At 74.4% G+C, this 44,905-nt stretch carries 40 protein-coding genes and 1 pseudogene (1 of these 41 running past the window's edge); 16 read left to right on the forward strand and 25 right to left on the reverse strand.

Features of this window, described 5'->3' with window-relative positions; all coding sequences use genetic code 11:
• Both AQJ11_RS32500 and mltG read left to right on the forward strand, forming a co-directional pair.
• Window positions 1-1,584, forward strand: the 3' portion of a protein-coding gene (locus AQJ11_RS32500; protein ID WP_041664999.1) for an ABC transporter ATP-binding protein. The gene continues 222 nt to the left of window position 1, outside the view; 1,584 of the gene's 1,806 nt are visible here — the last part of the coding sequence; its start codon lies off the left edge, out of view; its stop codon occupies window positions 1,582-1,584.
• Window positions 1,585-1,647: 63 nt separating this feature from the next.
• Window positions 1,648-2,553: an endolytic transglycosylase MltG gene (mltG, locus tag AQJ11_RS32505; RefSeq protein ID WP_244218443.1), complete on the forward strand. Its 906-nt coding sequence runs from the start codon at window positions 1,648-1,650 to the stop codon at window positions 2,551-2,553.
• Between the two features lie 12 nt (window positions 2,554-2,565).
• Here mltG and AQJ11_RS32510 read toward each other — a convergent pair whose 3' ends face one another.
• From AQJ11_RS32510 to AQJ11_RS52805, 5 genes are all read right to left on the reverse strand, one after another.
• Window positions 2,566-3,642 carry an NAD(P)-binding domain-containing protein gene (locus AQJ11_RS32510; RefSeq protein WP_059265538.1) on the reverse strand — a complete coding sequence of 359 codons (1,077 nt, stop codon included), beginning with the start codon at window positions 3,640-3,642 and terminating at the stop codon, window positions 2,566-2,568.
• A 42-nt stretch (window positions 3,643-3,684) separates the two neighbouring features.
• The gene (locus AQJ11_RS32515; RefSeq protein ID WP_208616664.1) at window positions 3,685-4,698 is read right to left on the reverse strand and encodes an ABC transporter substrate-binding protein; all 1,014 of its coding nucleotides are present in this window, start codon (window positions 4,696-4,698) and stop codon (window positions 3,685-3,687) included.
• A 31-nt stretch (window positions 4,699-4,729) separates the two neighbouring features.
• A complete protein-coding gene (locus tag AQJ11_RS32520; protein ID WP_059265540.1) occupies window positions 4,730-5,467 on the reverse strand; it encodes an ABC transporter ATP-binding protein in 738 nt (245 codons plus the stop codon).
• Complete coding sequence (locus tag AQJ11_RS32525) at window positions 5,440-6,342, reverse strand: ABC transporter permease (protein WP_059265541.1); 903 nt, start codon at window positions 6,340-6,342, stop codon at window positions 5,440-5,442. Before AQJ11_RS32525 ends, AQJ11_RS32520 begins: the two co-directional genes overlap by 28 nt.
• A gap of 163 nt (window positions 6,343-6,505) precedes the next feature.
• Window positions 6,506-6,589: a putative leader peptide gene (locus AQJ11_RS52805; protein ID WP_349817350.1), complete on the reverse strand. Its 84-nt coding sequence runs from the start codon at window positions 6,587-6,589 to the stop codon at window positions 6,506-6,508.
• Window positions 6,590-6,711: 122 nt separating this feature from the next.
• On the opposite strand from AQJ11_RS52805, the gene AQJ11_RS32530 reads away from it, so the two are divergent.
• Complete coding sequence (locus AQJ11_RS32530) at window positions 6,712-7,134, forward strand: secondary thiamine-phosphate synthase enzyme YjbQ (protein ID WP_041664997.1); 423 nt, start codon at window positions 6,712-6,714, stop codon at window positions 7,132-7,134.
• Between the two features lie 112 nt (window positions 7,135-7,246).
• Here AQJ11_RS32530 and AQJ11_RS32535 read toward each other — a convergent pair whose 3' ends face one another.
• Entirely contained in the window at window positions 7,247-8,062 is an 816-nt protein-coding gene (locus AQJ11_RS32535) for a helix-turn-helix transcriptional regulator (protein ID WP_059265542.1), read from the reverse strand.
• A 267-nt stretch (window positions 8,063-8,329) separates the two neighbouring features.
• Complete coding sequence (locus AQJ11_RS32540; RefSeq protein WP_014671193.1) at window positions 8,330-8,731, reverse strand: DUF5997 family protein; 402 nt, start codon at window positions 8,729-8,731, stop codon at window positions 8,330-8,332.
• A 303-nt stretch (window positions 8,732-9,034) separates the two neighbouring features.
• On the opposite strand from AQJ11_RS32540, the gene AQJ11_RS32545 reads away from it, so the two are divergent.
• Window positions 9,035-9,850: a LysR family substrate-binding domain-containing protein gene (locus AQJ11_RS32545; RefSeq protein WP_059265543.1), complete on the forward strand. Its 816-nt coding sequence runs from the start codon at window positions 9,035-9,037 to the stop codon at window positions 9,848-9,850.
• Between the two features lie 5 nt (window positions 9,851-9,855).
• On the opposite strand, the gene AQJ11_RS32550 is transcribed toward AQJ11_RS32545, so the two are convergent.
• The 3 genes from AQJ11_RS32550 to AQJ11_RS32560 all read right to left on the reverse strand — a co-directional run bounded on the left by AQJ11_RS32550 (window position 9,856) and on the right by AQJ11_RS32560 (window position 12,815).
• The gene (locus AQJ11_RS32550) at window positions 9,856-11,355 is read right to left on the reverse strand and encodes an MFS transporter (RefSeq protein WP_059265544.1); all 1,500 of its coding nucleotides are present in this window, start codon (window positions 11,353-11,355) and stop codon (window positions 9,856-9,858) included.
• A gap of 273 nt (window positions 11,356-11,628) precedes the next feature.
• Window positions 11,629-12,318: an HAD family hydrolase gene (locus tag AQJ11_RS32555; RefSeq protein ID WP_014671189.1), complete on the reverse strand. Its 690-nt coding sequence runs from the start codon at window positions 12,316-12,318 to the stop codon at window positions 11,629-11,631.
• 20 nt (window positions 12,319-12,338) lie between these two features.
• Window positions 12,339-12,815, reverse strand: a complete 477-nt coding sequence (locus tag AQJ11_RS32560) for an Lrp/AsnC family transcriptional regulator (RefSeq protein WP_167360886.1) — start codon at window positions 12,813-12,815, stop codon at window positions 12,339-12,341.
• Window positions 12,816-13,053: 238 nt separating this feature from the next.
• On the opposite strand from AQJ11_RS32560, the gene AQJ11_RS32565 reads away from it, so the two are divergent.
• The gene (locus tag AQJ11_RS32565) at window positions 13,054-14,544 is read left to right on the forward strand and encodes an FUSC family protein (RefSeq protein ID WP_059265545.1); all 1,491 of its coding nucleotides are present in this window, start codon (window positions 13,054-13,056) and stop codon (window positions 14,542-14,544) included.
• Between the two features lie 168 nt (window positions 14,545-14,712).
• Window positions 14,713-15,750, forward strand: coding sequence for a lactonase family protein (locus AQJ11_RS32570; RefSeq protein ID WP_059265546.1), 1,038 nt, complete (start codon window positions 14,713-14,715; stop codon window positions 15,748-15,750).
• 135 nt (window positions 15,751-15,885) lie between these two features.
• Here the strand turns inward: AQJ11_RS32570 and AQJ11_RS32575 are convergent, their stop codons facing one another.
• From AQJ11_RS32575 to AQJ11_RS32585, 3 genes are all read right to left on the reverse strand, one after another.
• On the reverse strand, window positions 15,886-16,812 hold the full coding sequence (locus AQJ11_RS32575) for a sirohydrochlorin chelatase (RefSeq protein ID WP_086011499.1): 927 nt from the start codon (window positions 16,810-16,812) through the stop codon (window positions 15,886-15,888).
• A gap of 188 nt (window positions 16,813-17,000) precedes the next feature.
• Window positions 17,001-17,678, reverse strand: coding sequence for a uracil-DNA glycosylase (locus tag AQJ11_RS32580; RefSeq protein WP_014671184.1), 678 nt, complete (start codon window positions 17,676-17,678; stop codon window positions 17,001-17,003).
• Window positions 17,679-17,804: 126 nt separating this feature from the next.
• On the reverse strand, window positions 17,805-18,893 hold the full coding sequence (locus AQJ11_RS32585; protein WP_059265547.1) for a WD40/YVTN/BNR-like repeat-containing protein: 1,089 nt from the start codon (window positions 18,891-18,893) through the stop codon (window positions 17,805-17,807).
• 277 nt (window positions 18,894-19,170) lie between these two features.
• Between AQJ11_RS32585 and AQJ11_RS32590 the strand changes: the two genes are divergently transcribed.
• Window positions 19,171-19,764 carry an Rv1733c family protein gene (locus tag AQJ11_RS32590; RefSeq protein ID WP_059265548.1) on the forward strand — a complete coding sequence of 198 codons (594 nt, stop codon included), beginning with the start codon at window positions 19,171-19,173 and terminating at the stop codon, window positions 19,762-19,764.
• Window positions 19,765-19,943: 179 nt separating this feature from the next.
• Here the strand turns inward: AQJ11_RS32590 and AQJ11_RS32595 are convergent, their stop codons facing one another.
• Both AQJ11_RS32595 and AQJ11_RS32600 read right to left on the reverse strand, forming a co-directional pair.
• Window positions 19,944-21,944, reverse strand: a complete 2,001-nt coding sequence (locus AQJ11_RS32595) for a HEAT repeat domain-containing protein (protein ID WP_059265549.1) — start codon at window positions 21,942-21,944, stop codon at window positions 19,944-19,946.
• A gap of 154 nt (window positions 21,945-22,098) precedes the next feature.
• On the reverse strand, window positions 22,099-23,778 hold the full coding sequence (locus AQJ11_RS32600; RefSeq protein ID WP_208616665.1) for an acyl-CoA dehydrogenase family protein: 1,680 nt from the start codon (window positions 23,776-23,778) through the stop codon (window positions 22,099-22,101).
• A gap of 72 nt (window positions 23,779-23,850) precedes the next feature.
• Here AQJ11_RS32600 and AQJ11_RS32605 point away from each other — a divergent pair, with 72 nt between their 5' ends.
• Window positions 23,851-24,621: a PaaX family transcriptional regulator C-terminal domain-containing protein gene (locus AQJ11_RS32605; protein WP_059265551.1), complete on the forward strand. Its 771-nt coding sequence runs from the start codon at window positions 23,851-23,853 to the stop codon at window positions 24,619-24,621.
• 122 nt (window positions 24,622-24,743) lie between these two features.
• On the opposite strand, the pseudogene AQJ11_RS51475 reads toward AQJ11_RS32605, so the two are convergent.
• Window positions 24,744-24,833: pseudogene (locus tag AQJ11_RS51475) on the reverse strand (pectate lyase); the annotation flags it as partial.
• 179 nt (window positions 24,834-25,012) lie between these two features.
• On the opposite strand from AQJ11_RS51475, the gene AQJ11_RS32615 reads away from it, so the two are divergent.
• From AQJ11_RS32615 to AQJ11_RS32630, 4 genes are all read left to right on the forward strand, one after another.
• A complete protein-coding gene (locus tag AQJ11_RS32615) occupies window positions 25,013-26,329 on the forward strand; it encodes an extracellular catalytic domain type 1 short-chain-length polyhydroxyalkanoate depolymerase (RefSeq protein WP_059265553.1) in 1,317 nt (438 codons plus the stop codon).
• A gap of 130 nt (window positions 26,330-26,459) precedes the next feature.
• Window positions 26,460-27,785 (forward strand): SGNH/GDSL hydrolase family protein, encoded by a 1,326-nt coding sequence (locus AQJ11_RS32620; RefSeq protein WP_059265554.1) that lies wholly within the window; start codon window positions 26,460-26,462, stop codon window positions 27,783-27,785.
• Window positions 27,786-27,921: 136 nt separating this feature from the next.
• Entirely contained in the window at window positions 27,922-28,434 is a 513-nt protein-coding gene (locus tag AQJ11_RS49365) for a hypothetical protein (RefSeq protein WP_059265555.1), read from the forward strand.
• 9 nt (window positions 28,435-28,443) lie between these two features.
• Complete coding sequence (locus AQJ11_RS32630) at window positions 28,444-32,724, forward strand: cation-translocating P-type ATPase (RefSeq protein ID WP_059265556.1); 4,281 nt, start codon at window positions 28,444-28,446, stop codon at window positions 32,722-32,724.
• A 41-nt stretch (window positions 32,725-32,765) separates the two neighbouring features.
• Here AQJ11_RS32630 and AQJ11_RS32635 read toward each other — a convergent pair whose 3' ends face one another.
• Window positions 32,766-33,845: an NADH:flavin oxidoreductase/NADH oxidase gene (locus tag AQJ11_RS32635; RefSeq protein WP_059265582.1), complete on the reverse strand. Its 1,080-nt coding sequence runs from the start codon at window positions 33,843-33,845 to the stop codon at window positions 32,766-32,768.
• Window positions 33,846-33,920: 75 nt separating this feature from the next.
• Here AQJ11_RS32635 and AQJ11_RS32640 point away from each other — a divergent pair, with 75 nt between their 5' ends.
• Window positions 33,921-34,331 carry an ArsR/SmtB family transcription factor gene (locus AQJ11_RS32640; RefSeq protein WP_078611696.1) on the forward strand — a complete coding sequence of 137 codons (411 nt, stop codon included), beginning with the start codon at window positions 33,921-33,923 and terminating at the stop codon, window positions 34,329-34,331.
• Here the strand turns inward: AQJ11_RS32640 and AQJ11_RS32645 are convergent.
• On the reverse strand, window positions 34,248-35,639 hold the full coding sequence (locus tag AQJ11_RS32645; RefSeq protein ID WP_059265557.1) for a nucleobase:cation symporter-2 family protein: 1,392 nt from the start codon (window positions 35,637-35,639) through the stop codon (window positions 34,248-34,250). The two genes, AQJ11_RS32640 and AQJ11_RS32645, sit on opposite strands and share 84 nt — an antisense overlap.
• A 125-nt stretch (window positions 35,640-35,764) precedes the next feature.
• Window positions 35,765-37,105: an FAD-dependent oxidoreductase gene (locus AQJ11_RS32650; RefSeq protein WP_059265558.1), complete on the reverse strand. Its 1,341-nt coding sequence runs from the start codon at window positions 37,103-37,105 to the stop codon at window positions 35,765-35,767.
• Between the two features lie 198 nt (window positions 37,106-37,303).
• Here AQJ11_RS32650 and AQJ11_RS32655 point away from each other — a divergent pair, with 198 nt between their 5' ends.
• Window positions 37,304-37,870, forward strand: coding sequence for a DUF6214 family protein (locus AQJ11_RS32655; protein WP_059265559.1), 567 nt, complete (start codon window positions 37,304-37,306; stop codon window positions 37,868-37,870).
• A gap of 18 nt (window positions 37,871-37,888) precedes the next feature.
• Here AQJ11_RS32655 and AQJ11_RS32660 read toward each other — a convergent pair whose 3' ends face one another.
• From AQJ11_RS32660 to AQJ11_RS32675, 4 genes are all read right to left on the reverse strand, one after another.
• Window positions 37,889-38,557 carry a TetR/AcrR family transcriptional regulator gene (locus AQJ11_RS32660; protein ID WP_014671170.1) on the reverse strand — a complete coding sequence of 223 codons (669 nt, stop codon included), beginning with the start codon at window positions 38,555-38,557 and terminating at the stop codon, window positions 37,889-37,891.
• Between the two features lie 153 nt (window positions 38,558-38,710).
• Window positions 38,711-39,400: an HAD family hydrolase gene (locus tag AQJ11_RS32665; RefSeq protein ID WP_059265560.1), complete on the reverse strand. Its 690-nt coding sequence runs from the start codon at window positions 39,398-39,400 to the stop codon at window positions 38,711-38,713.
• Between the two features lie 10 nt (window positions 39,401-39,410).
• Window positions 39,411-40,124 (reverse strand): phosphatase PAP2 family protein, encoded by a 714-nt coding sequence (locus AQJ11_RS32670; RefSeq protein ID WP_244218444.1) that lies wholly within the window; start codon window positions 40,122-40,124, stop codon window positions 39,411-39,413.
• A 673-nt stretch (window positions 40,125-40,797) separates the two neighbouring features.
• Window positions 40,798-41,349, reverse strand: a complete 552-nt coding sequence (locus AQJ11_RS32675; protein ID WP_059265561.1) for a DUF5134 domain-containing protein — start codon at window positions 41,347-41,349, stop codon at window positions 40,798-40,800.
• Between the two features lie 162 nt (window positions 41,350-41,511).
• Between AQJ11_RS32675 and AQJ11_RS32680 the strand changes: the two genes are divergently transcribed.
• Window positions 41,512-43,224: an FUSC family protein gene (locus tag AQJ11_RS32680; RefSeq protein WP_059265562.1), complete on the forward strand. Its 1,713-nt coding sequence runs from the start codon at window positions 41,512-41,514 to the stop codon at window positions 43,222-43,224.
• The gene (locus tag AQJ11_RS32685) at window positions 43,221-43,814 is read left to right on the forward strand and encodes a MarR family winged helix-turn-helix transcriptional regulator (protein ID WP_014671165.1); all 594 of its coding nucleotides are present in this window, start codon (window positions 43,221-43,223) and stop codon (window positions 43,812-43,814) included. Before AQJ11_RS32680 ends, AQJ11_RS32685 begins: the two co-directional genes overlap by 4 nt.
• Window positions 43,815-43,867: 53 nt before the next feature.
• Here the strand turns inward: AQJ11_RS32685 and AQJ11_RS50025 are convergent, their stop codons facing one another.
• Together AQJ11_RS50025 and AQJ11_RS32690 are read right to left on the reverse strand one after the other, a co-directional pair.
• The gene (locus AQJ11_RS50025; RefSeq protein WP_167360887.1) at window positions 43,868-44,017 is read right to left on the reverse strand and encodes a hypothetical protein; all 150 of its coding nucleotides are present in this window, start codon (window positions 44,015-44,017) and stop codon (window positions 43,868-43,870) included.
• A 105-nt stretch (window positions 44,018-44,122) separates the two neighbouring features.
• Window positions 44,123-44,851 carry a dienelactone hydrolase family protein gene (locus AQJ11_RS32690; protein ID WP_059265563.1) on the reverse strand — a complete coding sequence of 243 codons (729 nt, stop codon included), beginning with the start codon at window positions 44,849-44,851 and terminating at the stop codon, window positions 44,123-44,125.
• Window positions 44,852-44,905 lie beyond the last annotated feature (54 nt).

A 44,905-nucleotide genomic window follows, 5' to 3' on the forward strand; every position in this document is an offset into this window, starting at 1 on the left:
CTGCTCGCGCTCGGCATGATCCTCAGCGCCGTCCTCGGCGGCGTCTTCGGCGTGTTGCAGACCCTGATCTCGACCACCGTCGGCCAGCGGGTCATGCACGACCTGCGCACCGCGGTCTACGGCCGCCTCCAGCGCATGTCGCTGGCGTTCTTCACCCGCACCCGCACCGGCGAGGTGCAGTCCCGCATCGCCAACGACATCGGCGGCATGCAGGCCACCGTCACCTCCACCGCCACCTCCCTGGTGTCCAACGCCACCAGTGTGGTCGCCACGATCGTCGCCATGGTCGCCCTGGACTGGCGGCTGACGATCGTCTCCCTGCTCCTGCTGCCGGTGTTCGTGTGGATCAGCCGCCGCGTCGGCAAGGAGCGCAAGAAGATCACCACCCAGCGGCAGAAGCAGATGGCCGCCATGGCGGCCACGGTCACCGAGTCGCTCTCGGTCAGCGGCATCCTGCTCGGCCGCACGATGGGCCGCTCCGACTCGCTGACGGCGTCCTTCGCGGAGGAGTCCGAGGGCCTGGTCGACCTGGAAGTGCGGTCGAACATGGCCGGGCGCTGGCGGATGGCCGTGATCTCGATCGTCATGGCCGCGATGCCCGCCGTCATCTACTGGACCGCCGGCCTCGCCCTCCGGTTCGGCGGTCCCGAGGTCTCCCTCGGCACGATCGTCGCCTTCGTCTCGCTCCAGCAGGGCCTGTTCCGCCCGGCCGTGAGCCTGCTCGCGACCGGCGTGCAGATCCAGACCTCGCTCGCGCTCTTCCAGCGCATCTTCGAGTATCTGGACCTGCCCGTCGACATCACCGAGCGCGAACGGCCGGTCCACCTCGACCAGATCAAGGGCGAGGTCCGCTTCGAGGACGTCGAGTTCCGCTACGACGACAAGGGCGGCCCCGTCCTCGACGGCGTCGACGTCACCGTGCCGGCCGGCGGCAGCCTCGCCGTCGTCGGCCCGACCGGCGCCGGCAAGTCCACACTCGGCTACCTGGTGCCCCGCCTGTACGACGTCACCGGGGGCCGCGTGACCCTGGACGGCGTCGACGTCCGCGACCTCGACTTCGACACCCTCGCCCGAGCGGTCGGCGTGGTCTCGCAGGAGACGTACCTCTTCCACGCCTCGGTCGCCGACAACCTGCGCTTCGCCAAGCCCGACGCCAGCGACGAGGAACTGCACGCGGCGGCCAGGGCGGCCCAGATCCACGACCACATAGCGGCGCTGCCCGACGGCTACGACACCGTCGTCGGTGAACGCGGCCACCGCTTCTCCGGTGGTGAGAAGCAGCGCCTCGCGATAGCCCGCACCATCCTGCGCGACCCACCGGTCCTCATCCTGGACGAGGCGACGAGCGCGCTCGACACCCGCACGGAAGCCGCCGTCCAGGAGGCCATCGACGCGCTGTCGGCCGACCGCACGACGATCACCATCGCGCACCGCCTGTCCACGATCCGCGGCGCCGACCAGATCGTGGTGCTGGACTCCGGCCGGGTCGCCGAACGGGGCACGCACGAGGAACTGCTGGAGCGGGGCGGCCGGTACGCGGCCCTGGTACGCCGGGACGCGCAACTGCAACCCACGACGAACTGAACCTGCGACCGACAAACTGAATATATGCCGGGTTTGCGAGGATATGCGTATTACCGTGCCCGCATGCAGACGAACACTCCGTCACGGAGCAGGACCCGACTGACACGCCGCGGCAGACTCGCCGTCCTCGTGACCGGCGCCGTCATGGCCGGCACCGCCGTGGCGGTGCCGCTGCTGACGCTGGCAACCGGCCGCGAGCAGGCCAAGCCCGCCACGCTGGTCATCCCGGAGGGCTGGCGCGCGAGCCAGATCTACGACGCGATCGACAAGGCCCTCAAGCTGTCCCCGGGCAGCACCCGCACCGCCGTCGGCAAAGCCTCCTTGAAACTGCCGAACGAGGCCCGGGGCAATCCGGAGGGCTATCTCTTCCCGGCGACGTATCCCGTCCGCAAGGGAGCGACGCCCGAGTCCATGCTGCAACTGATGATCGACGCGGCGGACCAGAAGTTCAACGGCGCACCCGTCGCGGCCGGGGCCCAGCGCAACGCGATGAACGTCTACCAGGCGGTCACCGTCGCCAGCATCGTCCAGGCGGAGGCCTCGACGAAGGCGGACATGGGCAAGGTCGCCCGGGTCATCTTCAACCGGTTGAACAGCGGAATGCCGCTGCAAATGGATTCGACCCTCCACTACGCGCTGAACCGCAACACCGCCGACACCAGCCAGAGCGACAGCCAGGAGGAGAACCCTTACAACTCCCACCAGCGCACGGGCCTGCCGCCCACGCCGATCGACAACCCGGGCGAGGACGCGATGCGCGCCGCGCTCAACCCGACGCCGGGCGACTGGCTGTACTTCGTCACGATCGCCCCCGGGGAAACCCGCTTCACCGCGGACTACAACACACACCTGCGGAACGTGGCCGAGTACCAGGCCCTCCACCAGAACACGGGGACGGCCCAGCCGACCGGTGACGGCCCGCCGGCGCCTCCGTCCGCGCCCGCCGACGCCCAGCCCGCGCTCCGCTGAGCCGGCGGGGCGTCACGCGGCGACGGGTTCCCCGGCGAGCAGCCGCCTGATGTCCCGGACGGCCGCGCGCCCGGCCCGGTTGGCTCCGATGGTGCTGGCCGAGGGGCCGTAGCCGACGAGGTGGATCCGTGGATCGGCGACCGCGCGCGTGCCCTCCACCTGGATACCGCCGCCCGGCTCGCGCAGCTTCAGCGGAGCGAGATGGTCGAGCGCGGCCCGGAACCCGGTCGCCCACAGAATCACATCGGCGGGCACCTGCCGGCCGTCCCGCCACGCCACGCCGTCCGGGGTGATCCGGTCGAACATCGGCTGCCGGTCCAGTACCCCGTCCGCCAGGCCCTGCCGGACGGCGTCGTTCAGCGGCAGCCCGGTGACCGAGACCACACTGCGCGGCGGCAGCCCCTGACGCACCCGCTCCTCCACCAGCGCGACGGCCGCACGCCCCGCCTCCTCGTCGAACGGGCCCTCGCGGAAGACGGGGGGCCGCCGGGTGACCCAGGTGGTCGCGGCGGCGTACGGGGCCAGCTCCAGCAGATGCTGGGTGCCCGAGGCACCCCCGCCCACGACCACCACCCGCTGCCCGGCGAACTCCTGCGGACCGGCGTACTGCGCGGTGTGCAACTGCCGGCCGCGGAAGGTCTCCTGTCCGGGGTAACGCGGCCAGAACGGGCGGTCCCAGGTGCCGGTCGCGTTGATCAGCGCCCGCGTCGACCAGGTGCCGTCGGACGTCTCCACGAGCAGCCGCCCACCGGGGCCCTCGCGCACCGCGCGCACATCCACGGGCCGCCGCACCCGCAGGTCGAAGGTGCGCTCGTACCGGTCGAAGTACTCCCGGACGACCTCGGCCGAGGGCCGCGCCGGGTCGGCGCCGGTCAGCTCCATGCCGGGCAGCGCGTGCATCCCGTGCACCTTGCCGAAGGTCAGCGAGGGCCACCGGAACTGCCAGGCGCCGCCCGGCCCGGGGGAGTGGTCGAGGACGACGAAGTCGCGGTCCGGTTCGAAGCCGGTGCGCCGCAGGTGATAGGCGGCGGCCAGACCCGCCTGACCGGCACCGATGACGACGACCTCGACCTCGCGCACTTCGTTCACGCCTCAGCCAACAGTGAGCCGCGCACGGATCTTCCCCGCCGCTCAGTCCTTGGCCGGAGTCGTCGACGGCGGCAGGCCGCCGTTGTACCGCGGGTCCGTGAAGGCGGCGAAGTCGACCTTCCTCGGGATCAGCTTCAACGCGGTGAAGGTGTCCGCGATCCGCTGCTCGGAGGCGACCAGCGGCTTGTCGACGGCGACCGCGACGCGGGTGGAGTTGGTGCGCTTCACCGAGGCCAGTGCCACCTCGTACGGCAGCCCGGTGTCCTTCGCCCACACCTTGGCCCACTCCTCCTGGTGGTCGTGCACCCAGGCCGTGGCCCGCCGCAGCCGCGCCAGGTAGTCCTTGATCGCGGCGGCCTTCTCCGGGTCCTTCAGCGCGGCCGGCGCGGCGACCTGGAAGCTGAGTCCGTTGGTGACGCCGTCGCCCGTGGTGAGCACGCGGCCCTGCCCGGCCTGGAGGACCTGTGAGGTGTACGGGTCCCAGACCGCCCAGGCGTCGACCTTGCCGGAGGTGAACGCGGCGAGCGCGTCGGCCGGCTGGAGGTACTTGACCCGGACATCGGCGAGGCTCAGCCCGGCCGCCTTGAGGGAGGCGACCAGCTGGTAGTGCGCGGAGGAACCCTGTGCGACGGCGACGGACCTGCCCTTGAGCTGCCGCGGACCGGTCAGCTCGGAGCCGTTCGGTACGAGGATGGCGTCGCCCTTGGAGGTGCCGTGCCAGGCGGCGACGACGGTGATCCTGGAACCGGCGCCGGCGGCGAAGACGGGCGGGGTGTTGCCGACGCCGCCGATGTCGACGGCCTTCGCGTTCACCGCCTCCAGCAGGGGCGGTCCGGAGGTGAAGGTCGACCACTTGATCCTGTAGTGCAGGTTCTCCAGCTCTCCGGCGGCGCGCAGGATGGCCTCCGAACCGCCCTTCTGGTCACCGACGTTCAGGGTGACGGAGCCCTTTCCGTCGATGTCGGCGCCGGTCCGGGCGGACGAGTTCCCGCCGCAGGCGGTGAGCAGGAGCGCGAGGGGCAGGAGCAGCGCGGCGGGGACGAGACGTCGTCGCATGACGGTTCCGTTCATGTTCGTGGGCGGGCGCTCAGGTGGCTGCGGCGGCGGTGTCGACACCGAGCCGCTCAAGCAGGCGGGCGCGCAGGGCGGCGAACCGGGGGTCGGTGATCTCACGCGGCCGGTCCAGGTCGATGTGCTGCTCATGGGCGATCCGCCCGCCGTCCATGACCAGGACGCGGTCGGCGAGCAGCACCGCTTCCTCGACGTCGTGCGTGACCAGCAGCACCGCGCAGCCCCGGCGCTGCCACACCTCCCCGACCAGGCGCTGCGCCTTGATCCGGGTGAGCGCGTCGAGGGCGCCGAACGGCTCGTCGAGCAGGAGCAGATCGGGCTCGCGCACCAGCGCGCGGGCGAGCGAGGCACGCTGGGCCTCGCCTCCGGACAGGGTCTTCGGCCAGGCGTCGACGCGATGAGCGAGCCCGACCTCGTCCAGTGCCCGCTCGGCCACCACCCGTTCGGCGCGGCCCGGCAGCCCGAGCAGGACGTTGCGCCACACCTTCTTCCAGGGCATGAGCCGCGGTGCCTGGAAGGCGACGGCCCGGCGGCGCGGGACCAGGGCCGTGCCCTCGATGTCCCGGTCGAGGCCCGCGAGGATGCGCAGCAGGGTGGACTTGCCGCAGCCGCTGCGCCCGAGCAGGGCGACGAACTCGCCGGGTGCGATGTCGAGTCGGAGGTCGTCGATGACCGCGCGGCCGTCGAAGGAGCGGGTCAGCCCCTCGACATGGACCGCGGGTCGGGTCACCGTCCGGTGAACGTCGGTCGCCATTGCAGCAGCAGCCTTTCGAGGGAGCGGACGATGAAGTCGGCGAGCAGGCCGAGGAAGGCGTAGAGGATCAGGCAGACCACGATCACATCGGTCCGCAGGAAGTCCCGCGCCTGCACCATCAGAAACCCGATGCCGGCGTCGGCGTTGACCTGCTCGGCGAAGACGAGCGCGAGCCAGGCGATGCCGAGCGAGTAGCGCAGTCCGGTCAGCGCCCCGGGGAGCGCGCCCGGCAGTACCACGTGCCGTACCAGGCCCCAGCGGGACAGGCCCAACGACTCACCGGCCTCGATGAGTTGGGTGTCCACCCCGCGGATGCCGGCGTAGACGTTGAGGTAGAGCGGGAAGGTCACGCCGAGCGTGATGATCGCGATCTTCGGGGTCTCGCCGATGCCGAACCAGATGATGAACAGCGGGATGAGACCGACGAACGGTACGGTGCGCAGCATCTGCACCGGCGCGTCCACCAGGTCCTCACCGATCCGGAACAGCCCCGCGAGCAGGGCGAGTCCGGTGCCGATGGCCGTGCCGAACAGCAACCCGAACGCGACGCGCCGGAGTGAGGTCGCCATGGCCGAGGGCAGCGAACCGTCGGCGATCAGATCCCAGCCGACCTGCGCGATGCGACCGGGCGAGGCGAGTACATCGGCTGCCAGCACGCCGGTGGCGCTGAGGACCTGCCACAGGGCCAGCAGCAGGAGCGGGCCGGTGGTCCGGCGCAGCCAGCGCGGGACCCGGGCGCGACGGGCGGAGGCGGGAACGACGGGCTGGAGGGCGGGGGAGGCGGGGCCGGAAGCGTCCGCGGCGGGCGCTTCGGACATGGACGTACCCGAAATGTCGGGCTCAGGGGAGTGGGGTGGGGCATGGCTGATGCTCATGAATGCTCCACGGGCAGAGAGCGAGGGGTGGGGGAGGCGCGGCCCGGCGCCGTTACGTCATGCCCCGATCAACAACGACCGGGTGGGAGGTGACGAACGGACGCACCGCGGGACACCCCGCGGCAGAAAAAGCCGCGAAGGGAAGGAGGAAGGGGGAAGGGCGTCAGCAGCCGCGGCGACACGCGGCGGAGGCCACCCGCAGCAGGTCGATGTGACCGCGCGTGGTGAGCAGGGCTGAACGCAACATGCCGCAGAACGTAGCCAGACGGTGGCGGACAGGTCAACGGCGTCTCGTCCTGTGGACCGTGCGTATCAGAAAACGCGGGTGCCGAGGGGTGTGGGAACCGGCGTACGGGTCAGGATGAGGGCATGTCCGATGCCTTCACCACACGCGTGCTGAACGTCTCCACCGGTAGCCGGGAACGCGTCGTCGACCTCACCGCCGACTGCGAGGAATTCCTGCGGGAGGCGGCGGCCGGCCGCGACGGTCTGCTCAACATCTTCGTCCCGCACGCCACCGCCGGAATCGCCGTCATCGAGACGGGTGCCGGCAGCGACGACGACCTCCTCGCCGCCCTGCACACCCTGCTCCCCGCCGACGACCGCTGGCAGCACCGGCACGGCAGCCCCGGCCACGGCCGTGACCACGTCCTGCCTGCCATCGTGCCGCCGCACGCGACCCTCCCGGTGATCGACGGACGCCTGGAGCTGGGCACCTGGCAGTCGGTGTGTCTGGTGGACACCAACAAGGACAACGCCCACCGCAAGGTGCGGCTGAGCTTCCTGGGCTGAGCCGCCTACGCCGAGTTCCCAGGCCGAGCTTCCCCGGCTGCGTTTCCCAGGCCGAGGTTCCCGCTCTCACCGGACCGGGCTTCGCCGGCTCACCGAAGGCCCTGGTGCCGGGTCACGAAGAGCGAGCCCGGATGGCCTCGGCCCGGCCGGGCGTCGGCACCAGGCCGAGCCGCTGCGCACGCAGCACCGTGCCGACGCGGTCGCGGGTGCCCAGCTTGCGGTAGATGTTCTCCACGTGCTTGTGCACCGTGCGGACCGAGATGCCGAGACGGCGGCCGATGGCGTCGGCGGTGAGCGCGTCCGTGAGCAGCAGCAGGACGGCCGTCTCGCGCGGGGTCAGCGCGCAGTCCGCCGCCCGCTGGTCCGGCGCGCCGGCCGGACCGAGCGCCCGCCGCCACTCCTCCAGCAGGTGCCGCTGCCGCTCGACCGCCGCCAGCAGCGGCTGCGCGCGCTCGGCGATGGCCAGGTGGTCGTCACTGAAGTCCGTACCGGCGCGGTACACCAGGCATCCGGTGATCGGGGCGGCGCTTCCCGGCAGTGGCACGCCCAGCACATGGTCGACGTCGAGCGCCTCGCGGAGCATGCGGGCCGTCGGGCTGGAGGGCCAGGTACGGCCCGCCGCCCGGTGCGCGCTGACCGGCGTCCGGTCGGTTCCGGCCGCGTAGTGACCGGCGAAGGGATAGCCTGCCCGCAGCAGGCCCAGGTCGGCGTCCCCGAGCCGGGCCAGCTCAGCGGCGGCGGCATCCGGCACCGTGCCGAGCGTGCCCTCGCTCTCGCTCCACTCGTCCAGCTTGTGGATGACCGCCTCGCCGCCGCACACGACCGCCAGCGTGCCGGCCAGCATCGGCCACAGCCGCTCGGGTTCCCGTTCGTGCAGTGCCGCCACGGCGACGGCCGTCATGCGCTCGTAGGCCTTCTCCAGCCGCACGGGTTCCTCTCCGGTTGCCTTGCGTACCCGTCCTCTCCGTCGGCGTACGCAGTTGTACGCATATCCCTGCGGTCCCCGGCTGTCGCACACTTCAACCCGGCGACACCGGCCCGGTCGGACACAGCGTGTCCGAGGGGCCGCCGGCACGGGGGAACGGCGGCCCGTCCGGTGTCGCCCTCCGCGTACCCGCTCCTCACCCGGCCGTTCCACCGGCAACGGGCAACGCCCCCCGGGCGGAGCCGGAGGGCGTCGGGACGGGTGGACGGATCAGCCGCGCTCGGCGCGACCTTCCGCCTTCTCCTTCTTCAGGTTCTTGAGCCGCGCGGCCTCCTTGCGGACCTCCGCCTGGGTGGCGCGCTCCTTCTCCAGCCACTCGGGCCGCTCCTGCCTGAGCGCCTCGATCTGCTCGGTGGTCAGCGGCTCGGTGACGCCGCCCCGGGCGAGACCCGCGATGGACACGCCCAGCCTCGCGGCCACCACCGGACGCGGGTGGGGACCGGCGGTCCGCAGCTCGCGCAGCCACTCCGGCGGGTTGGCCTGCAACTCGTTCAGCTCGGCGCGCGTGACCACACCCTCCTGGAAGGAGGCGGGGGTGGCGGGGAGGTACACACCCAGCTTCTTCGCCGCGGTCGCGGGCTTCATCGTCTGGGTGTTCTGCTGCGACTTCATGCCCTCCAGGGTATCGGCCGCGTGCGGGAGGGCCGACCACGGCCGGTGACGAGCGCCTGGACGGCGGCCTGCGCCGGAACACAGGCGGCGCCTGCCGGCGAGGCCCGGTGCCGTGCGGGAGGCGGGTGCCTGCCGGCGAGGCCCGGTGTCATAGGGGAGGCGGGCGCCGGCCGGCGGGGGTGGGCGGGGACGGTGACGGCGGCGGAGGCGGGGGCCTGCCCGCGAGGCCCGGTGGGGCCGGTGGCGGAGAGCCGTGCCCCGGCCCGGGGCGGAGGGCTCCGGCCGGGCCGGTAACCTGGCCTGATGACAGGCTCGGAGGATTCACCGTCGTTCCGGCTCGCGTACGTTCCCGGAGTGACGCCCGCCAAGTGGGTGAGGATCTGGAACGAGCGCCTGCCCGGCATCCCGCTCACCCTGGTCCAGGTCCCGGCCACCGAGGTGCCCGAGCTGCTGCGCGCGGGCGAGGCCGACGCGGGCTTCGTCCGGCTGCCGGTGGACCGCACGTTCTTCAGCGCGATCCCGCTCTACACCGAGACCACGGTGGTCGTCGTCCCCAAGGACCACCTGCTCACGGCGGCGGACGAGGTGACCCTGGCCGACCTCGCCGACGAGGTGCTCTTCCACCCCCTGGACGACGTCCTCGGCTGGGACGCCCCGCCCGGTGAACCGGCCTTCGAGCGGCCCGCGACCACCCCGGACGCCATCGAACTGGTGGCGGCGAACGTCGGCCTCCTGGTCGTCCCGCAGTCCCTGGCCCGCCTGTACCACCGCCGGGACCTCACCTACCGCCCGGTCGTCGACGCCCCGCAGTCGAGCGTCGCCCTGTCCTGGCCGGAGGAGGCCACCACCGACCTGGTGGAGGAGTTCATCGGCATCGTGCGCGGACGCACGGTCAACAGCACCAGGGGTCGTACGGCGGTGAAGTCCTCGGCCGACGAGCAGCGCAAGCGCTCCGACCAGGGCGGCACCCGCCAGGCACCGGCCGCGAAGTCGCAGGCCAAGTCGTCCGGGAAGCCGTTGGCGGGGTCCTCGGGCAAGCCTGGTGGCCGTACGGCACGCTCCCGCACGGGCGGCGGGGGCAAGCCGGCCAAGCGGGGGAAGCCGCGCCGGAGGTCGTGAGGCCCTTACGGACCGGGCCGCACCCCCTCCACGGCGCCTCCCTCGTCCCAGCCCCGCCCGACTGGCTCCGCGGCCTTCTCCGGTTCCGGGCGCACCTGGCGTTCGCGCAGGTCGGCGACCGCGAGCACGAGTGCGACGAGGATGATCCCCGCGACGGCGAGCAGCCCGAGCTGGAGCGCCGTGTCCGCGCGGCCGTGATTGGCGAGGTGGGCGAAGTACACCGCGCTCACCACCGCGATCCCGGCCGCCGAGCCGACGCGCTGGCCCGTTTGGAGGACACCACCGGCCGCGCCCGCCCGGTGCACGGGGACGCGGGTGAGGGTGAGGGTGGTGTTCGGGGAGACGGTCAGGCCGGACCCGATGCCGCCGATGAGCAGGGGCAGTGCCGACGCCCATCCCACGTTCCGTCCCGGCACCAGCTCCACCGCCGCCACGACCCCGAGCACGCCCAGGGCCACCCCGGCCAGCCCGATGACGACCAGCTTGCGGCCGAAGCGCACCACCAGCCGGCCGCCGAGGGCGGCGCCGACCGCCGAGGCCGCCGCGAAGGGCAGGACCGTGAGCCCCGAGGCCAGCGCGCTGTATCCGACGCCGTTCTGGAGGTACAGGGCGTAGAGGAAGAAGACCGTGGTGAAGCCCGCGAAGTAGCTGAGGCTGATCAGGGCGCCGATCGTGAAGGAGCGCAGGGAGAACAGCGCCAGGTCGACCAGCGGGGCCCGCCCGAGCCGCCCCTGTCGTCTTTCCCACGCCCAGAACGCGCCCAGCAGCACCAGGGCCAGCGGCATCAGCGCCCACTTCTCCCGGCCGGTCCACTGCTGCTCCTGGACCAGCGGCAGCATGAGCGCGAGCACGCCCGCGCCGAGGAGGAACACTCCGAACAGGTCGAACTCCTCGTGCTTCCCCGTCGCCGGGAAACGCGGCAGCAGCCGCAGGCCCGCGACGAAGGCGGCCACCCCGATCGGCAGGTTGACGAAGAACACCCAGCGCCAGCCGTCGTCGGTGCCGGCGGCATCGATCAGCAGGCCGCCCGCCAGCGGGCCCGTCGCCGTGGACACCCCGATGACGGTGCCGAGCACACCGAAGGCCTTGGCCCGCTCGGAGCTCTGGAACATCTGCTGGATCAGCCCCGAGGTCTGCGGCGCGACGATGCCCGCCGCCGCGCCCTGGATCAGCCGGAACACCACCAGCCAGCCGGTACCGGGCGCGAACCCGCACGCCGCCGAGGCCACCGTGAACAGGGCCAGCCCGAAGAGGAAGGCCTGGCGCCGGCCACGCATGTCGCCCAGCCGGCCGGCCGGGACCAGCGCCAGTCCGAAGGTGAGGGCGTACCCGGAGACCACCCATGCCTGGGTCGCCTCCGAGGCACCGAGTCCGCGCTCCAGCGAGGGCAGCGCCACGTTCACGATCGAGGTGTCGAGGAGCGAGATGAAGCCCGCTGCCAGACAGACCCCGAGCGCCTTCCACCGCCGCTCGTCGGGGGCGGGCCGGGCCTGTTCTGTGCTCATGAGGTCACGCTATGCAGTCATCGCCGTGCCCGCACGCCGGGAACGACCGTGCGCGAAGCCGGATGCGCCCCCCGGTTCTTCCGCCGCGCCTCGCCGTCCGCCCGTGCCGTCCGTCCCTCGGGCGCCCAGGCGCCCGCGGTCTTCTCCGGATGGACGGACCGCGTGCCCTTGCTCCGAAAGGGCGCCGCCGCCCCCCCACCGGGCCGAGCGGCGGACGCGGGCGTGCGGTTCCTTCCAGGCAGGGGCGACCCGGTGCCGTGACGAACGGGTTGATCAGCGGGCCGTGTCCCGCAGCCACGCGTACGCCGACCGCGCCGTGAACTCGGCCTGGCCGCCCGGCAGGAGCAGGGTCGCGGTGCCGAATCCGGGGGCGTCGGCCTGGGCGGGGACGTACGGGACGGCCAGGCAGCGCATGCCGGCCGCGTGGGCGGCGGCAGCCCCGGGGGCCGCGTCCTCCAGGACCACGCAGTCGGCCGGGTCCGCGCCGAGCCGGCGGGCCGCCTCCAGGAAGACGTCGGGGGCCGGCTTGCCGTGCGGGACCTCGTCGGCGGAGACCACCGTGCGCAGGAAGGCGTCCAGGCCGGTGCCCGCCAGGATCGCCCCGATGGCCTTCGGGGAGGAGCCCGACGCCACCGCCATCGGGACGTTCTCCGCGGCCAGCAGCTCCACGAACGCGCGCATCTCCGGGTACGCGCGCGTGCGGGTGCGGGCCAGCTCCAGATAGCGGCGGTCCGTCGCGGCCAGCAGCTCCGCCGCCGAGGCACGCAGGCCGTAGCGCTCCCGCCACATCGTCACCGTCTCCCGGGTGCTGATGCCGACGTAGCGCTCGTGGTCCTCCCAGGTGAAGTCCGGGACGCCGTGCTCGGCCAGCGTCTGCCGGCTCGCCTCGTAGTAGTTCGGCTCGCTGTCCACCAGCGTTCCGTCGAGATCGAAGATGACCGAGAGGGCGCCGAGATCGCTCATGGCGTCCAGGATGCCAAGCGTCAGGAGGGGGCTGCCCGGCCCACCGACTCCACCAGGGGCAGCAGCCGGTACGGGACGCGCTCGCGCAGCGCCACCTCGGTACGGGTGCGCACCACGCCCGGGAGGCTGATCAGCTTCTGGATCACGTCCTCCAGGTGGGCGTTGTCCCGGCCCACCACGCGCGCGAGCAGGTCTCCGCCACCGGTGATCGAGAAGGCCTCCACGATCTCGGGTACGGCCGCCAGCGCGTCCCCCACGTCGTCAAGATGGCCCTGGGTGACCTCGATGTGCACGAACGCCAGCACCGGGTGGCCGAGCGCGGCCGGGGACAGGGAGGGACCCGTGCCGGTGATCACGCCCTCCCGTTCCATCCGGTCCAGCCGGGCCTGGAGCGTGCCGCGGGCCACGCCGAGGATGCGGGCGTACTCGCGCACGCTGGTGCGCGGCTGCTCCAGGAGCAGCCGCAGGATGCGGGTGTCGAGCGCGTCCACGGTCATGATGGACGACTGTACCAATGGTCCAGGTGGGCCGGACCCGGGCGTGCCGCCCTACCTGGCCCGATGGCATTCCGGTGAGCGCGGGTGCCGAACCGGAGCTGTGCCATTGGCTCAGCGATTCGCGTCACACTTGAGCCAGTTACCTCGGTGATGCTCTTATGGACGTGTCGATGGCGCTGCGGATCCCCGCGGCGCCTTTTCTGTGCCGGTGCACCCACGCACCCAGGGGAGGGCAGCAGTGCTGAAGAGGATGTTCGTGGCTCCGGACCCGGGACGGGCGCGGTTGCGCTTCGCCGCGCGGGCCGTCCTCGGCATCGGACTGGCGGTGGTGGTCTGCGGGCTCGCCGGACACTCCCTCGCCGGTGCGGTCACCGGCGGCCTCGCCGCGCTGCTCGCGCTGTTCACCGTCGCCGACCCGACCGTGCGCGGGCAGGCGGTCACCACCGCGCTGCTGCCCCTCGTGGGCGTGCCGGTGCTCGCTGCCGCGGCCGGGCTGCACGGCCACCCCGTCGCCCGCGGCCTCACCTTCCTGGCCGTCGTCGGCGCCGGCGTCTACGCCCGCCGGTGGGGGCCGCGCGGGCACAGCCTCGGCGTGTTCGCCTTCATGACGTTCTTCGTGGCCCAGTTCCTGCACGCCGCCCCGGGGCAGCTGCCGGAGCTGTACGCCGCCGTGCTGCTCTCCGTGCTCAGCGCGGCCGTCGTACGGTTCGGCCTCTGGTGCTACGAGCGCCGGCTGCCCCCGGCCGCCGTACCGGCCCCGCCCGCCGGGACCGGGCTGGCCCGGGTGACCACCCGGCAGGCCGTCCAGGCCGTCGCCGGCGCCGGGTTCGCGCTGGTCGTGGGCCAGCTGGTGTCCGGGCAGCGCTGGTACTGGGCCGTCGGCGCCACCTGGTGGATCTTCGTCAACACCGCCTCGCGCGGTGAGACGCTGGTCCGCGGCTTCCGCCGGGTCCTCGGCACGGTCATCGGCATCTGCCTGGGCTTCTTGATCGCCGTCCCGGTGCACGGCGCGCCCCTGCCGACGGCCGTCCTCGTCGCGGTCGCCGTGTTCGGCATCTTCTACACGGCCGCCGTCTCCTACACCTGGATGATGCTCTGGGTGACCCTGCTCGCCGAGTCCCTGTACGGCCTCCTCGGCGTCCTGAGCCCCGGACTGCTCGCGCTGCGGCTCGTCGAGACCGGTGTCGGGGCGCTCGGCGCCGCGCTCGCCGTCCTGTTCGTGCTGCCGGTCACCACGCACGCCACCACCGACGCCTGGATCCAGCGGGCCCTGCGCTGTGTGCACGCCTGCACGGCCGAGGCCGCCGCCCGCCTCGCCGGCTCCGCCACCGCCGACCCCGCGCCGCGCGTGGCCGAACTGGAGCAGCTGCTCGGCCGGGTCCGGCTCTCGGTGGCCCCGCTGGTGCACCCGCTGAACCCGATGCCGGCGCGCAAGGCGCGGGCCCGCCGGGTCCTGGCGCTCCTCGACGACTGCGCCCACCAGATACGGGGCCTGGTCGCGGTCGCCGCCGACCCCGAGGCCTCCCACGACGCCCGTCTCGCCGCCGCCTGCTGGCGGGTGGAGGCCGCCGTGGAGGCGCTCACCGACGGCCGTGCCGAACCCCTGCGCCACCCCGCCGAGCCGCCCGCCGAACCCGCCCTGGCGCATCTGCACGGCCTGGAGCGCGCGCTCGCCGAGCTCGCGGAGCCGCTGCGCACACCGCCGGGCCCCCGGCTGGCCGGGGCGTGACCGGGCGGGGCGCACGAGACCTGAACGCGCCCCCGCTTGAGCGGGGAAGTGCGCCAACTCCCGGAAGAACCGCCCTGCCACCCCGGCCGCTTGGTCTAGACCTCGACTGATCGACTGCTACCGTCGGCCCCGGACCGGCTCGACGGGCTCGACCGAGAGGGGACAGCGGTGGTACAGGACGGCAGCGCGGGCAGGCGCCGGGCGTTCATCGGATCGTTCACGGCGGCGGGCGGCCCGGGACTGGTGACCGCCGAGGTCGCGCCGGGGACCGGGGCGCTCACCCTCGTCTTCGCCGTGCAGGACGTCCCCGACCCGTCCTACCTGGCCCTGTCACCCGACGGGCACATGCTCTACGCGGTCAGCGAGACGGCCGAGGGCGCCGTCGCCGCCTACCGCGTCACCGGTCAGCGGCTCGCACCCGCCGGACCCCCGGTGCCGGTGGCCGGCAGCGGCCCCACCCACCTCAGCCTGTACGACGGGCACGTGCTGACCGCCAACTACGGCTGCGGCAGCGTCACCGCCGTCCCCGTGCGCCCGGACGGCACGCTCGCCGGCGCGCCCTCCGGACGGCTCCAGCACACCGGCTCGGGACCGCACGACCGGCGTCAGCGCGGCCCGCACGCCCACCAGGTGCAGCCCGATCCCAGCGGGCGGTGGGCGGTCAGCGTCGATCTGGGAACCGACTCGGTGCGCGTGTGCACCCTCGCGGACGGCAGTCCCGCCGTGCACCGCGAGATCGCCCTGCGCCCCGGCTCCGGGCCGCGCCACCTCGCCTTCCACCCGGCCGGCGAGCACGCCTACGTGGTCAACGAGCTGACGCCGACGGTCACGGTGTGCCGCTGGGACGCCGCGAGCGGTCTCCTGAAGCCGCTGACCGAGGTACCCGTGCTGCCCGGCGCGCCCGCCGGCGACGCCTACCCGTCGGGAATCGTCGTCTCGCCCGACGGCCGCTTCGTGTGGACCGCGACCCGCGGCGAGGACGTCCTGTCCGTCTTCGCCGTCGAGGCGGACGGGCTCCGGCTGACCGCCACGGTGCCCTGCGGCGGGCGCTGGCCGCGCGCCCTGGCCGAGCACGACGGCTTCCTCTACGCCGCGAACGAGCGCTCCGGCGACGTGACCTGGTTCGCCGTGGGCAGGGCGACGGGCGTCCCCCGCTACGACGGCTCCGTACGGGTTCCGGCGGCCTCCTGCGTGGTCTTCGGCTGAGCGTGTGCCGCGGCTCCGCGGCTCCGCCACCCGGCTCGTGAGGCCGCGTCACCGAGCGCGCCGGGACCCTCGGTCAAGGCGAAGGGCCCGCTCCCGGACGGGAGCGGGCCCTGTCTCGTACAGGTGCCGAGGGCGTCAGCGGACCGGCGCGCTCTGCGGCTGCTGCGGGGCGATGCCCAGCGCCGTCGTGTACTTGGCGAGCGCGAGCTTGCCGATCGCCGGGTACGCGCCGAGCGGCTCGGACGTGGAGCAGCCCGCCTCCTCGGCGGCGGCGGCCAGCAGCGCCGGGTCGATCTCCGGGCCGATCAGGTACGGCGCCAGGGCCAGCTGCTGCGAGCCGGCGGAACGCAGCTGCTCGGCCACGGAGGTGATGGAGCCCTCCTGGTCCAGGGCCGCCGCCATCACCGGCACGGCCAGGCGCGCGGCGAGCAGCATGCCGGTGATCCCGGCCGCCTGGACGGCCTCCTCGCCGCCCACGGAGGCCAGGATGATGCCGTCCGCGGCGGTGGCCACGGTGAACAGCCGGGCGCGGTCGGCGCGGGCCAGGCCCGCCTCCGACAGCCGCACGTGCAGCGCCTCCGCGAGCAGCGGGTGCGGGCCGAGGACATCGGTCAGGTCGGCGGCGACCCGGCTGTCCATGACGGCCTGGCGGATCTGGCGCAGCAGCGCGCTGTCCGGACCGGCCAGCAGCGGGACGACGACGGCGACCGGGCCGTCGGGCTCCTTGATCCCCTCGACCCCGGCGGCGACGGCCTGCTCGTACCGGGCGGTGCGCTCCTCGGCGGCGCGCGCCAGCACGGAACGCAGCGCGGGGAACTCGGAGTCGTCCCCGTCCAGGTACCCGATCCGGGCGTCGAGGCCGGGCAGCTCGGAGCGGGCGATGCTCACGACCTCCTCGGCGAGGCTGCGCGTGGTGGTGCTGGGCACACCGGGCACCGCGAGGACGAGCGCGGGCGCGCCCTCGGGAGCCACCAGCGGTTCCGGACGGCGGTGCCGTCCGGGCTGGCGGGGTCGCGGCATTCGTACGGGCAGGCCGGACGCGGGTCCAGTGGGGGAGCTCATGGCGCCGCATGTTACTGGCTTCCTGGCCTCCGCCGTTCGGGGAGGGTGCAGGTGAGCGGTATCCGTCCTGTTTTGTCTGATGAGTTACGGCCGGGGGACGCGTGCGGCCGGCACGGGTGCCGGGCGTCGTGGCGGAACCGGAAACGGAACCGCTGGTCGGCGGCGGCGCGGAGCCGTGCCGGACGCGGTCACGGCAGACGCCAGTCCACCGGCTGTCCCCCCTGCTGGATCAGCAGGTCGTTGGCGCGGCTGAAGGGGCGCGAGCCGAAGAAGCCGCGGTCGGCCGACATCGGCGAGGGGTGCGCGGACTCGACCGCCGGCAGACGGCCCAGCAGCGGACGCAGATTGCGGGCGTCACGGCCCCACAGGATGGACACCAGCGGCTTGCCGCGTGCCGCCAGGGCCCGGATCGCCTGCTCGGTGACCTCTTCCCAGCCCTTGCCGCGATGCGCGCCCGGACTGCGCGGCGCGGTGGTGAGCGCCCGGTTCAGCAGCAGCACGCCCTGCTCGGTCCACGGCGTGAGGTCTCCGGTCGACGGCTGGGGCAGCCCCAGGTCGCCGGTCAGCTCACGGAAGATGTTGATCAGGCTGGGCGGCAGCGGGCGCACGTCGGGCGCCACGGAGAACGACAGGCCCACCGCGTGCCCCGGCGTGGGATACGGGTCCTGACCCACGATCAGGACCCGTACCTCGTCGAAGGGTTGCTGGAAGGCCCGTAGGACGTTCGGTCCGGCCGGGAGGTACGTGCGCCCCGCGGCGATCTCCGCGCGCAGGAAGTCGCCCATCGCGGCGATCCGTCCGGCGACGGGTTCCAGGGCCTTCGCCCAGCCCGGTTCGACGATTTCATGCAAGGGTCGTGGTGCCACGGGCGTCACCCTACTGCCGCACACCCGTCGCTGATCAACCGATGGCCGGAGTACGGCAGCGGGCGGCGCCTCGCCGCTGCCCGCCCGCGCGCGGGATCAGGCCACGACGGATCAGGCCACGACGGATCAGCCGATCACCGCCGCCCGTACGCACAGCACGTCCGGCAGGTGCGCGGCCAGCAGTTGCCAGCTGTCACCGTCGTCGGCCGAGGCGTACACCTCGCCGTTGCGGTTGCCGAAGTACACCCCGGCGGGGTCGGAGTCGTCCGTGCACAGGGCGTCCCGCAGGACCGTCCCGTAATGGTCCTCCTCCGGCAGCCCCTTGGACAGCGGCTCCCAGCTGCGGCCCGCGTCGGTCGTGCGGAAGACCCGGCAGCGGCGCCCGGCGGGCACCCGGTCCTCGTCCGCGCCGATCGGGAAGACGTACGCCGTGCCGCCCCGGCGCGGATGCGCCGCCGCCGCGAAGCCGAACGTCGACGGCAGGCCTTCGCCGATGTCGGTCCAGTGCGCGCCCGCGTCGTCGCTGCGGTACACCCCCCAGTGGTTCTGGAGATACAGCCGGTCCGGCTCGGCCGGATCCCTGGTGATCTTGTGCACGCACTGGCCGAACTCCGGGTTCGGATCCGGCAGGAAGACCGCAGACACACCGGAGTTGGACGGCGACCAGCTCGCGCCGCCGTCTGTCGTGCGGAACACGCCCGCCGCGGAGACGGCCACCGTCACGACCCTGGGATCGCGTGCGTCGGTGAGCACCGTGTGCAGGCACTGGCCGCCCGCGCCCGGCACCCAGTGCGGGCGGGACGGGTGCTCCCACAGCGGCCGGACCAGCTCGAACGTCTCGCCGCGGTCCTCCGAGCGGTACAGCGCGCCCGGTTCCGTGCCCGCGTAGACCACATCGGGCTCGGCGGCGGACGGGTGGAGCTGCCAGACGCGCTCCAGGGAAGCGCCGGTCTCCTTCGGGAACCTCACGGCGGGCCGGGCCGGTTCGGTCCAGGTGCGGCCGAGGTCGTCGGAGTGGAACACCGACGGGCCCCAGTGCGCGCTGTCACCGCCCGCCAGCAGCCGGGGCCGGGTGCCGCCGGTGTCGATCGCCACCGAATAGACCGCCTGCGCGTTGAAATACGGACGCTCGTCGAACTCCCAGGGGCCCTCGCCCCTCCGCCGCGCGATGAACAGGCCTTTGCGGGTGCCCACCGCGAGCAGTACCTCGGTCATGCCGATCACCTCCGGGACGCCGTTGTCCCGATAGCCGTGCCGTCAGTTGTCGGCCAGTCTGCACCCCACCACTGACACTCAGCCCGGAGTACGTGTTCGTCCAGGTCACCGCCTGTGTCGCCGGGGTGCGGCGAAGATCGGCCGGTTCCGTTCGGGCATGCGCCTGCGGGAAGGGGGTGTCTCGTGCGACCGTCGGGGAGACGGCTCGTCGTGAGCAACGGAGCGGTCTCCCGCGTATGGGAGGGCGGTCCGGCCGGTCGGTGCGCTCGTGAGGAGGATGCCTTTGAAGGCGTTCCGTGGTCCGAAGGTGTGGCTGTGGCGCTGGCGGCGCAACCCGCTCAAACGCCGGGCCGACGTCGTGGAGGCCTGGGTGGTGCTCGGCGCCTGTCTGCTGACCGTCCTGGCCGGTGTGCTCGCCGGCCTCGCGGCGGCCGGCTCGGTGGAGCACGGACTCGCCCGGGAGCGGGCCACCTGGCGGCCCACCGTGGCCCGGGTCGTCGCGCAGGTCCCGGGGAAGTCCCCGGCGCACAGCAGCCATGCCTCCGCCGGGGAACGGGTCTGGGCCGAGGTCCGCTGGACAGTCACCGACGGCTCCGCCCACACCGGCCGGACCCGGGTGGAGCCCGGCAGCAAGCCCGGTACGCCGGTCACCGTCTGGACCGACCCGCAGGGCCACCTGGTCTCCCGCCCCACCACCGCCTCCGAGGCCGCGTTCCGGTCCACCCTGATAGGCCTCCTGGTCGGCGGGAGCACCGCCGCCGTCCCCTTCGTCGCCGGTCTGGCCGTGCGGAGCCGTCTGGAACACCGGCGCATGGAGGCATGGGACGCCGAATGGGCCCGGCTCGGCCCCCAGTGGGGCCGAACGGTCTGACCCCGCCGGGGTACGTCGGGTACGTCGGCCCGGCCCGGACGGGGTACGCAGGCCCGGCCCGGACGGGGTTCCGCATACCGTCGGCCGGCCCGCTCCACGGCGTGGGGAAGCGGGCCGGGCCGCAGCAGCGCCGCAGGGCTCCTCGGCCTCGCACGGCAGAGCGGAGCCCTCCGACGGGTCTAGAGCCCCGCCAGCACCTCCCGGCACCTCCTCAGCAGTTCCTCGTCGTCCGGGATGTCATGTCTGCCGTACGCGCCCCCTGGGGCCGTGTGCCGGCGTGGGTGGGTCAGTTCGGCGGTGATCAGGTCGCGCAGCGGCCCCGCGGCCGGGCCCATCGTGGTCAGGCACTGGGCGATCGGGCCGCGGGTGCGGGGGTCCGCCGTCCAGGCGGACCGGAAGACGGGCCGCACCGGTTCGGGATCCCCGGCGACGCGCCACAGCGCGCACGCGGCCGGTATCCGCTCCCGCACCGGTCCGGACCGGGCCAGGCGGCGCAGCTCGGGCAGCGCGGGGCGCGCGGCCGGGCCCAGCCTGCCGAGCTGCCGGACGGCGGCGCGCCGGGCGTCCGGGTCGTCCCGCGCCAACTCCCGCAGCAGCACGGGGAGTACGGCGGTGGCGTCCCCGTCCGCCGACCACAGCGCGCCCGCCGCGGTGGCCGCGTGCCGGGTGTGGAACAGCCGGCGCAGGAGCGGTGCCGTCTGCGCGGCGGCGCCCAGTTCCGCCAGCATTTCGATCACCTGGCCGGCGACCGCGTCCCGCGCTCCCAGGCCGTCGGGGGCGCCCGAGAGCAGCCGTACCAGTTCGGGCACGGCCTCCTTGTCGCCGATGGCCCTGAGCGCCGTCAGCAGCGGGCCGGCGAGCCGGGCGGCGGTGGGGGAGGCGAGCGGGACACGGCCGAGGCGGAGCCTCAACGCGGGGGCCAGCGGGGCCGCGGCCCGGCCCAGGTGCGCGGCTTCGCAGCCCAGTCCGACGGGCGCCGCCGGACCGGCCAGCAACTGGGCCAGGGCCGGGACCGCGCGGGGATCGCCGGTCCTGGCCAGCGCCTTGAGCGGGCCGCCCAGTGCGGGGGAGCCGCGCTCCCAGCGGTGCGTCCACAGGTCGGGCCGGGTGCTCACCAGCGCGTGCAGGTCGTCCGCGGCGGGCGCCGCCAGCGCGTGCAGCTCCGCCAGGACCGACACCGCCGCGTCCCGCAGGCGGTCCTGATCGGTGTTCAGCTGGGCGCCCAGCAGCCGGACGGGCACGCCGTAGTCGCCGCGCCAGCCACGGAACAGGCCCGCCGACATCCAGACGGCGTTGCACCGGTCGACCGGGTCCGGGCTGGTCAACTGCCCGGTGAGCAGGGCGACCCGGTCGTGCACGCGGTCTCCGAGCGCGGTGTGCAAGGTGCGCAGCAGCACGGCGCCCTGTTCGTCCGAGGGGCGCAGCCGCCGTATCCGGCGCACCAGGGTGTCCGTTCCGGAGCGCTCCGCGGGCGGCCGGCGTTGCGCGGACCGCTCGTGCAGCAGCCGGACCGCCGTGGGCACCAGGTCGGCGGGGAGCCGGACCGGCGCGTGGAGCGCGAGCTGGCCGAGTGCCGCGAGCCGCGGGCCCGGCGGGTAGGGCGGCGCGCTCTGCTCGGCCAAGAGGTCCAGCGCGCCGTCGGCGAGGGCGGGATACCGGCGCGCGAACAGGGCGAGTGCCTCCGTCAGGGCCGGCAGCACATGGTCGTCCCGCTCGGCCCGCAACCGCCGGCGCAGCAGCCCCAGGACCCGCACGGGGTCGTCCAGGAAGCGCACCAGCGCCCCGGCCGCCGCCCGGCGCACCACCGGGTCCGGGTCCCCGGCGAGCGCGACGAAGGCGTCGGCACCGGCGCGCACCGCCTCCCACGCCGCGTTCGCCGCACCCCCCGCGCCCGCGCTCCCGTCGCCCTCCCCGCCGATGCCGACCAGCAGTTCCACGATGCAGCCCCGGTCCGGCACCTCCTCGCGGGCCGCCAGCGCGAACAGGAAGGGCACACAGGCCGGCGTCGCTTCGTACACCCTCCCCTCGTGGTGCACCGCGTCGTACAGCCCGTCGAGCGCGGTCGCCCGCTCGACGGTGTCCGCGGACGCCAGGGCCCGTAACCACCGGGGCACGTCCTCCGCTTGGCCGTGCGCGTGCCGCAGCGAGGCCCAGTCGACCTCGTCGATCCCCGTGAACACGTTGTCCTCCCTGTCCTCCCCAGACGAGTGGCACCTGATCGGGAGTGTGCACCACGGCACTGACAACGGTCCGGAACCGCACGCTGACTGTGTGCGATCCGTCGGCGGTGACCGGCCACCGGACGCGGTCGCCCGGCACGCGCGCGTGAAGGGGTCAGTTCCGGTCGGGCAGGGCGCGCCCCAGGACGGCGTCGAGGTCGGTTCCCGGCGGCAGGGTGCCGAACGAGTGGCCCCAGTCGCCGCCCAGCCGGCTCGCGCAGAAGGCGTCCGCGACCGGGTGCGGAGCGTGCCGGACGAGCAGGGAGGCCTGGAGCGCGAGCGCCATCCGCTCGACCAGCCGGCGAGCGCCCACCTGATCGGTTCCGGCCACATCGCGCTGGAGCGCGGCCACGGCCGTGTCGAGCCGGGCGTCCGCCCCGCGCGCGAGGGCGAGTTCGGCGAACAGCGCCTCGGCGGTGTCCGGTTCGCGGCCCAGGGCGCGCAGCACGTCGAGCGCGTTGACGTTGCCGGAGCCCTCCCAGATCGACAGCAGCGGGGCCTCCCGGTAGTGCCGGGGCATGCCGGAGTCCTCCACGTACCCGTTCCCGCCGAGGCACTCCAGGGCCTCGGCGGTGAAGGCCGGGCCCCGCTTGGTGACCCAGTACTTGCCGACGGCGGTGGCGATGCGCCGGAAGGCCTGCTCGCCCGCGTCCCCGCGCACCGCGCGGTCGGCCGCGCCGGCCAGCCGCAGCGTGAGCGTCGTCGCCGCCTCCGACTCCAGCGCGAGATCGGCCAGGACGTTGCGCATCAACGGCTGGTCGATCAGCCGGGCGCCGAACGCGCTGCGGTACCGGGCGTGGTGCCCAGCCTCGACCAGCGTCTTGCGCATCAGGGTCGCCGAGGACATCACACAGTCCAGGCGGGTGCAGTTGACCATCTCGATGATGGTCTTCACGCCCCGCCCCTCCGGCCCCACCAGCCAGGCCACGGTCCGGTCGAACTCCGGCTCCGAGGAGGCGTTGGACCGGTTGCCGAGCTTGTCCTTCAGCCGCTGGATGCGGAAGGTGTTGCGGCTGCCGTCCGGCAGTATGCGCGGCACCAGGAAGCACGACAGCCCGCCCGGGGCTTGCGCGAGCACCAGGAAGACGTCGCACATCGGCGCCGACGTGAACCACTTGTGCCCGCGCAGCGTGTAGACGCCCGCCTCCCCGGTGGGCGTGGCCGTGGTGGTGTTCGTCCGGACGTCGGAGCCGCCCTGCTTCTCGGTCATGCCCATCCCGGCGAGCAGTCCGGGCTTGTCGGCCGGAACGCGCAGCCGGGGGTCGTACTCGCGGCTGGTGAGCAGCGGCTCGTACAGCTTGGCGAGATCCGGCTGTGCGCGCAGGGCCGGCACGGCGGCGTACGTCATCGACGTGGGACAGCCGTGTCCCGCCTCCGTGTGCCCCCACACCAGGCCGCCCGCGGTCCGGGCGACGTGCGCGCCCGGCCGGTCGTCGGCCCACGGGGCGCCGGCCAGGCCCTCGGCGACCGCCGTCCGCATCAGGTGGTGCCAGCTCGGGTGGAACTCCACCTCGTCGACACGGTGGCCGTAGCGGTCGTGGGTGCGCAGCACCGGCTCGTACCGGTTCGCCAGCTCGCCCCACTCCTGCGCCTCCGCGCTACCGGCGCGCGCCCCCAGCCGCCGGACGCCCTCCTCGGCCCACTCCGCGCCCTCCCGGCGCAGCCCCTCCAGCAGGGCCGGGTCGTCGGAGGCGTCGTAGGGGGCGAGCGGCGGTGGCTGGTTGGTCACGTCGTGCGTGGCGTACGACGGCTGGGACGGCGACGGCAGCTTCGACTGCTCGGAAATCGAGACCATGACTGCCATGTTGCACTCTTCCTACGGCTGTAGCAATGATGCAACAAGGGAACGCACGTACAGTACGGGGCCATGCGCATGAACGTCCCCGCGGAGCCGGACGCGGACGCGGCCGGCCTGCGACCGCTGTCGGCCCGATCGGTGGTGCTGAGCCTGCTCCTCGGTGTGCATCCGCCCCGGCTGCCGGTGAAGGACCTGGTCCGGCTGGTGGAGCCGTTCGGGGTCGGCGGCTCCACGCTGCGGGCCGCGCTGAGCCGGATGGTGGCCGCCGGCGACCTCCGGCGCGGCGACGCCGTCTACCGGCTCAGCGACCGGCTGCTGGCCCGGCAGCGCCGCCAGGACGAAGCCGTGCGTCCCCGCACGCGCGCGTGGGACGGCGACTGGGAGATGGTGGTGATCACGGCGACCGGCCGCGGCCCCGCCGAACGCGCCGACCTGCGCGCCCGGCTGACCGCCCTGCGTCTGGCCGAACTCCGCGAGGGCGTCTGGCTGCGCCCGGCCAACCTCGACCGCCCGCTGCCGGGCGACCTGCGCCAGGTGGCGCTGACGTACACCGCGCGCCCCGACGAGCCCCCGCGCGAGCTTGCCGCCCGGCTCTGGCCGCTGGCCGACTGGGCGGCCACCGCGCGCTCCCTGCTCGCCCGCGCGACCGGGGCCGACCACCCGGCCGTCCGGCTCACCGCCTACGCGGCGGCCGTCCGGCACCTGCTCACCGACCCGGTCCTGCCGGCCGCGCTGCTGCCCGCCGACTGGCCGGGGGAGGACCTGCGGAGGGCCTACGCCGACTACCGGCGGGAACTGGCCACGACCCTGGGTGCCTTGGAACCGGAAGGCGAACGCTGACCGCACGAGCGGGGGTGGTCCAGCCCGCCGTGACGATCCCGCGGGGACGTGGGACCGCCGCGCATCGGCGCGGGTGTCCCGCTCACCGCGGTGTCCGGGCCGCGCGGGCGCCCGGCCGGCGATCACTGGTAGGTGATGTCCGAGCCGGAGTACTTGCCGTTCGCGGCCGGCTCCTTGCCGGTGTTGTTGCCGATGCACTTCTGGCACGGAACGCTTCAGGACCGTGCCGGGGGCGAGTTCCAGCAGTCGCGCAGCGCGGTCCCGGTCGGAGAGGAAGTGCCGTGGGAGCGCTTCCATGAATTGCGTGTCCATGCCACGATGCCGGGTGTTCCTCGCACGACGCGCACGCAGCGCGCCCTCGCACGAGCCGCGATCCGAAGGGACGAGTGACGTGCTCCCCACACCGCACCGCTCAGGAACCGGACCCCGCAAGGCACTTGTCGCCCTCCTGGGCGCCCTCCTGCCGCTCCTCGCCGCACTGGCCCTCGCCGCATCCCCGGCCACGGCCCGGGAGCGGGCCGTCCCCGCGGCCACCCTCACGGAGGTCACCGGCTTCGGCGCCAACCCCAGCAACCTCCGGATGTACGTCTACGCACCGGGCAACGTCACCGCGCACCCGGCGGTCGTGGTGGCCGTGCACTGGTGCGGCGGCTCCGCCTCCGCGATGTACTCCGGCACCGAATGGGCCTCGCTGGCCGACCGGTACGGGTTCGTCGTCGTGTACCCGTCGGTGACCCGCGCCAGCAAGTGCTTCGACGTCTCCTCCCCGCAGGCGCTCCGCCGCGGCGGCGGCAGCGACCCCGTCGGCATCCGGTCCATGGTCGACTGGGCGACCCGCACCTACGCCGCCGACACCGGCCGGGTCTTCGTCACCGGCAACTCCTCCGGCGCGATGATGACCAACGTCCTGCTCGGCGACTACCCCGACGTGTTCGCGGCGGGCGCCGCCTTCTCCGGGGTCCCCTTCGGCTGCTTCGCCACCACCGACGGCTCCGAGTGGAACAGCGCCTGCGCCGGCGGCACCGTCAGCCACACCCCGCAGGAGTGGGGCGACCTCGTGCGCGCCGCCTACCCCGGCTACACCGGTCCGCGCCCCCGGATGCAGCTGTGGCACGGCACCGCGGACGACACCCTGCGCTACCCCAACTTCGGCGAGGGGATCAAGCAGTGGACGAACGTGCTCGGCGTGAGCCAGACCCCGGCCGCGACCGACACCCCCGCCTCCGGCTGGACCCGCACCCGCTACGGCGCCACCGGTGACCGGGCTCCCGTCGAGGCGATCAGCCTCCAGGGCGTCGGCCACAACCTCTACGGCCCGGGTATGGCCTCCCGGGCACTCACCTTCTTCGGTCTCGACGGCGGCACCACCACCCCGCAGCCGCCCGCCGGCGCCTGTGCGGTCACGGCCGGCGTCAGCGCCTGGAGCACCGGTCTGACCGCCTCCGTGACCGTCACCAACACCGGTACGACCGCGCTGAACGGCTGGAAGCTCGGCTTCACCCTCCCGGCGGGCCAGACCATCACCAACGGCTGGAACGCCACCTTCAGCCCGAACTCCGGCGTCGTGACGGCGACCAACGCCGCGTACAACGCCACCCTCGCCCCCGGCGCGAGCGTGACCATCGGCTACCAGGCCACCCACACCGGCGACAGCGCGGCACCGGCCGCCTACAGCCTCAACGGCAGTGCCTGCACGGTCGGTCCATGACCCGGGGGCGCGCACCGCAGCGGCATGAGCCGTCGGCGCGCGCCCCGCCGCACCGGAGCTCCGGGCAGCCCCACCCGTCAGCTCCGCGCATCCGGCCCCCGTCGTCGCCCCGCACCCCGGAAAGGTCTCCGTGAAGTCGCCCAGCAGAACGCCGCTCGCCACCGTCCTCAGCACCTGCGTCCTCGTCCTCGCCCTCGCCGTGACGGCCTCAGCGCTCACGGCACTGGTCAAGAGGGCGCAACCGGCCACCGCCGCGGCCGGCCCCGGCCGGCACTGGGTGAACACCTGGACCGGCATGCCCCAGCTGACCGAGCCCGCCAACCTGCCGCCCGCGCCGTACACCGGTGAGAAGTCGGTGCTCGTCGACACCACCCTGCGGCAGACGGTGCGCGTCACCGCCGGCGGCCCCCGCATCCGGCTGCGGTTCTCCAACGCGTACGGCGACACCCCGCTGCCGCTGACCGCCGTCACCGTGGCCCTGCCCCGCGACGGCAGGGCCGGGGCCGGCGCGGTCGAACCCGGCACCCTGCGCCGGGTCACCTTCGCCGGCCGGGACTCCACGACCGTCCCGGTGGGCGCTCAGATGGTCTCCGACCCCCTCGACTTCGAGCTGCGCGCCGGGTCCGAACTGACGGTGACGGCGTACACCGCGCGCGGCCAGGCGTCGCTCGCGCTCACCTCCCATCCCGGCTCGCGCACCACGTCGTACCTCGCGCACGGCGACCACACACGCGACCTGGACCTCCCCGGCGCGACCGCCGTCGACCACTGGTACCTGCTCAGCGACGTCGAGGTGCTGGCCTCCGGCCGTACCGAGGCGGTCGCCCTGGTCGGCGACTCCCTCACCGACGGACGCGGCTCCACCACCAACGGCAACGACCGCTGGCCCGACCAGTTCTACGACCGCCTGCACGGCAACCCCGCCACCTCGGACATCGCCGTCCTCAACCAGGCGGCCGGCGGCAACCGCGTCCTCAACGACGGGCTCGGCCCCAACGTCCTCGCCCGCCTCGACCGGGACGTCCTCTCCCGCAGCGGCGTGGCCTGGCTGATCCTCTTCGAGGGCGTCAACGACATCGGCACCGCCGACGCCACCCCCGAAGCGCAGCGCGCGGTCACCGACGACCTGATCGCCGGGTACCGGCAGATCGTCGTCCGCGCCCACGCCCAGGGCATCCGGGTCTACGGCGCGACCCTCACCCCGTTCGGCGGCAGCACCCTGTACGACGATCCGGCCGGCGAGCGGGAGGCCGCCCGGCAGCGCGTCAACGCCTGGATCCGCACCCCCGGCCACTTCGACGCGGTGCTCGACTTCGACCGGGCGGTACGGGACCCCGAGGCCCCCGACCGGCTCCGGCCCGCGCTGCACGCCGGGGACTGGCTGCACCTCAACCCCGAGGGCTACGGCGTCCTGGCCGCGGCCGTGCCGGCGGGGCTGTTCCGGCACACCTCCTGACGGGTGGGGCGGGTGGCGCCGAAGGGATTCATGGCATTTCCTTGGAAATGGTGGTTTCCCCGCGAAAGGAGGGGATGACCAGCACGGTCGCGGGCACTCGGTGGGGCACGCAAGACGATCTCACCCGAGGAGAGTCATGGCTGAGCAGAAGTCGTCGGCCCTCACGGCGCCCCTGCGCGGCGCGGCCTCGGTACTGCGCAGGGTGCCCGGCGCCGGAACGGTGACCAGGGCCGCCGAGGAAACACTGGACAAGGTCGGCGCGGTCTCGCCCCGCGGACGGCGCATGGCGGTCTACGCGGGAGCGGGGGTGCTCGGCGCCGCGGGCGTGGTGGAGTGGCCCGTGGCCCTCACCGGCGCGGCGGTGGCCTGGCTCACCCAGCCCCGGCCCGCTCAGCAGGTGGGCGCCGGAGAGCCGGCCCCGCCCGCCGAACCGGCGCACGACCTCGGCACCGCGGCCCTCAGGTCCGGCGGCGGGGGACACGGGCCCGACCAGGCGGCCGGTACCGCGACGCCGGGGCCCGCCAAGGAACCCGGTCACACGGCGGCGCCCAGCCCGTCCGAGGGCGCCCACGGTGTCCGGGCGTCGGCGGGCAAGACGTCCTCCGGTCCCCTCGGCCCCACCGCGCGCCCCGATCGCACCACGCTCTGAGGAGGTCATGTGCCCGGTCTGCCGACGGCGCCGCCGTCCGCCGCCCGCCGGCTACAGACGGCGCCACGCCTGCTCGCGCGGGCGGCGGCACCGGCGGTCGGACTGGCCGCCGGCGCCGCTGCCAGAACCGCGCGCGCCGGCGTGCGGGGCCTGGACGCCGCCGCGCGTGTGGGGCGGGTGGTGCGCAACGCGCTGCCCGGCTCCGGTGACCACTGGCGGGCCGGCGCCCGCACCCACCTGGCGGTACGGCCCCTGGAAGAGGGGCAGGCGCGGCGCGCGGGCGGCACGGAGCACCTGGCGCGCCGGGTGGCCGAGGCGCTGGCGGAGCACCCCGACGTCCTCGTCGCCTACTGGGACCAGGGACTCGCCCGCCTGGTGGTGACCGTGACCGAGGAGGAGGCCGCCGACCGCGTCCTGGACCACGCGGCCGGCCTCGCCGAGCGGCACGGGCTCGTCCTGGAGGGCGCGGACGTGGAGGAGACCACGCATCCGGCCGACCCGGCCGGGGTGCGCGCGGCGGTGGCCACGCTCGCCGCCGACGGCGCCGGGATCGCGGTGGCGCTGACCGCGTACGCGCTGCGGCTGCCGCCCTCGCCCCGGGTGGTGACCGCGGCCGTGACACTCCTGCGGGAGAACCCCCGTTCCCGCGCATGGCTGCGCGCCCGGCTCGGCGACTCCGGGATGGACCTCCTGCTGGCCTGCGCGAACGCCGCCGTGCACGGCGCCGGCCAGACCCCCACCTCCCTGGTGCTCGACGGCGCCCTGCGGGCCTGCCAGGTGGCCGAGACGGTGGCCCGCTCGGCCGCCTTCGACACCATGCACGACCAGTTGTGCGCCCCCGACCGCGTCAGCCTCGCCGCGCAGGGCCCGCCGCGCCCGCCGCTGCGCGTCTCCCCGGCCCAGGAGTACGCGGCCCACGCCTCCGCCGGCAGCCTCCTGGGCGCGGCGGCCACCCTCCTGGTCAAGCACGACGGCGCCGAGGCGGCCGAAGCGGTGCTGGCCGGCTCCCCGAAGGCCGCCCGCTACGGTCCCGCCGCCTTCCACGCCGTGCTCAGCGCCGCCCTGGCCCGCACCGGCGTGCTGGTCCGCGCCCCGGAGCGGCTACGCCAGCTGGAGATGGCCGGCACGGTCGTGCTGCACCCGAGCGCGCTGCGCACCGAGGACGGCGAGGCCGACCCGTGGGCCGAACCGGTGCTGGACGCGGCCCGCCGGGCCGGGCTCCGGGTCGTCCTCGTGGACGACCCGGCCCTGGAGGACTTCACCGGCCTCGCCGACCAGGTCGTCGACGCCCGCAGGCCGCTGGACGACGTCGTGTACGAGGCGCGTGGCGACGAGGGCGCCGTCCTGGTGGTCGCCCGGGTCCGCACGGCCGACGAGCACGACGTGCTGGACGCCCTGCGCGCCGCCGATGTCGCGCTCGCCCTGACCGACCGGGACGCGGCGGTGGTCTGGGGCGCGGACCTCCTCGCCCTGCACGGCCTGCCCGACGTGTGGCGGGTGCTGACCGCGGTCCCGGCCGCCCGCCGGGTCGGCCACCGGGCCCAGACCCTGGCCCGCTCCGGTGCCGCGCTGTCCGGGCTGCTCGTCGCCATCGGCGAGTCCGGCGGCGGACGTGGCCGCCGGTCCGTGCTGCCGGGGCTCCGGCACGCGCCCGTCGACGCCGGCGCCGCCCTGGCCCTGCTGTCCGGGATGCGGTCCGCGCTGGGCGTGGTGGCGGCCCGCTCCCCGCACCCGCGCCCCCGGGTGCACTGGCACGAGCTGGACCCGGACGAGGCCCGTGACCGGCTGGCCCACGAACCGGCCGCCGACACCGGCGGGCTGGGCGCCCGGATGCGCAAGGCGGCCGAGGGCGTCGGCCGGCACCCGGTGGTCGCGCCCGCCCGCTGGTCCTACCGGCTCGGCCGCGCCGTCCGCGGCGAGCTCCAGGACCCGCTCACCCCCGTCCTGGCCGTCGGTTCGGCCGCGTCGGCGATCCTCGGCTCCGTCATGGACGCGCTGCTCGTGGTCGGCGCCCTCGACCTGAACGCCCTGGTCGGCGGCATCCAGCGGTTGCGGGCCGAGCGGGCGCTGTCCGGGCTCGTCGCGGAGCAGAAGCAGAGGGCGCGCCTGGTACCGCCGGAGACCGAGGCCCCGGTCGGCGGCACCCGCACGGTGGAGGCGGGCAAACTCCGGCCGGGCGACGTGATCCAGCTCAAGACGGACGACGTGGTCCCCGCCGACGCCCGGCTGCTGTGGCAGGACGGCCTGGAGGTGGACGAGTCCGCCCTGACCGGGGAGTCGCTGCCGGTGGAGAAGCAGACGGACCCCACCCCGCACGCCCCGGTGGCCGACCGGCGCTGCATGCTCTTCGAGGGCACGACCGTGGTGGCGGGCGATGCCCGGGCCCTCGTCGTCGACACCGGCGACCGCACCGAGGCCGCCCGTGCCGTCCACCTCGCCGCCCGTACGCCCCCGGCCGCCGGCGTCCAGGCCAGGCTCCAGGAACTCACCCGCAAGGCACTGCCGCTGACGCTGGCGGGCGGCGCCGCGGTGACGGGGCTGGCGCTGCTGCGCGGCACCCCGATCCGCGAGGCGGTCAGCGGCGGGGTGGCGGTGGCCGTGGCGGCCGTACCGGAAGGGCTGCCGCTGGTGGCGACGGTCGCGCAGCTGGCGGCCGCCCGGCGGCTGAGCCGGGGCGGGGTCCTGGTGCGCACCCCGCGCACCCTGGAGGCGCTGGGCCGCATGGACACCATCTGCTTCGACAAGACCGGCACCCTCACCGAGAACCGGCTGCGGCTGGTGCGCACCTCCGACGCCGGGGGCACGGTCCGCGCGGTGGACGACGCCGGCTCCGAGGAGACGATCCGGGCCGCCGCGCGGGCCTGCCCGCGGCTGAACGGCGACTCCGACCGGCCGGTGCACGCCACCGACGAGGCCGTGCTGACCGCGGCGCCGCCCGACCCCGACTGGACCCAGTTCGCCGACCTGCCGTTCGAGGCCGCGCGCGGGTACGCCGCCGCCGTCGGCCGGAGCGGGGACGGCCCGGCCGTCCTGGTGGTCAAGGGCGCCCCGGAGACCGTGCTGCCCGCCTGCACCGGACTGCCGGCGCACGCCTCCGACTCCGCGCACACGCTGGCCGGGGCCGGTCTGCGGGTCCTCGCGGTGGCCGAACGCCGGCTCGGCGCGGGGGAGGAGGAGTCCGACGTCCTCGAACAGCCGCTCCGGGACCTGGAGTTCGTCGGTCTGCTGGCGCTGTCGGACGTACCGCGCGAGACCTCCACGGCGCTGGTGAACGGGCTGAACGCGGCGGGCGTACGACCGGTCATGCTCACCGGCGACCATCCGCAGACCGCGCGGGCCATCGCCGCCGACCTGGGCTGGCCGGAGGACACCGTGGTGGTCACCGGCGACGAACTGGCCGCGGCCGACCGCGCGTCCCGGGCCCGGATGCTGCGCGACGCGGGCGTGGTGGCCCGGGTGGCGCCCGAACAGAAGCTCCAGGTGGTGGAGGCGCTGCGGGACGCGGGCCGGGTGGTCGGCATGGTCGGCGACGGCGCCAACGACGCCGCGGCCATCCGCGCGGCCGACATCGGCGTCGGCATCAACGCGCGCGGGTCGGCCGCCGCCCGCAACGCCGCGGACATCGTGCTGACCGACGACGACATGACGGTGCTGATCGACGCGGTCGGCGAGGGCCGCGCGCTGTGGCACAGCGTGGCCGACGCGATCGCCATCCTGATCGGCGGCAACGCGGGCGAGGTCGGGTTCGGCATCCTCGGCACGCTGCTGTCCGGCCGGGCGCCGCTGTCCACCCGGCAGATGCTCATGGTGAACCTCTTCACCGACCTGTTCCCGTCGATGGCGGTGGCGGTGACCGAGAAGGAGGGCGAGGCGGACCTGGGGCATGTGGAGGAGGCCGCCGGAGTGCTGGGCGATCCCCTGCTGCGGCAGATCCGTCACCGGGCCCTGACCACCTGCCTGGGCGCGCTCACGGCCTGGCTGATCGGCCGTTTCACACCGGGCACCGCCCGCCGCTCCAGCACCATGGCGCTGTGCGGGGTGGTCGGCACCCAGCTCGTGCAGACCCTGCTCGACCGGCGCGACAGCCACCTGGTGCAGATCACCTCGCTGGGTTCCGCGCTGGCCCTGGTGGCCGTGGTCCAGACCCCGGGCATCAGCCGCGTCTTCGGCTGCACCCCGCTCGGCCCGGTCGCCTGGGCGGGTGTCGTGGCCGCGATCGCCCTCGCCCTGGCGGGCCAGCGCACACTGCCCCGGCTGGAGCGGACCGTCGGGCGGCTGCTGCCGGCCTGACCCGCACCGCCGGGCCGGGGAACCGGCCCGGCGGCCCCGGCTCAGACCGAGCGGTGGTACTGGTCCGGGACCCGGATCGGTGCCTTCAGCTCACGTGCCGCCTGGCGGGCCCAGGACGGGTTGCGCAGGAGTTCCCGGCCGAGCAGGACCGCGTCCGCCTCGCCGTTCGCCACGATCTTCTCGGCCTGCTCGGGCTCGGTGATCAGGCCCACCGCGGCGACCGGCATGGGGGTCTCGGCCTTCACCCGGGCGGCGAACGGGACCTGGTAGCCCGGCCCGGTCGGGATGGAGACGCCGGCGGCGTTCCCGCCGGTGGAGACGTCGAGCAGGTCGACACCGTGGGCGTGCAGGTCGCGGGCGAGGCGGACCGTGTCCTCGGGGGTCCAGCCGCCGTCCTGGAGCCAGTCGGTGGCCGAGACGCGGAAGAAGACCGGCTTGTCCGCGGGCCACACCTCTCGTACGGCGTCCACGACCTCCAGGGCGAACCGGGTGCGGTTCTCGTAGGAGCCGCCGTAGGCGTCGGTGCGGTGGTTGGAGTGCGGGGAGAGGAACTCGTTGATCAGGTAGCCGTGGGCACCGTGGAGCTCGACGGCCTCGAACCCGGCGGCGAGCGCCCGGCGCGCGGTGGCGGCGAACTGCCCGACGATCTCGGCGATCTGGTCCACCGTCAACTCGGTGGGGACGGGGTGGCGTTCGTCGAACGGCAGCGCGCTCGGGGCGAGCGGCTGCCAGCCGTGCGCCTCCGGTCCGACGGGCGCGCCGCCCTTCCACGGCCGGTCGGTGGACGCCTTGCGGCCGCTGTGGCCGATCTGGATCGCCGGCACGGTGCCCTGGGCGGTGAGGAAGCGGGTGATCCGGCGGAAGGCCTCCACCTGGGTGTCGTTCCACAGCCCGAGGTCGTACGGGGAGATCCTGCCCTCGGGCGAGACCGCGGTGGCCTCCACCACGATCAGGCCGGTGCCGCCGGCGGCCCGCGCCGCGTAGTGCGCGAAGTGCCAGTCGTTCGGAGCGCCGGTGAGCGGCCCCTCCGGGTCGGCCGAGTACTGGCACATCGGGGGCATCCACACCCGGTTCGGGATGGTCACTTCGCGCAGGGTGATGGGCTCGAAGAGCGCACTCACGACGTACTCCATTCGTCACGGACCGCTGACCGGTTCGTACGGTACTCCTCGTACTACGATGGATGTCAAACTACGATGACTCTCGTACAATGCGGGCAGTCGAGCTTCTTGCGAGGAAGGGCAGTCGCCGTGACCGACACCGCCACCGCCGGCCGTGCGCTGCCGCATCCGGAACGGGAGCAGATCCGGCTGGAGTCCGTGCTGCACGCGCTCTCCGACCCGATGCGGCTCCAGATCGTGCGCGAACTCGCGGCGCGGGAAGCGGAGTTGACCTGCTCGCAGTTCGACCTGCCGGTCACCAAGTCCACCAGCACGCACCACTTCCGGGTGCTGCGGGAGAGCGGGGTGATCCGGCAGGTCTACCGGGGCACGGCCAAGATGAACGGCCTGCGCCGGGACGATCTAGACGGCCTCTTCCCGGGGCTGCTCGACAGCCTCCTCGCCGCCGCCGACCGGCAGTCCGGCCGACTGCGCGCCGACGGCTGAACCCCGCCTCACCGGAAGGTGGTTGAAGAGCAGGTTCAGCACGATCGCGGACAGGCAGCCCGCGCTGATGCCGCTGTTCATCACCGTCTGGAACCAGTCCGGGAACTGCGCGTACACCGTGGGCACGCCCACCGGCAGCAGGCCGATCGCCACCGAGACGGCCACCACGGTCAGGTTGTCGTTGCCCTGGAAGCCGACCCGGGCCAGCGTCCGCAGCCCGCTCGCCGCGACCGTCCCGAACATCACCAGGCCGGCCCCGCCGAGCACCGGTGCCGGGATCGCCGCGACCACCGCGCCCAGCTTGGGCAGCAGACCGAGCAGCACCAGGATCCCGCCGGCCGCCGCCACCACCCAGCGGCTGCGCACCCGGGTCATGCCGACCAGGCCCACGTTCTGCGCGAACGCCGTGTACGGGAAGGTGTTGAACACCCCGCCCAGCACGGTGGACAGGCCGTCCGCGCGCAGCCCGTCGGCGAGGGGGCGCGGCTCGACCTTCCGCCCGGTCAGCTCACCGACGGCGATCAGGTCACCCGTCGTCTCGGTCATGGTGACCAGGGCGACGACCAGCATGGACACGATCGCGGACAAGCGGAATTCCGGTGTCCCGAAGTGGAACGGCGTGCTGACACCCACCCAGTCGGCATCCCCGACCCCGCTGAAGTCGGTGAACCCGAACGGCACGGCGACCGCCAGACCGGCCGCGATGCCGAGGAGCACGGCGATCCGGGAGAGGAAGGCGGGCGCGAACCGCTGCACGCCGAGCACCACGGCCAGCACGAAGCCCGCCAGCGCCAGGTTCCTCGGCTCCCCGAAGTCCTTCGCCCCGGCGCCGCCCGCCGCCCAGTTGCCCGCGACCGGCAGCAGCGAGACCCCGATGATCAGGATCACCGTGCCGGTCACCAGCGGCGGGAAGAAGCGCAGCAGCCGCCCGAAGAGCGGCGCGAGCAGCATGATGGCCAGCCCGGCGACGATCACCGAGCCGTAGATCGCGGGCAGTCCGCCCCCCGTCGTCCCGATGAGCACCATCGGTGACACGGCGGCGAACGTGCACCCCTGCATGATCGGCAGCCGGACCCCGAACCGCCAGAAGCCGACGCACTGGATCAGCGTGGCGATGCCGCACACCAGCAGGTCCGCGGTGATCAGATACGCCAGGTCGGCGGGCGACAGCTTCAGCGCGCCACCCACGATCAACGGCACGGCGACGGCGCCCGCGTACATCGCGAGCACGTGCTGCAACCCGAAGGCGGCGAGCTGTCGTACCGGGGGTATCTCGTCGACGGGGTGCACGTCTGCGGTCGTGGCCATGGGAGCTCCATCAGCGGCGGGTGGGGAGTGGCATGCGGACAGGACGAGACCGTAGGCGCCTTGAACAGTTTGTTGATTTCCGGCCCGTTGCCGGTGTGTGTCCTGCCCGCCCCCGGACAGCCGCGCTACGACAGCACCCGCGCCGCTCCGAGCAGCGCGTCCCAGTCGGAGAGTTTGACCACGCTCCGCCCCAGTCGCGCCCCCAGCTCGGCCTCGGCCCGCTCGATCGCCAGCCAGCCGTCCCAGGGCACGGGCTCGACGCCCGCCGCCCGCAGGGCCGCGACCGGGTCCTGCGGCACGTCCGCGCGGCCGAGCGCGGGAGCGTCCGCGAGCAGCGAGGTCACCGTCTCCTTGGCGCAGGGCCGGTTCGTGCCGATGACCCCGGTCGGACCGCGCTTGATCCACCCGGCGACATACTCGCCGGGGGAGGGGACGCCGTCGCGCAGCACCCGGCCCTCCTGGTGCGGGACGGTGCCGCTCGCCGGGTCGAACGGCAGCCCTTCCAGCGGCACCCCGCGATAGCCCACCGAGCGCAGGACCAACTGGGCGGGCACGTCCTCGTACCGGCCCGTGCCGGTCACGCCGCCCGTGCCGTCGGGTGCCGTCCGCTCGAAGCGCACGGCACCCACCCGGCCGCCGTCGGCGAGCAGCTCCACCGGGCGCAGGAAGAACCGCAGCCGGATCCGCCGTGCGGCGGCCACCGCGGGAGGCCGTGCCGCCCAGTCGCGCAGCACCTCCACATTGCGCCGCGGCCCCGCCGGCAGCTCGCCGGGATCGGCCGGATCGAGCGCCAGCTCGGCCTTGTCCACGATCACGTCGGTGTCCGGCAGCCCGCCCAGTTCGCGCAGCTCCTTGGTGGTGAAACGGGCCTGTGCGGGACCGCGCCGGCCCACCATCTGCACCTCGGTGAGCCCGCTCGCCGCCAGCGTGTCCAGCGCGGCCTGCGGGATGTCCGTGGGCCGCAGCTCCGCCGCACCCCGGACCAGCATCCGGGTGACGTCCACCGCGACATTGCCCACCCCGACGACGACCGCCGAGCGCACCCCGCGCAGGAAGCCCGCGTCGACCGCGTCCGGGTGCGCGCTGTACCAGGAGACGAACTCGGTCGCCGACCAGCTGCCCGGCAGGTCCTCGCCGGGAATCCCCAGCCGGCGGTCGGTCGCCGCGCCCACGCAGTACACCACCGCGTGGTAGATCCCCCTCAGCCGCTGGGCCGGCAGCCCGCCGGGACCGCCCACCCGGACCCCGCCGAGGAACCGCACCCGCTCGTGCTCCAGCACCGTCCGCAGGCTGTTCTGGAGGGACTTGATCTTCTCGTGGTCCGGGGCGACGCCGTAGCGGACCAGGCCGTACGGACACGGCAGCCGGTCCAGGACGTCCACCCGGACCTCCGGATCACGCTGAACGAGGCCCTGGGCGGTGTAACACCCACTCGGCCCGGAACCGACGACGGCGACACGCAGCACAGCGGTACTCCTCGCCCGAAGGAGGGTGTGGCGACGGCTCCAGCATGGCACCGCGGGGGCCCCGGCGGCAGGGGCCGGTGGGGTGACCCGGGTGCGTGTCCATACGTCCGGGTGTGGTCACGACGTTACGTTGCGTGGGTGCCAGAAGCATCCTTTCTTGATCTTCCCGATCGGAACGCGGAGGATGGCGCGGTCTCCGTGTGGCCCGCGTGGCAGGTGCGGGAGCACGGGGGCGTCACCTCCTGGTTCCAGGTCCGGCTGGCCTTCCCCGACGGGGCCCGGGTCGACGCCCTGGCCGTGGTGAGCGAGGGGCGTGTCTCCATCGAGGACGTCCAGGCCGAGCCGGCCCTGTCCCTCGCCGACCTGACGGCGCTCGCCGACTGGATCGAGGGGCCGCTGTTCGCGGCGTGCGGTGTCGACGCCGGGGCGGACCCGGCGTGCGGCGACCCGGTGTGCGGCGCGGACACGGGCGGGGCGGACGACGGCGCGACCCCGGACGCCGAGTACCCTCCGGCCGGGGAACCCCAGCCGGACGCCGTCATCGCCGTCGTCGACGCCGTCGTACGCCGAGCCCGGCCGCCCTGGCCGCGCGGCACCGAGGGCCGCCGGCTCGTCGCGCGGGAGTACCGGGCGGCACAGGACGAGGGCGCCGACCCGGTGCTCGCCGTGATGAACGCGACCGGACGCGGTCGCCGGCGCGCCCTCCGGCTGATCGCCCAGGCACGGGACGCGGGCCTTCTGGCACCCCGTCACGCCCGGCGCTGACCGAGCGGCCGGACCCCGTCAGGGCGTGCCCGGCCGCTCCTCCGTGGCGAAGAACCGGGACAGGTCCTCCAGCCCCGCCCCCGGCTCCGCATCGCCCTCGGGAGGCACACCCATCTCCCAGTCGAGGCCGTACCGCTGGAACAGCTCCGCCCGCAGCACCGGCACGGGCATCGGCACGCCCGGCACCAGGGCCGCGAACACCGCGCCCATCAACAGGGCCCGCAGCATCGGGTAGTCGGCCGAGACGTTCTGCGCGCCGTACCGGGCGACGGTGTCGCTGAGCAGCTCCGCCAGCCGGCGCTGCTCCGGGCACTGCACGAAGCCCTCGGCCTGGAGCAGGCCCGCCATGTGCTGGCGCATCAGCACGGGCCGGTCCCGGGCGAGGCCCAGGATCGCGTCGATGGCCCGGGCCAGCCGCTCCCGGCCGTCCTCGGTGCGCGGCTCCCGCTCCAGCGCCTCCTCCAGCGTCCGGTGCATCAGGCGGTGCACGGCGGACTGCACCAACTGGCGTTTGCCGGGGAAGTAGTACGACACCAGGCCGCGCGCCGAACCGGCCCGGTCCGCGATGTCGCCCAGCGTCGTGGCCTCGAACCCGTGCTCGCCGACCAGCTCCACGGCGGCCTGTAGCAGCCGCTCCCGGGAACGCCGCCGCAATTCTTCATTGACCGAGGCGCTGCGCGGGGACATCCTGTAACTCCTGCGTTGACTGGCTGCCAGCCAACTATACTCAACGCAGCGGGTACGCCCATGCCCGGGGCCCGCCCGGAACAGCCGTCCGTCTGGGGCGACGCGGGGGATCGTCTCAGACGGACGGTGCGGCGTGCCGGTTCGCCTCGGTGCTCAGCCGACGAGATCCAGCACCGGCAGCAGCGCGTCGGGGCGTTGGGCCGCCGGCAGGTGGTCCACGAAGTGCACCCGACAGCCGAGCGTGGTGGCGCCGCCGTCCGCCGCCCGGTTGTCGCCGACCATCAGCACCCGCCGCGGATCGGCGTCGAGCGCCTCGCAGGCGACCGCGAACAGCCGCGGATCCGGCTTCTGCACCCCGTGCTCGTACGACAGCACGTACGCGTCCACGTACGCGTCGAGTCCGTGCTCCCGGAAGACCGGGCGCAGGTCCCAGCCGATGTTGCTGACCACGCCGACGCCGATCCCGCGCCCGCGCAGGGTGCGCAGCACCTTCTCGGCGTCCGGGTACGGGGTCCAGGCGGCGGGGGACATGTGCCGTTCGTACAGGGCGTCGTGCAGCCCGGGATCCGGCAGCGGCACCCGGCGGGACAGGCCCGTGTAGGCGGCCCGGTGCAGCGCCGCGCTCTCGTCCCGCACCGCCCAGACCGCCGCGAGGTCCGCCGGCAGTTCCACCGGCTCCGCACCGCCCGGCAGCGCGCCGGCCGCCTCCAGAGCCCGGGCCGTCGCGGCCAGTTCGGGCTCGGACAGAGCGTGACCGGTCTCGTCCAGCGCCGCACGCAGCCATGACGCGGCGGACTCGGCGCGGAACAGCGTCCCGGAGAAGTCGAACAGCACGGCGGCCATGCGCCGGACTCTACCGGCCGCGCGACGGCCGCTCCCGGCCGTCGCGCGGCCACTCGTGGACCGTCACCGCCGCCGCGACCAGCGCCGCGCCGGCCAGCCACCCGCCGAGCACGTCCGAGGGCCAGTGGACGCCCAGCCACACCCGGGTGACGCCCACGCCCACCACCGAGACGAGCGCCGCCGCCACCGCCGTACGCCACAGGGCGGGGCGTGGGCCGTGCCGGTGCAGCAGCCACAGCAGCAGGCCGCAGACGACGGTGGCGGTCAGCGCGTGACCGGACGGGAACGCCGCGTAGTGCGCGGAGTCGACCGGATTCGGCCAGACCGGGCGGGGCCGGCCGACGACCGCCTTCACGAACTGCTGCACGAGCGCGGCCACCGCGCAGGTGATCCCCAGCCACAGCGCCGTCCACCAGGCCGCGCGCCGCCAGACGAGCCACACCGCCGCCGCGGCGCAGACCAGACGCATGGTGGTCGGGTCCCACACCCAGTCCGTCAGCACCCGGAAGACATGCGTCAGCTCGTGGTCGCGGACCGCCCAGCGGTGGGTGGTCCGGGAGATGCCGCCGTCCACGGTGACCAGGGGATGCCAGCGCAGGGCGACGAGGATCAGCAGCACCAGGAAGCAGGCGCCGAGAGCGGCGGCCACGCGGGCGGCTCTGCTCAGCGTCGTCGGCGGCTCGGGGGCGGGGGGCGACGGGGGAGCGGAGGGGCGCTGGTGCATGCCGTGATCCTGGTGGAAGCGGGGTGCCGTGGCCAAGTCCCAGTGGGGCGGGGCCGCCGTGGCCATGGTGCCGGTGGGGCGGGGCTGCCGTGGCCGCGGTGCCGGTGGGCGAGATCCGTCAGGCGAGCGGCATCAGCCCAGCGCCCGCGGCCCGCACCAGCGCGGCGGTCGGCGTCGGGCGTGGATTGCGGAGGGGCGGCGGCCGGGATGGTGGTGTCGGGGCGGTCCGCGCAGGGGCGGCGACCGGTCCGGTGCCGTCGGCAGGCGCCGCGCACGGAGCGGGACAGGAGCGTGCGGAGGCGGACCGGCACCGAACCCGCCCCGCCCTTTGCCGGGCAGCCTCCAGGCGAGCGGTTCGGCGCGCCGCGCACGCCGTCGCGCCCGGACCCGTACGACGTCCCGGACCAGCATCGCCGGACTCCACGGGCCGCCGCCGAGCCGAGGGGCGTCGGCAGGGCGCGGCACAACAGGACGGCCGCCCCGACGCTTCCCCGGAGGGGATACCCCCAGCCACCCCCGCAGGGTGCCGAACAGCAGCGGGGCCACGGGGGCCTTCATGGTCAGCACCCTATGAACGCGCGGCGCTCAGCGGCACGGTCCGGGGCGGCGAAGTGACGCGAGCAACGGGTTCCGGACGCCGGCGCGCGGGCGGGCGCCGTACGGAGCCCGGCCGTCACATCGCCAGCAGCATTGCCACCATGCCGATCCCCATCGACAGCCGGCAGGCCCGCGCCAGCTCGGGGCGGTCGCCCCAGGGGGCCGGCCCGCCCCCGCCCGCGGAGGCGGGAGCGGGCACCAGCCGGGCGCCGGAGAGCAGCACATAGCCCGTGAAGTACAGCAGCAGCGCGCCGGTCAGCAGCGGCACGCCGGTGCCGCCGTGCCCGTGGTGGGCGGCGGGCGGCGCCGCGGCCATCGCCACCGCCATGTAGACCATCGCGGCGCTGCCCACCAGGTGGTGCAGATGGTGCGGGGCGCCACGCGCGGCCCACAGCGCGCGCAGGGCCGCCGCGCCGAACACGGCCGCGTACACCGGCCACGCCCATCTCGGTGGCGTGAACGCCGCCGCCGGGACGGCCATCGCGGCCATGCCGAAGCCCATCAGCGCCTCGCCGCCCGCGGCCCGGCGCTGCTCCTCGACACCGCTGCGCATCCGCAGCAGGCAGTAGGCCCCGGTCAGCGCGCACAGCGCGACCAGCAGCCAGGCGATCGACACCGGTCCGTGCACGCGCACCTCCACGCTCGACGGTCGGTCGAGGGTGCGATGCCCGCTGCCGGCGAAGCGCACGCGAGCGCAAGGGTGTACACGGGGAGCATGCAGGGGAGCGCGGTCGGTGACCAGGCCCTACGCAGACTGTTTTACAGGTAAAACACATGCTAAATTGATGCTATGAGCAGTGCGACCTCCCACCGTCTTCCCCTCGCCACCACCCTCCGCCTCGGGCGCCCCTCCGACATCTGGTTCAAGCCCGCGCTGAGCGTGGTGGCCGCGGTCGCCCCGCCCAACCTCACCCTGCTCGCCCTCGGCCGCCTCGACCTCGCGATGTACACGATGGCGGGCTCCCTGTGCGCCCTCTACGGCCACAACCGGCCCTACGCCGCCCGGGCCCGCGCGCTCGCCTGGGTCGTGCTCGGCATGGTCGGCGGCCTCGCCGTCTCCCTGCTCGCCGCGGCGCTCACCACGAACGCCGTCGTCCTCGTCACCGTCGGCGCCGTCCTGGCGGCGGTCCAGAAGACCGTGTGCGACGCCACCCGGATCGGACCGCCCGGCAACGTGGTCCTCACCTTCATCAGCTCCGCCTCGCTGTTCGCGCCGCAGACCCCCGGCCAGGTCCCCGGGCACCTCGGGCTGGCCCTGGCCGCCGGCGCCTGGGCCTGGCTGGTCGGCATGGCCCCCGGGCTGTTCCGCCCGCACGGGCCCGAGCGCCGCGCCACCGCCCAGGCCCTGAACGCCGCCGCCGCGTACGCCGACACGCACGGCACCGCCGACGGCCACGCCCGCGCCCGCGCCGCGACGGCCGCCGCGATCCACGCCGCCTGGCAGTCGCTGCTCGCCGCCGGCGCCCACCCCGACCGCACCCGGCGCGCCCTCGAACAACTCCTCGTCCGCGCCGAGGTCGCCCTGGCCGCGCCCTCCGACACCGACCCCGCCCGGCTGCGCGCCTGGGCCCGCGACCTGCGCGGCACCGGCCGTGTCCCGCGCGTCGAGGCGCCGCGCGAGGCCGCCGACGAACTCCTCGGCCTGGCCGCCGAACAGGCCCTGCCGCCCCGCTCGCCGTGGCACCGCCTGGCTCCCCTCGCCCCGCTCGCCGTGCGCACCGCGCTCGGCTGCGCCCTCGCCGGATACGCCGCCCTCGCCCTCGGCGTCGGCCGCCCCTACTGGGCGCTGGTCACCGCGGCCTCCCTCTACCAGGCCAACGTCACCCTCACCTGGAACCGGGGCGTCCAGCGGGTCGTCGGCAACCTCCTCGGCGTCCTCCTCTTCGCCGCGCTCGCCCCGCTCGCCCATCTGCACCCCGCCGCCCTGGTGCTGTGCTGCCTCGCCCTCAACTTCGGCGCCGAGGCGCTGATCGGACGCAACTACTGGCTGGGCAGCGTGTGCGTCACCCCGATGGCCCTGCTCATCACCGAGTTCGCCCGTACCCAGGACGCCACCGAGCTCATCACCGACCGGGTCGCGGACACCCTCGTCGGTGCCCTGGTCGGCTTCGTCGCCGCCGTCGCCGTCACCAACCGCCGTGCGGGCGACCGCCTGGAGGGCGCGCTGAGCACGGCGGAGCGGGCCCGCGAGCACGCCGCACGCCTGCTCGCCGAGCCGCACCCCGAGCCCCGCGCGCTGGAGTCCGCCCGCCGCACCCTCGCCGCAGCCCTGGTCGACCTGCGCGCCACGGCCGACGCCGCCGCCGGCGAGTGGTGGCAGCGCGCCCTGCCCGAGGAGCGGGTCGTGCTCACCGAGCAGGCCGGACACCGTACGCTCGCGGCGACGGTACGGCGCCAGGGCCTCGTGCCGCAGGACCGGGACAGCCACCAGGCCCCGGGCCGTGACCAGGAACGGGACCGGGACCAGGACCCGGGCAGGACGACGGAGGACATACGGCCATGACGGCGACGAACGGCGGACCGAAGCCCGGAAGCGACGCGACCGGCACCCGGCCCGGGGCCGGCACCGACCCCGCGCGCGGCGACACCGTCTCCGCCGTCGTCCGCCAGTGGCGGGCCGTCCACCCCGAGCTGGACACCGGACCCATGGAGGTCATCGGCCGGATCAACCGCTGCGCCGCCCTGCTCCAGCAGGCCGAGGACGCCCCGCTGCGCCGGGCCGGCCTGAGCCGTGCCGAGTTCGACCTGCTCGGCGCGCTGCGCCGCACCGGGCACGAGCTGACCCCGGGCGAGCTGGCCCGGGAGACCTTCTCCTCCGGCGCCGCCGTCACCAAGCGGATCAAGCAGCTGACCGAGCGCGGCCTGGTCGAACGGCGCGGCGACACCCGCGACCGCCGCGTGGCCCACGTCCGCCTCACGGACACCGGCCGCGACCTGGTCGACGGCATCCTCCCCGAGCAACTCGCCTACGAGACGGCCGTACTGTCCGTCCTCGACCCGGCGGGCCAGGGCGAACTCGCGGGTCTCCTTGCCGAGTTGCTCAGCCGCCTGGAGGGCCGGATGAGCGGCCTGCGGGTGGGTGCACCCGGCTAGTGCCGCATCAGGCGGCGTTCGCCCAGTCCACCAGGTTGCCGGCCGCGGCCCAGTCACCTGCTCGGGTGTCCTTCTTCGTGGTCAAGTACCGCGACACCAGCCGCGAGGGCCTTCGGGGCCTGCGGGCGGGGTGAGGTCTTGGGCCGGCCGCCCTTGTACTTCGGGTGGAGCGAGTCGAAGCCATCGGTGTTGAAGTCGGTCATCGGTCTCCCGCCCCTGCACCCGCTCGGCCATGCCGGGCAGTGCGGACCGAACGCGCCGGCCGGGAACGGTGTTCCGACCGACGCGCCGGGCACAGTGACGCGATGTCAGCTCAGATGCCGGGTGAAGAACCTCAGTGAGCTGTCCACTTCGAACGACGGCACGTCCCCGTGCCCGCCGGTGTTGGCGTGCAGCGTCTTCTCGGACGAGGCCAGCGTGTCGAACAACGCCAGGCTCTGGTCCCGCGGAACCATCTGGTCGTCCCACTGGACCAGGAACTGCACCGGTGCAGTGATCCGCGCGGCGTCCTCGGCCAGCCCGTGCACGCCCAGCAGCCCCAGCACCGCGGCTCGGATCCGGGGTTCCGCGGCGATGAGCGGAATGCCGAGCCCGCAGCCCATCGACATACCGCAGTAGCCCACCGGTCCGACGCCGACCTGGTCGAGGCTCTGGACCGCGGTCAGGACCGCCTGCCAGTCCGCGACGGCCTGACCGGCCAAATGGCTGTGCATGCCGGCGACCAGCGCGCCCGGGTCCTCACCGGCGGCCATGCCGGCCCGCATGTCGGCCACGAGCCGGCCGAACTCCTCGTCCTGGGGACGGTCGCCGTGGTTGGGGGCGTCGATCGCGACGACCGCGAAGCCCTCGGCCGCGTAGCGGCGGGCGCGGGACACATTGCCGGGAGCGGTCTTGTGCTGCCCGCCGCCGTGGCCGAGCAGAATCAGGGGACGAGTACCAGAGGCGTCTTCCGGCGTCCACAGCACGCCGGGGATCTCATCGAGGGTGAAGAACTGTTCGGTGACGCCATCCGATGACGTCTGGGAGGTGAAGCGCATCAGCGTTTCAAGCCTTTCGGGATGCCTTGTGCGGGCGCTCCCTAGGTGTATTGA

The organism is Streptomyces corchorusii, assembly GCF_001514055.1.
Taxonomy (GTDB): domain Bacteria; phylum Actinomycetota; class Actinomycetes; order Streptomycetales; family Streptomycetaceae; genus Streptomyces; species Streptomyces olivaceoviridis.

Bases quoted from the DNA above. Each gene is read 5' to 3' on its own strand.
- mltG (WP_244218443.1), top strand. From the start codon at position 1,648: ATGCAGACGAACACTCCGTCACGGAGCAGGACCCGACTGACACGCCGC.
- AQJ11_RS32515 (WP_208616664.1), bottom strand. From the start codon at position 4,698: ATGCGACGACGTCTCGTCCCCGCCGCGCTGCTCCTGCCCCTCGCGCTC.
- AQJ11_RS32520 (WP_059265540.1), bottom strand. From the start codon at position 5,467: ATGGCGACCGACGTTCACCGGACGGTGACCCGACCCGCGGTCCATGTC.
- AQJ11_RS32525 (WP_059265541.1), bottom strand. From the start codon at position 6,342: ATGAGCATCAGCCATGCCCCACCCCACTCCCCTGAGCCCGACATTTCG.
- AQJ11_RS52805 (WP_349817350.1), bottom strand. From the start codon at position 6,589: ATGTTGCGTTCAGCCCTGCTCACCACGCGCGGTCACATCGACCTGCTG.
- AQJ11_RS32530 (WP_041664997.1), top strand. From the start codon at position 6,712: ATGTCCGATGCCTTCACCACACGCGTGCTGAACGTCTCCACCGGTAGC.
- AQJ11_RS32540 (WP_014671193.1), bottom strand. From the start codon at position 8,731: ATGAAGTCGCAGCAGAACACCCAGACGATGAAGCCCGCGACCGCGGCG.
- AQJ11_RS32545 (WP_059265543.1), top strand. From the start codon at position 9,035: ATGACAGGCTCGGAGGATTCACCGTCGTTCCGGCTCGCGTACGTTCCC.
- AQJ11_RS32550 (WP_059265544.1), bottom strand. From the start codon at position 11,355: ATGAGCACAGAACAGGCCCGGCCCGCCCCCGACGAGCGGCGGTGGAAG.
- AQJ11_RS32555 (WP_014671189.1), bottom strand. From the start codon at position 12,318: ATGAGCGATCTCGGCGCCCTCTCGGTCATCTTCGATCTCGACGGAACG.
- AQJ11_RS32560 (WP_167360886.1), bottom strand. From the start codon at position 12,815: ATGACCGTGGACGCGCTCGACACCCGCATCCTGCGGCTGCTCCTGGAG.
- AQJ11_RS32575 (WP_086011499.1), bottom strand. From the start codon at position 16,812: ATGAGCTCCCCCACTGGACCCGCGTCCGGCCTGCCCGTACGAATGCCG.
- AQJ11_RS32585 (WP_059265547.1), bottom strand. From the start codon at position 18,893: ATGACCGAGGTACTGCTCGCGGTGGGCACCCGCAAAGGCCTGTTCATC.
- AQJ11_RS32590 (WP_059265548.1), top strand. From the start codon at position 19,171: ATGCCTTTGAAGGCGTTCCGTGGTCCGAAGGTGTGGCTGTGGCGCTGG.
- AQJ11_RS32600 (WP_208616665.1), bottom strand. From the start codon at position 23,778: ATGGTCTCGATTTCCGAGCAGTCGAAGCTGCCGTCGCCGTCCCAGCCG.
- AQJ11_RS32605 (WP_059265551.1), top strand. From the start codon at position 23,851: ATGCGCATGAACGTCCCCGCGGAGCCGGACGCGGACGCGGCCGGCCTG.
- AQJ11_RS49365 (WP_059265555.1), top strand. From the start codon at position 27,922: ATGGCTGAGCAGAAGTCGTCGGCCCTCACGGCGCCCCTGCGCGGCGCG.
- AQJ11_RS32640 (WP_078611696.1), top strand. From the start codon at position 33,921: ATGACTCTCGTACAATGCGGGCAGTCGAGCTTCTTGCGAGGAAGGGCA.
- AQJ11_RS32645 (WP_059265557.1), bottom strand. From the start codon at position 35,639: ATGGCCACGACCGCAGACGTGCACCCCGTCGACGAGATACCCCCGGTA.
- AQJ11_RS32660 (WP_014671170.1), bottom strand. From the start codon at position 38,557: ATGTCCCCGCGCAGCGCCTCGGTCAATGAAGAATTGCGGCGGCGTTCC.
- AQJ11_RS32665 (WP_059265560.1), bottom strand. From the start codon at position 39,400: ATGGCCGCCGTGCTGTTCGACTTCTCCGGGACGCTGTTCCGCGCCGAG.
- AQJ11_RS32670 (WP_244218444.1), bottom strand. From the start codon at position 40,124: ATGCACCAGCGCCCCTCCGCTCCCCCGTCGCCCCCCGCCCCCGAGCCG.
- AQJ11_RS32680 (WP_059265562.1), top strand. From the start codon at position 41,512: ATGAGCAGTGCGACCTCCCACCGTCTTCCCCTCGCCACCACCCTCCGC.
- AQJ11_RS32685 (WP_014671165.1), top strand. From the start codon at position 43,221: ATGACGGCGACGAACGGCGGACCGAAGCCCGGAAGCGACGCGACCGGC.
- AQJ11_RS50025 (WP_167360887.1), bottom strand. From the start codon at position 44,017: ATGACCGACTTCAACACCGATGGCTTCGACTCGCTCCACCCGAAGTAC.
- AQJ11_RS32690 (WP_059265563.1), bottom strand. From the start codon at position 44,851: ATGCGCTTCACCTCCCAGACGTCATCGGATGGCGTCACCGAACAGTTC.